This is a genomic window from Streptomyces sp. CA-278952 (assembly GCF_028747205.1).
Classification (GTDB): Bacteria; Actinomycetota; Actinomycetes; order Streptomycetales; family Streptomycetaceae; genus Streptomyces.
Genome location: NZ_CP112880.1, coordinates 1,830,268 through 1,887,938, shown reverse-complemented (window position 1 = coordinate 1,887,938; position 57,671 = coordinate 1,830,268). Strand labels below are relative to the sequence as shown.

45 protein-coding genes (2 of these 45 only partly in view) are annotated in these 57,671 nt (G+C 71.5%); 30 read left to right on the top strand and 15 right to left on the bottom strand.

Annotation, left to right across the window (positions count from 1 at the left end; all coding sequences use genetic code 11):
- From N7925_RS08095 to N7925_RS08065, 7 genes are all read left to right on the top strand, one after another.
- On the top strand, positions 1 to 1,460 hold the 3' portion of the coding sequence (locus tag N7925_RS08095; protein ID WP_274343480.1) for an acyl-CoA dehydrogenase family protein. Its footprint begins 496 nt before the window's first position; only the last 1,460 of its 1,956 coding nucleotides appear in the window; the start codon falls outside the window, past its left edge; it ends in the stop codon at positions 1,458 to 1,460.
- 222 nt (positions 1,461 to 1,682) lie between these two features.
- Positions 1,683 to 2,936: a 1-deoxy-D-xylulose-5-phosphate reductoisomerase gene (gene dxr / locus N7925_RS08090; RefSeq protein WP_265599020.1), complete on the top strand. Its 1,254-nt coding sequence runs from the start codon at positions 1,683 to 1,685 to the stop codon at positions 2,934 to 2,936.
- The gene (locus N7925_RS08085; protein WP_274343479.1) at positions 2,933 to 4,243 is read left to right on the top strand and encodes a M50 family metallopeptidase; all 1,311 of its coding nucleotides are present in this window, start codon (positions 2,933 to 2,935) and stop codon (positions 4,241 to 4,243) included. The genes dxr and N7925_RS08085 overlap by 4 nt, the downstream gene beginning before the upstream one ends.
- Positions 4,244 to 4,414: 171 nt before the next feature.
- Positions 4,415 to 5,569 carry a flavodoxin-dependent (E)-4-hydroxy-3-methylbut-2-enyl-diphosphate synthase gene (gene ispG / locus N7925_RS08080; protein WP_265599018.1) on the top strand — a complete coding sequence of 385 codons (1,155 nt, stop codon included), beginning with the start codon at positions 4,415 to 4,417 and terminating at the stop codon, positions 5,567 to 5,569.
- Positions 5,570 to 5,755: 186 nt separating this feature from the next.
- Entirely contained in the window at positions 5,756 to 6,601 is an 846-nt protein-coding gene (locus N7925_RS08075; RefSeq protein ID WP_274343478.1) for a GNAT family N-acetyltransferase, read from the top strand.
- A gap of 109 nt (positions 6,602 to 6,710) precedes the next feature.
- A complete protein-coding gene (locus N7925_RS08070; protein ID WP_265599016.1) occupies positions 6,711 to 7,292 on the top strand; it encodes a GNAT family N-acetyltransferase in 582 nt (193 codons plus the stop codon).
- 69 nt (positions 7,293 to 7,361) lie between these two features.
- Positions 7,362 to 9,065 carry a proline--tRNA ligase gene (locus tag N7925_RS08065; RefSeq protein WP_274343477.1) on the top strand — a complete coding sequence of 568 codons (1,704 nt, stop codon included), beginning with the start codon at positions 7,362 to 7,364 and terminating at the stop codon, positions 9,063 to 9,065.
- Between the two features lie 61 nt (positions 9,066 to 9,126).
- On the opposite strand, the gene N7925_RS08060 is transcribed toward N7925_RS08065, so the two are convergent.
- Genes N7925_RS08060 through N7925_RS08050 form a run of 3 tightly spaced genes read right to left on the bottom strand, consistent with a single transcriptional unit; the run spans position 9,127 to position 11,146 of the window.
- Positions 9,127 to 10,041: an aminoglycoside phosphotransferase family protein gene (locus tag N7925_RS08060; RefSeq protein ID WP_274343476.1), complete on the bottom strand. Its 915-nt coding sequence runs from the start codon at positions 10,039 to 10,041 to the stop codon at positions 9,127 to 9,129.
- 50 nt (positions 10,042 to 10,091) lie between these two features.
- Positions 10,092 to 10,610, bottom strand: coding sequence for a ferritin-like domain-containing protein (locus N7925_RS08055; RefSeq protein WP_265599013.1), 519 nt, complete (start codon positions 10,608 to 10,610; stop codon positions 10,092 to 10,094).
- Complete coding sequence (locus tag N7925_RS08050; protein WP_274343475.1) at positions 10,607 to 11,146, bottom strand: hypothetical protein; 540 nt, start codon at positions 11,144 to 11,146, stop codon at positions 10,607 to 10,609. The genes N7925_RS08055 and N7925_RS08050 overlap by 4 nt, the downstream gene beginning before the upstream one ends.
- 176 nt (positions 11,147 to 11,322) lie before the next feature.
- On the opposite strand from N7925_RS08050, the gene rimP reads away from it, so the two are divergent.
- The 10 genes from rimP (at position 11,323) to N7925_RS08000 (ending at position 24,575) form a co-directional block, all read left to right on the top strand.
- Positions 11,323 to 11,826, top strand: a complete 504-nt coding sequence (gene rimP, locus N7925_RS08045; RefSeq protein ID WP_215107249.1) for a ribosome maturation factor RimP — start codon at positions 11,323 to 11,325, stop codon at positions 11,824 to 11,826.
- Positions 11,827 to 11,828: 2 nt separating this feature from the next.
- Positions 11,829 to 12,869 (top strand): transcription termination factor NusA, encoded by a 1,041-nt coding sequence (nusA, locus tag N7925_RS08040; protein ID WP_265599011.1) that lies wholly within the window; start codon positions 11,829 to 11,831, stop codon positions 12,867 to 12,869.
- 113 nt (positions 12,870 to 12,982) lie between these two features.
- On the top strand, positions 12,983 to 13,261 hold the full coding sequence (locus N7925_RS08035) for a YlxR family protein (protein ID WP_265599010.1): 279 nt from the start codon (positions 12,983 to 12,985) through the stop codon (positions 13,259 to 13,261).
- A 152-nt stretch (positions 13,262 to 13,413) separates the two neighbouring features.
- A complete protein-coding gene (infB, locus tag N7925_RS08030) occupies positions 13,414 to 16,572 on the top strand; it encodes a translation initiation factor IF-2 (RefSeq protein ID WP_274343474.1) in 3,159 nt (1,052 codons plus the stop codon).
- A 266-nt stretch (positions 16,573 to 16,838) separates the two neighbouring features.
- Positions 16,839 to 17,132 carry a DUF503 domain-containing protein gene (locus tag N7925_RS08025; RefSeq protein WP_030085244.1) on the top strand — a complete coding sequence of 98 codons (294 nt, stop codon included), beginning with the start codon at positions 16,839 to 16,841 and terminating at the stop codon, positions 17,130 to 17,132.
- Positions 17,133 to 17,168: 36 nt separating this feature from the next.
- Positions 17,169 to 17,657 carry a 30S ribosome-binding factor RbfA gene (gene rbfA / locus N7925_RS08020; protein ID WP_265599008.1) on the top strand — a complete coding sequence of 163 codons (489 nt, stop codon included), beginning with the start codon at positions 17,169 to 17,171 and terminating at the stop codon, positions 17,655 to 17,657.
- Positions 17,654 to 18,553 carry a tRNA pseudouridine(55) synthase TruB gene (gene truB / locus N7925_RS08015; protein WP_265599007.1) on the top strand — a complete coding sequence of 300 codons (900 nt, stop codon included), beginning with the start codon at positions 17,654 to 17,656 and terminating at the stop codon, positions 18,551 to 18,553. The genes rbfA and truB overlap by 4 nt, the downstream gene beginning before the upstream one ends.
- Before the next feature lie 233 nt (positions 18,554 to 18,786).
- The gene (locus tag N7925_RS08010; RefSeq protein ID WP_274343473.1) at positions 18,787 to 22,338 is read left to right on the top strand and encodes a trypsin-like peptidase domain-containing protein; all 3,552 of its coding nucleotides are present in this window, start codon (positions 18,787 to 18,789) and stop codon (positions 22,336 to 22,338) included.
- 43 nt (positions 22,339 to 22,381) lie between these two features.
- A complete protein-coding gene (locus tag N7925_RS08005) occupies positions 22,382 to 23,338 on the top strand; it encodes a bifunctional riboflavin kinase/FAD synthetase (RefSeq protein WP_265599005.1) in 957 nt (318 codons plus the stop codon).
- A 109-nt stretch (positions 23,339 to 23,447) separates the two neighbouring features.
- Entirely contained in the window at positions 23,448 to 24,575 is a 1,128-nt protein-coding gene (locus N7925_RS08000) for an XdhC family protein (RefSeq protein ID WP_274343472.1), read from the top strand.
- On the opposite strand, the gene N7925_RS07995 is transcribed toward N7925_RS08000, so the two are convergent.
- Positions 24,576 to 25,922 (bottom strand): MFS transporter, encoded by a 1,347-nt coding sequence (locus N7925_RS07995; protein WP_274343471.1) that lies wholly within the window; start codon positions 25,920 to 25,922, stop codon positions 24,576 to 24,578.
- Positions 25,919 to 26,557: an ArsR/SmtB family transcription factor gene (locus N7925_RS07990; RefSeq protein ID WP_265599002.1), complete on the bottom strand. Its 639-nt coding sequence runs from the start codon at positions 26,555 to 26,557 to the stop codon at positions 25,919 to 25,921. The genes N7925_RS07995 and N7925_RS07990 overlap by 4 nt, the downstream gene beginning before the upstream one ends.
- A 198-nt stretch (positions 26,558 to 26,755) precedes the next feature.
- Here N7925_RS07990 and N7925_RS07985 point away from each other — a divergent pair, with 198 nt between their 5' ends.
- Positions 26,756 to 27,313 carry a dihydrofolate reductase family protein gene (locus N7925_RS07985; protein WP_265599001.1) on the top strand — a complete coding sequence of 186 codons (558 nt, stop codon included), beginning with the start codon at positions 26,756 to 26,758 and terminating at the stop codon, positions 27,311 to 27,313.
- Positions 27,314 to 27,325: 12 nt separating this feature from the next.
- Here the strand turns inward: N7925_RS07985 and N7925_RS07980 are convergent, their stop codons facing one another.
- From N7925_RS07980 to eccE, 9 genes are all read right to left on the bottom strand, one after another.
- Entirely contained in the window at positions 27,326 to 28,378 is a 1,053-nt protein-coding gene (locus tag N7925_RS07980; protein ID WP_274343470.1) for an oligopeptide/dipeptide ABC transporter ATP-binding protein, read from the bottom strand.
- Positions 28,375 to 29,493: an ABC transporter ATP-binding protein gene (locus N7925_RS07975; protein WP_443032127.1), complete on the bottom strand. Its 1,119-nt coding sequence runs from the start codon at positions 29,491 to 29,493 to the stop codon at positions 28,375 to 28,377. The genes N7925_RS07980 and N7925_RS07975 overlap by 4 nt, the downstream gene beginning before the upstream one ends.
- Positions 29,439 to 30,401, bottom strand: a complete 963-nt coding sequence (locus N7925_RS07970; protein ID WP_443032340.1) for an ABC transporter permease — start codon at positions 30,399 to 30,401, stop codon at positions 29,439 to 29,441. The genes N7925_RS07975 and N7925_RS07970 overlap by 55 nt, the downstream gene beginning before the upstream one ends.
- 8 nt (positions 30,402 to 30,409) lie before the next feature.
- Positions 30,410 to 31,498 carry an ABC transporter permease gene (locus N7925_RS07965; protein WP_274343467.1) on the bottom strand — a complete coding sequence of 363 codons (1,089 nt, stop codon included), beginning with the start codon at positions 31,496 to 31,498 and terminating at the stop codon, positions 30,410 to 30,412.
- A 3-nt stretch (positions 31,499 to 31,501) separates the two neighbouring features.
- Complete coding sequence (locus N7925_RS07960) at positions 31,502 to 33,379, bottom strand: ABC transporter substrate-binding protein (RefSeq protein WP_274343466.1); 1,878 nt, start codon at positions 33,377 to 33,379, stop codon at positions 31,502 to 31,504.
- A gap of 218 nt (positions 33,380 to 33,597) precedes the next feature.
- Positions 33,598 to 36,774 (bottom strand): SCO5717 family growth-regulating ATPase, encoded by a 3,177-nt coding sequence (locus N7925_RS07955; protein ID WP_274343465.1) that lies wholly within the window; start codon positions 36,772 to 36,774, stop codon positions 33,598 to 33,600.
- A 410-nt stretch (positions 36,775 to 37,184) separates the two neighbouring features.
- Complete coding sequence (locus N7925_RS07950) at positions 37,185 to 37,418, bottom strand: DUF397 domain-containing protein (RefSeq protein WP_265598994.1); 234 nt, start codon at positions 37,416 to 37,418, stop codon at positions 37,185 to 37,187.
- A gap of 86 nt (positions 37,419 to 37,504) precedes the next feature.
- Positions 37,505 to 38,215 (bottom strand): hypothetical protein, encoded by a 711-nt coding sequence (locus N7925_RS07945; protein WP_215102984.1) that lies wholly within the window; start codon positions 38,213 to 38,215, stop codon positions 37,505 to 37,507.
- On the bottom strand, positions 38,212 to 39,567 hold the full coding sequence (eccE, locus tag N7925_RS07940) for a type VII secretion protein EccE (RefSeq protein ID WP_274343464.1): 1,356 nt from the start codon (positions 39,565 to 39,567) through the stop codon (positions 38,212 to 38,214). Before eccE ends, N7925_RS07945 begins: the two co-directional genes overlap by 4 nt.
- 183 nt (positions 39,568 to 39,750) lie before the next feature.
- Between eccE and eccB the strand changes: the two genes are divergently transcribed.
- The 7 genes from eccB (at position 39,751) to N7925_RS07905 (ending at position 46,909) form a co-directional block, all read left to right on the top strand.
- Positions 39,751 to 41,283, top strand: a complete 1,533-nt coding sequence (gene eccB, locus N7925_RS07935; RefSeq protein WP_265598992.1) for a type VII secretion protein EccB — start codon at positions 39,751 to 39,753, stop codon at positions 41,281 to 41,283.
- Between the two features lie 13 nt (positions 41,284 to 41,296).
- Positions 41,297 to 42,559 (top strand): type VII secretion-associated serine protease mycosin, encoded by a 1,263-nt coding sequence (mycP, locus tag N7925_RS07930; protein ID WP_265598991.1) that lies wholly within the window; start codon positions 41,297 to 41,299, stop codon positions 42,557 to 42,559.
- Between the two features lie 168 nt (positions 42,560 to 42,727).
- Positions 42,728 to 43,210, top strand: coding sequence for a hypothetical protein (locus N7925_RS07925; RefSeq protein ID WP_274343463.1), 483 nt, complete (start codon positions 42,728 to 42,730; stop codon positions 43,208 to 43,210).
- Positions 43,207 to 44,877 carry a WXG100 family type VII secretion target gene (locus tag N7925_RS07920; RefSeq protein WP_274343462.1) on the top strand — a complete coding sequence of 557 codons (1,671 nt, stop codon included), beginning with the start codon at positions 43,207 to 43,209 and terminating at the stop codon, positions 44,875 to 44,877. The genes N7925_RS07925 and N7925_RS07920 overlap by 4 nt, the downstream gene beginning before the upstream one ends.
- A 28-nt stretch (positions 44,878 to 44,905) precedes the next feature.
- Positions 44,906 to 46,150, top strand: coding sequence for a S8 family serine peptidase (locus N7925_RS07915; protein WP_274343461.1), 1,245 nt, complete (start codon positions 44,906 to 44,908; stop codon positions 46,148 to 46,150).
- Between the two features lie 72 nt (positions 46,151 to 46,222).
- A complete protein-coding gene (locus tag N7925_RS07910; RefSeq protein ID WP_265598987.1) occupies positions 46,223 to 46,576 on the top strand; it encodes a WXG100 family type VII secretion target in 354 nt (117 codons plus the stop codon).
- Between the two features lie 36 nt (positions 46,577 to 46,612).
- On the top strand, positions 46,613 to 46,909 hold the full coding sequence (locus tag N7925_RS07905) for a WXG100 family type VII secretion target (protein ID WP_018960649.1): 297 nt from the start codon (positions 46,613 to 46,615) through the stop codon (positions 46,907 to 46,909).
- Positions 46,910 to 47,151: 242 nt separating this feature from the next.
- On the opposite strand, the gene eccCa is transcribed toward N7925_RS07905, so the two are convergent.
- Positions 47,152 to 51,120, bottom strand: coding sequence for a type VII secretion protein EccCa (gene eccCa, locus N7925_RS07900; RefSeq protein ID WP_274343460.1), 3,969 nt, complete (start codon positions 51,118 to 51,120; stop codon positions 47,152 to 47,154).
- A 282-nt stretch (positions 51,121 to 51,402) separates the two neighbouring features.
- Here eccCa and eccD point away from each other — a divergent pair, with 282 nt between their 5' ends.
- The 5 genes from eccD to dapB form a co-directional block, all read left to right on the top strand.
- Positions 51,403 to 52,905, top strand: a complete 1,503-nt coding sequence (gene eccD, locus N7925_RS07895; protein ID WP_265603798.1) for a type VII secretion integral membrane protein EccD — start codon at positions 51,403 to 51,405, stop codon at positions 52,903 to 52,905.
- A 284-nt stretch (positions 52,906 to 53,189) separates the two neighbouring features.
- A complete protein-coding gene (gene rpsO / locus N7925_RS07890) occupies positions 53,190 to 53,480 on the top strand; it encodes a 30S ribosomal protein S15 (RefSeq protein ID WP_003965855.1) in 291 nt (96 codons plus the stop codon).
- 345 nt (positions 53,481 to 53,825) lie between these two features.
- A complete protein-coding gene (locus N7925_RS07885; protein WP_265603797.1) occupies positions 53,826 to 56,039 on the top strand; it encodes a polyribonucleotide nucleotidyltransferase in 2,214 nt (737 codons plus the stop codon).
- Positions 56,036 to 57,415: a M16 family metallopeptidase gene (locus N7925_RS07880; protein WP_274343459.1), complete on the top strand. Its 1,380-nt coding sequence runs from the start codon at positions 56,036 to 56,038 to the stop codon at positions 57,413 to 57,415. The genes N7925_RS07885 and N7925_RS07880 overlap by 4 nt, the downstream gene beginning before the upstream one ends.
- 17 nt (positions 57,416 to 57,432) lie before the next feature.
- Positions 57,433 to 57,671, top strand: the start of a protein-coding gene (gene dapB / locus N7925_RS07875; protein WP_265598984.1) for a 4-hydroxy-tetrahydrodipicolinate reductase. The gene runs 514 nt beyond the window's last position; 239 of the gene's 753 nt are visible here — the first part of the coding sequence; it begins with the start codon at positions 57,433 to 57,435; the stop codon falls past the right edge of the window.

The window sequence follows — 57,671 nt, the reverse complement described above, 5'->3', positions numbered from 1 at the left end:
ACCTGCCCCGGCTGGCCACCACCGACATCTCCGCCTTCCTGCTGACCGAGCCGGACGTCGGCTCCGACCCGGCCCGCCTCGCCACCTCCGCGGTGCCCGACGGGCCGGACTACGTCCTCGACGGAGTGAAGCTCTGGACCACCAACGGCGTCGTCGCCGACCTCCTCGTCGTCATGGCCCGGGTCCCCGCCTCCGAGGGCCACCCCGGCGGCATCACCGCGTTCGTCGTCGAGGCCGACGCCCCCGGCGTCACCGTCGAGCACCGCAACGCCTTCATGGGGCTGCGCGGCATCGAGAACGGCGTCACCCGCTTCCACCGGGTCCGGGTGTCCGGCGCCTGCCGGATCGGGCCCGAGGGCTCCGGTCTGAAGATCGCCCTGACCACTCTCAACACCGGCCGCCTCTCGCTGCCGGCGATGTGCGTGGGCGTGGGCAAGTGGTCCCTGAAGATCGCCCGCGAATGGTCCGGAGCCCGGGAACAGTGGGGCAGGCCCGTCGCCCGGCACGAGGCGGTCGGCGCGAAGATCTCGTTCATCGCGGCCACCACCTTCGCCCTGGAGGCCATCGTCGACCTCTCCTCACAGATGGCCGACGAGGACCGCAACGACATCCGCATCGAGGCCGCCCTCGCCAAGCTGTACGGCTCCGAGATGGGCTGGCTGATCGCCGACGAACTGGTCCAGATCCGCGGTGGCCGGGGTTTCGAGACCGCCGCGTCGCTGGCCGCCCGCGGCGAACGCGCCGTGCCCGCCGAGCAGATGCTCCGGGACATGCGGATCAACCGGATCTTCGAGGGCTCCACCGAGATCATGCACCTGCTGATCGCCCGCGAGGCCGTCGACGCCCACCTCAAGGTCGCGGGCGACATCATCGACCCCGACAAGCCGCTCTCCGCCAAGGCGAAGGCGGGCGCGAACGCCGCCGGGTTCTATGCCCGCTGGCTGCCCAAGCTCGTCGCCGGGCCGGGACAACTGCCGCGTACGTACGCCGAGTTCCACCCTGCCGGGCACCGCGACCTCTCCGGTCACCTCCGGTACGTCGAACGGTCCTCGCGCAAGCTGGCCCGGTCCACGTTCTACGCCATGTCCCGCTGGCAGGGGCGGATGGAGACCAAGCAGGGCTTCCTCGGCCGGATCGTCGACATCGGGGCGGAACTCTTCGCGATGAGCGCCGCCTGCGTCCGCGCCGAGCACCTGCGCGGGGCGGGGGAGCACGGCCGCGAGGCCTACCAGCTCGCGGACGCCTTCTGCCGGCAGGCCCGCATCCGGGTCGAGGAGCTGTTCACGCGGCTGTGGTCCAACACCGACGACCTCGACCGGCGCGTCGTCGACGGCGTCCTGGCGGGGACGTACACCTGGCTGGAGGAGGGTGTCGTCGACCCCAGCGGCGAGGGCCCCTGGATCGCGGACGCCACCCCGGGCCCTTCCGTACAGGAGAACCAGCACCGCCCGGTGCGCTGAACCCCGGGGCCGGCCTGGGTGCGTCCACACACCGGACGCACCCCGGCCTGCCCGCCCGTCGCACGTACGACGACCCCGGCCGCGTACGCAAGACGTTCCCGCGCTCCACGAGGTGTTCCCGGACTTCGCGGACGGCCTCGTGGCGCGCTGACGGGAGGGGGCGGCGCGGCCCACACGGGACGCGCTGTCCCCGCACACAGCCGGAGCGGCAACAATGGGGGCATGAGCGACAGCCCCGCCCCCCTCGCCGATCCGCATCTCGTCTTCGACGCCGCGGACGGCCGCCGGGATCTCGTGATCCTCGGCTCCACCGGGTCCATCGGCACCCAGGCCATCGACCTGGTCCTGCGCAACCCCGACCGCTTCCGGGTCACGGCGCTCTCGGCCGCCGGCGGCCGGGTCGCCCTGCTGGCCGAGCAGGCCCGCCGACTGCGGGTCGACACGGTCGCCGTCGCCGCCGAGAACGCGGTCCCCGCCCTGCGCGCGGCGCTGCGGGAGAGCTACGGGCCCGGCGAGCCGCTCCCCGAGATCCTGGCCGGACCCGACGCCGCCGCCACCCTCGCCGCGAGCGCCTGCCACACCGTGCTCAACGGCATCACCGGCTCCATCGGGCTCGCCCCCACCCTGGCCGCGCTCGAGGCGGGCCGCACGCTCGCCCTCGCCAACAAGGAGTCGCTGATCGTCGGCGGCCCGCTGGTGAAGGCGCTCGCCGCCCCCGGCCAGATCATCCCGGTCGACTCCGAGCACGCCGCGCTCTTCCAGGCGCTGGCCGCCGGCACCCGCGCCGACGTCCGCAAGCTCGTCGTCACCGCCTCCGGCGGACCCTTCCGGGGCCGTACGCGCGAGGAGCTGGCAGACGTCACCCGGGAGCAGGCGCTCGCCCACCCGACCTGGGCGATGGGACCGGTCATCACGATCAACTCCGCGACCCTGGTCAACAAGGGCCTGGAGGTCATCGAGGCACACCTCCTCTACGACATTCCGTTCGACCGGATCGAGGTCGTGGTCCACCCGCAGTCCTACGTGCACTCCATGGTCGAGTTCAGCGACGGCTCCACGCTCGCCCAGGCCACCCCGCCGGACATGGGCGGCCCCATCGCGATCGGCCTCGGCTGGCCCCAGCGCGTCCCGGACGCCGCCCCCGCCTTCGACTGGACGAAGGCGTCCAGCTGGGAGTTCTTCCCGCTGGACACCGAGGCCTTCCCGTCGGTCGGCCTGGCCCGGCACGTGGGCGGGCTCGGCGGCACCGCGCCGGCCGTCTTCAACGCCGCGAACGAGGAATGCGTGGACGCTTTCCTCGCCGGACAGCTGCCCTTCAACGGAATCATGGATACGGTCACCGCTGTGGTGTCCGAACACGGCACCCCCGCCCCGGGAACCTCGCTCAGCGTCGCGGACGTCCTCGAAGCGGAAACGTGGGCCCGCGCACGGGCCCGGGAACTCTCGGCGAAAGCGACAGCGGAGGCGCGCGCATGAGTCTGACCTCGGTCCTGCTGACGGTCCTGGGGATCGCCGTCTTCGTCGTGGGCCTGCTCTTCTCCATCGCCTGGCACGAGCTGGGCCACCTCTCCACGGCCAAGTTGTTCGGCGTCCGGGTCCCTCAGTACATGGTCGGCTTCGGCCCGACGATCTGGTCGAAGAAGAAGGGCGACACGGAGTACGGCATCAAGGCCATCCCGGCCGGCGGCTACATCCGGATGATCGGGATGTTCCCGCCGGGACCCGACGGCCGGCTCGAAGCCCGCTCCACCTCGCCCTGGCGCGGCATGATCGAGGACGCCCGCTCCGCCGCCTACGAGGAGCTGGAGCCGGGCGACGAGAAGCGGCTCTTCTACACGCGCAAGCCGTGGAAGCGCGTCATCGTGATGTTCGCCGGCCCCTTCATGAACCTGATCCTCGCGGTCGCCATCTTCATGGGCGTCGCGATGACCTTCGGCTTCCAGACACAGACCACCGAGGTCGCCGGCGTCCAGCAGTGCGTGATCTCGCAGAGCGACAAGCGCGAGACCTGCAAGGACGGCGACCCGGTCTCGCCCGCCAAGGCCGCCGGCCTCCAGGAGGGCGACCGCATCGTCGCCTTCGACGGGAAGAAGGTCGACGACTGGGCGACGCTCTCGGACCGCATCCGCGAGACCATCGGCCCCGCCACCCTCGTCGTCGAGCGCGACGGCAAGGAAGTGACCCTCGACGCCGTCCTGCGCGAGAACGCCGTCGCGAAGAAGGACGGCAACGGCCAGGTCGTCCCGGACCAGTTCATCAAGGCGGGCTACCTGGGCTTCGCCGCCCGGACCGAGATCGTGCCGCTCTCCTTCGCCGACTCCACCGTCCGCATGGGCGACATGATCGAGAACGGCGTCGACTCGATCATCGCCCTGCCGTCCAAGATCCCGGCCCTCTGGGACGCCGCCTTCAGCGACGGCCAACGGGCCGACGACTCACCGGTCGGCGTGGTGGGCGCGGCCCGGATCGGCGGCGAGGTGATGAACCTCGACATCCCGGCGCAGAACCAGGTCGCGTTGATGCTGTTCCTGCTCGCGGGCTTCAACCTGTCGCTGTTCCTGTTCAACATGCTGCCGCTGCTCCCGCTGGACGGCGGGCACATCGCGGGCGCGCTCTGGGAGTCCCTCCGGCGCAATCTGGCCAAGGTCTTCCGGCGCCCCGACCCCGGCCCGTTCGACGTGGCCCGGCTCATGCCGGTCGCCTATGTGGTCGCCGGACTCTTCATCTGCTTCACGCTGCTGGTCCTGGTGGCCGACATCGTGAACCCCGTCAAGATCTCCTGAGCGGCCGGACCGCCCCCAGGTGTCGGCCGGGCACACACCCCGTGTCCGGCCGCTCACCAACGGGTGGACTTGTCGACAGGGTGCGTCCGTCCCGCCTCCGGTGCCGTAACCTCGAAGGCTGGAGCCCGCCGATCTCGGGACCTTGATCCACACCTTGGGGATGCACAGCGCATGACTGCGATTTCTCTCGGAATGCCGGCCGTTCCGACCAAGCTCGCCGACCGAAGGGTCAGCCGACAGATCCAGGTCGGCACGGTCGCGGTCGGCGGCGACGCGCCCGTCTCCGTGCAGTCGATGACGACGACACGCACGTCGGACATAGGCGCCACGCTCCAGCAGATCGCCGAGCTGACGGCATCCGGCTGCCAGATCGTCCGCGTCGCGTGCCCGACGCAGGACGACGCCGACGCGCTCGCCACGATCGCCCGGAAGTCGCAGATCCCGGTGATCGCCGACATCCACTTCCAGCCGAAGTACGTCTTCGCCGCGATCGACGCCGGCTGCGCCGCGGTCCGGGTGAACCCGGGCAACATCAAGCAGTTCGACGACAAGGTCAAGGAGATCGCGAAGGCGGCCGCCGAGACCCGCACCCCGATCCGGATCGGCGTCAACGCCGGCTCCCTGGACGCGCGGCTCCTGAAGAAGTACGGCAAGGCCACCCCCGAGGCCCTCGTCGAGTCGGCCCTGTGGGAGGCGTCCCTCTTCGAGGAGCACGGCTTCGGCGACATCAAGATCTCGGTCAAGCACAACGACCCGGTCGTCATGGTCAACGCCTACCGCCAGCTCGCCGCCCAGAGCGACTACCCGCTGCACCTCGGCGTCACCGAGGCCGGACCGGCGTTCCAGGGCACCATCAAGTCGGCCGTCGCGTTCGGCGCGCTGCTCTCCGAGGGCATCGGCGACACCATCCGCGTCTCCCTCTCGGCCCCGCCGGTCGAGGAGGTCAAGGTCGGCCTCCAGATCCTGGAGGCGCTCAACCTCAAGCAGCGCCGCCTGGAGATCGTCTCCTGCCCGTCCTGCGGCCGCGCCCAGGTCGACGTCTACAAGCTCGCCGACCAGGTCAGCGCCGGCCTGGAGGGCATGGAGGTCCCGCTCCGCGTCGCCGTCATGGGCTGCGTCGTCAACGGCCCCGGCGAGGCCCGCGAGGCCGACCTCGGCGTCGCCTCCGGCAACGGCAAGGGCCAGATCTTCGTGAAGGGCGAGGTCATCAAGACCGTCCCCGAGTCGAAGATCGTCGAGACCCTCATCGAAGAGGCCATGAAGATCGCCGAACAGATGGAGAAGGACGGCATCCCGTCCGGCGAGCCCGAGGTCTCCATCAGCTGACCCGCGCCGTACCGGCCCACCGCCGCCCCGCCTGGCCCCGCGCCCGGTGGGGCGGCGGCGCGTCCGAGGACCGGCCCCGCTCGGACCACAGCCCCGCCCGGAGACCGTCTTCCGGACTCGAGCGGCGTGCGACAGGCTCGTCGGTTAAAGTGCGGAAATCAGCAGACCGCATGGTGAGGCCCCCTCGTGTTGACGCAGACCACCACCCGGGTCCTCGAACCCAGCGACCTCCAAGCAGCGCTCGCCATCCTGGAGAGCGAGCCCGTGGCCAACGCCTTCGTGACGTCCCGCGTGCAGGTCGCGGGACTCGACCCCTGGCGCCTCGGCGGCGAGATGTGGGGCTGGTACGCCGACGGGATGCTCCGCTCCCTGTGCTACTCCGGCGCCAACCTCGTCCCCATCTGCGCCGGCCCCGAGGCCGTCCGCGCCTTCGCCGACCGGGCCCGCAGGGCCGGCCGCCGCTGCTCCTCCATCGTCGGCCCCGCCGAACCCGCCACCCAGCTCTGGCGGCTCCTCGAACCCAGCTGGGGCCCCGCCCGCGAGGTCCGCGCCAACCAGCCCCTCATGGTCACCGAGAGCCTCTCCGCCGACGTCACCCCCGACCCGCTCGTCCGCCGCATCCGCAAGGACGAGACCGAGGTCCTGATGCCGGCCTGCGTGGCCATGTTCACCGAGGAGGTCGGCATCTCCCCGCTCGCCGGCGACGGCGGACTCCTCTACCAGGCCCGCGTCGCCGAACTCATCGGCAGCGGCCGCTCCTTCGCCCGCATCGACGACGGCAAGGTGGTCTTCAAGGCGGAGATCGGCGCGGCCACCCCACAGGCCTGCCAGATCCAGGGCGTCTGGGTCGCCCCCGAACACCGCGGCAAGGGCCTCTCCGAAACGGGCATGGCCGCCGTCCTGCGCTACGCACTCGCCGACGTCGCCCCCGTCGTCAGCCTGTACGTGAACGACTACAACACCCCCGCCCGCAAGGCCTACCGCCGGGTCGGCTTCCGCGAGGTCGGCGCGTTCATGAGCGTCCTGTTCTGAACCGTCCCGCGCGCTCCACTGCCACGCGCGTCCTGTTCTGAACCGTCCCGCGCACCCGCCCCGGGAACGCACGGTTCTGACCGCCCGCCCCGGCCAGTAGGGTTCCCGCATGGCAGCAGCAGTCCCCGGAGAAGGCCCCGCAGCACCCGACGCCGAGATCGGCCCCGTCGACCTGGCCGCCCGCGTCGACGAAGCCCTGTGCGTCCAGGCGGCCGCCTTCGGACTGAGCCAGGACGAGATCGACGTACGCCGCCACATCGTCCTCAGACACCTGGAGCACCCCCACGCCCGCGCACTCGGCGCCATCACCCCCGACGGACGGCTCGTCGGCTTCGTCTACGGGCTGCCCAACGACCGCGCCCAGTGGTGGTCCACCGTCGTCGAGCCCTATCTGCGGGCCACCGGCTCCGACGGCTGGCTGGACGACTCCTTCGTCATCACCGAACTCCACGTCCACCCGGACCACCAGCGAAGCGGCATCGGCCGCACCCTGATCACCGCCATCACCGACGCCGTCGACCATCCCCGGTCGATCCTCTCGGCGATCGACAAGGACAGCCCGGCCCGCACCCTGTACCGCTCGCTGGGCTACCGCGATCTGGCCCGCCAGGTCGTCTTCCCGAGCGCCCCGCAGCCCTACGCGGTCATGGGCGCGCCCCTGCCCCTGCTGCGCGCGAGGCCCCGGGCCTGAATGGATTTCCGCCAGCCCGCACCGCCCGGCTAACCTCGGGCTCACCACCCTTGCGAGCAGGAGTTCATCATGGCCCAGGTCCAGCGCATGTCCCGATTGATGGTCAAGACACTGCGCGACGACCCGGCGGACGCCGAGACGCTCAGCCACAAGCTGCTGGTCCGCGCCGGGTACGTCCGCCGCAACGCGGCCGGCATCTGGTCCTGGCTGCCGCTCGGCAAGAAGGTCCTGGACAACATCTCCCACGTGGTCCGCGAGGAGATGGACGCCATCGGCGCCCAGGAAGTCCTGCTGCCCGCCCTGCTGCCCAAGGAGCCCTACGAGGCGTCCGGCCGCTGGGAGGAGTACGGCGACCTGCTCTTCCGCCTCAAGGACCGCAAGGGCGGGGACTACCTCCTCGGCCCCACCCACGAGGAGATCTTCACCCAGACCGTCAAGGACCAGTGCACGTCCTACAAGGACCTGCCGGTGATGCTCTACCAGATCCAGACGAAGTACCGCGACGAGGCCCGCCCCCGCTCCGGCGTGCTCCGCGGCCGCGAGTTCCAGATGAAGGACTCGTACAGCTTCGACACCACCGACGAGGGCCTCGCGCACTCCTACGCCCTGCACCGGGCCGCCTACATCAAGATCTTCGAGCGCCTCGGCCTGGACCACCGCATCGTCTCCGCAGTCTCCGGCGCGATGGGCGGCTCCGCCTCCGAGGAGTTCCTCGCCCCCGCCGCCGCCGGCGAGGACACCTTCGCGGACTGCCCGAACTGCGACTACGCCGCCAACACCGAGGCCGTGACCTTCGCGCTCGCCCCGGTCGACGGCTCGGCGCACGGCGCGGTCGAGGAGCTGGACACCCCCGACACCCCGACCATCGAGACGCTCGCCGCGCACCTGGGCGTCCCCGCCTCCGCCACCCTGAAGAACCTGCTGGTCAAGGTGGACGGCGAGATCGTGGCCGTCGGCGTCCCCGGCCACCGCGAGGTCGACCTCGGCAAGCTCGGCGAGCACCTGGCCCCCGCCGTCGTCGAGCTGGTCACCGCCGAGGACTTCGCCGGCCGCGACGACCTCGTACGCGGCTACGTCGGCCCCCAGGGCCTGGAGAAGGTCCGCTACCTCGCCGACCCCCGCGTCGCCCCCGGCACCTCCTGGGTCACCGGCGCCAACCAGGAGGGCAAGCACGCGAGGAACGTCGTCGCGGGCCGCGACTTCGAGGTCGACCAGTACCTCGACGTCGTCGTGGTCCAGGAGGGCGACCCCTGCCCCGAGTGCGGCACCGGCCTCACCCTGGACCGCGCCATCGAGATCGGCCATATCTTCCAGCTCGGCCGCAAGTACGCCGACACCTTCCAGCTCGACGTCCTCGGCCAGCAGGGCAAGCCCGTCCGGGTCACGATGGGCTCGTACGGCATCGGCGTCTCCCGCGCCGTCGCCGCCCTCGCCGAGCAGACCGCCGACGACAAGGGCCTGTGCTGGCCCCGCGAGATCGCCCCGGCCGACGTCCACGTCGTCGCCGCGGGCAAGGCCCTCCAGACGGAGCTGGCCCTCGACGTCTCGGAGAAGCTCAACGCGGCGGGCCTGCGGGTCCTGGTCGACGACCGCCCCGGCGTCTCGCCCGGCGTGAAGTTCACCGACTCCGAGCTGCTCGGTGTGCCCAAGATCCTGGTCGCCGGCCGCCGCTCCGCCGACGGCGTCCTGGAGCTGAAGGACCGCCGCACCGGTGAGCGCGAGGAGCTGACCGTCGACGAGGCGATCGCCCGCCTGACGGCCGACCTGGCCTGATCAGCGGCTGCGAAGGCCCCCGCGCGGGATCGCGCGGGGGCCTTCGCCGTACGTCGCGCGGCTACAGCCAGCCCGCGAACTCCAGGTTGACCTCGGCCATCTGCCGCCGTCCCTCGGCCAGCGCGCGGGTGCCCGACTCGACCGCCCGGAACAGCGTCCAGCCGTGCAGCCGCGCCTGCTCCACCTCCAGCGACTCCGCCAGCCTCTTGACCCGCCGCCGGGCCGTCACCGGGCCGCCGGGGGAGGCGATCAGATCCTCCACCCGGTCCCGCACCAGCCGCGCCAGGTCGTAGGCGCGCTCGCCCACCAGCGGCTCCGGACCCACCGTCAGCCACGGCGCCCGCTCCCCCGAGAACACCTTGCTCTGCCGGAAGTTGCCGTGCAGCAGCAGGAGTTCGGATGATCCCTCGACCAGCTCCGCCCGCGCCGCGAGCGCCGCCTCCACCAGCGGCGCCAGCTCCGGATCGGCCTCGGCGGCCGCCCGCATCCCGGCGCTCTGCCGGTCGGTCCGCCCGGCGACGCTCTCGAAGGCGTGCCCGGCCGGCGGCTCCACCCACAGCCGCCGCAGCGTGCCCGCCGCCTCCAGCAGCGCCTTGGCCTCCGGCAGCGAGCGCAGCGACACCTCGTGGTGCAGCCGCTCCAGCAGCAGCGCACTGGACGCGTCGAGCTCCGGCGCGTCCAGCGGCTTCACCGCGCCCCACCCGTTCCAGTGCTCCAGCGCCGCCCGCTCCAGCCCGGGTCCGGCGACCGGCGGGGCGATCTTCAGCGCCGCCGGGGTCCCGTCGGCCCGCCGCACCAGAACCACCAGGGAGCTGCGCCCGCCGGGGGCGGCCACCCGCTCCACGGTGAGGCCGCCCCCGGCGGTGAGCGCCTGCTCGGTCAGCGCGGGAAGCGCGTCCAGCCAGTCGGCCGCCGCGGCGTCCCCGTACATCTCACCGAGCGCGCGCACCAGGCGCTGCGGCGGTTCGAAACCCATACGTCGTGTGTTCCCTTTCCGGTTCTTCGTATCAGCGCGCGTTCCTCGTATCAGCGCGCGCCGTCCGCGCCGGCGGCCTCCACCGGGCCCGTCGCGGCCGGATCCGCACCGGCGGCCCGCTCGGCGAGCCCCGGAAAGGCTACGTTGCCGCCCCGCCAGCGGGCCGACCGCACCGCGGCCTCCCGCAGCGCGCCCGCCGCCTCCTTGCGGCGAGCACCCTCGGTGGCCCGTACGAGATCGGCGCAGGCGCCCGCGATCCGGTCCTCCAGCACCGCGGCCAGCCGTACCGCCGACGGGGAGTCCGTGACGGCGAACGGCAGCGCGTACGCGGCGTCCGAGGCCACCGGCCTCCCGCCGAGGTCGCGCACGGAGCGCGCCAGCGCGTCCCGGCGGGCCCGGTGCCCGTCGTACGCCGCGCGGGCCGCGGCCCCCCGCTTCCCGTCGAGGCGGCCGCCGAGCAGCCCGTAGCCGTACACCGCGGCGTGCTCGGCGGCCAGGGCCGCCTGGACGGCGGTCAGCTCGGGGGAGTCGGCGTCCTCCTCGGACGGCCGGACGGATCGGGTGCTCATGCGGCTGCCTCCTCGGCCAGTTCGGTCAGCAGATACGCGTGCGCCGCCGCGGCCGCCGCCACCGAGGCCAGCAGCCGGGCCAGCTCCGGCTCGACGTCCAGCAGGGCCCGGGCGTACGCGTCGGCCCGGCGGCGCTCGTCGGCGGCCAGCTCCCGCACCGCGGCCTTCGGGTCGGCGGACACGGGGCCGGGCGCGGCCGGAGGGGCGTCGGCTCGCGGGCCGCCCTTCGCGCGCGGCGGCGCCAGAGCCTTCCCGTGCTCCCGCGCGGCGGCCCGCAGGGGCGCCAGACCCGCGGCCGTCGCCGGATGCGCCTCGGCCACCAGGTCGTACCGGGCGAGCAGGAGGGCGCCGTCGCGCGCCGCCTTCTCGCGCACGGTCCTCCCGGCCTTGGCAGCGGCGGCCCGCGCGCCGGAGTGCGCGGGCTTCCCGCCGTCCGCCGCCTCGTCGCCGCCCCCGCAGCCGGTCAGCACCGCACCCAGGGCGAGGGCTCCCGTAACGGTGAGCGCCCCCCTGCGCGTCGTCCCCGTGCGCCGCACGTTTCTCCTTCGGGCCTGGACCGGTCCTGACAGGATCTGTCCTGATGTGATCACCGCAGGCGAGCGTACCCGCGGCCGAGCGGCGGGCGGACGGCAACACCCCTGGCGACCGGATACCCTTTGACCTGACGCACGACGATCCCCACAACAGCACACGCGGCCGAGGAGTCACCCGGATGAGCACCACCCAGAGCGAGAGGCTGCGCGGGTTGCTGGAACCGCTCGTCAGCGCGCAGCAGCTGGACCTCGAGGAGATCGAGGTGTCCCGGGCCGGCCGCCGAGGAGTGCTGCGGATCATCGTGGACTCCGAAGAGGGCGTGGAGCTGGACGCCTGTGCGGAGCTGAGCCGCGCGATCTCCGAGAAGCTGGACGAGACCGACGCGATGGGTGAGGGCGAGTACGTCCTCGAAGTCAGCTCCCCCGGCGCGGACCGCCCGCTGACCGAGCACCGCCACTACGTACGCGCCATCGGCCGGCTGGCCAGGTTCCACCTGGCCGGCGACGGCTCCGGTGAGCTGGTCGCCCGCATCCTCGCCGTCGACGAGGACGGGCTCGACCTCGAAGTGCCCGGCGTCAAGGGCCGCAAGCCCACCGCCCGCCGCCTCGCCTTCGACGAGATCGCCAAGGCGCGCGTGGAGATCGAATTCAACCGCAAGGACAAGAAGGAAGAGGAGGCGTAGCCGTGGACATCGATGTAAAGCTTCTGAAGGGCTTGGCGCAGGACAAGGAGATCCCCTTCGACGTGCTCGTCGGGGCGATCGAGTCGGCCCTCCTCATCGCGTACCACCGCACCGACGGCAGCCACCGCCGGGCCCGCGTGGAGCTCGATGCGAACGGCCACGTCACGGTGTGGGCCAAGGAGGACCCGGCCGACCTCGAAGAGGGCCAGGAGCCCAAGGAGTTCGACGACACCCCGTCCGGCTTCGGCCGGATCGCCGCGACCACCGCCAAGCAGGTCATCCTGCAGCGGCTGCGCGACGCCGAGGACGATCGCACCTTCGGGGAGTACGCGGGCCACGAGGGTGATGTCGTCACGGGCGTCGTCCAGCAGGGCAAGGACCCCAAGAACGTCCTGGTCGACATCGGCAAGATGGAAGCCATGCTGCCGGTCCAGGAGCAGGTCCCGGGCGAGGAGTACGTGCACGGCCTGCGCCTTCGTACGTATGTCGTACGGGTCGCCAAGGGTGTCCGCGGTCCGTCGGTGACGCTCTCGCGCACCCACCCCAACCTGGTGAAGAAGCTCTTCGCCCTGGAGGTCCCGGAGATCGCGGACGGCTCGGTGGTCATCGAGGCCATCGCCCGCGAGGCCGGCCACCGCACCAAGATCGCCGTGCGCTCCACCCGGTCCGGCCTGAACCCCAAGGGCGCCTGCATCGGCCCGATGGGCAGCCGTGTGCGCAATGTCATGGCCGAGCTGCACGGTGAGAAGATCGACATCGTGGACTGGTCCGACGATCCGGCCGAGATGGTCGCCAACGCCCTCTCGCCCGCCCGGGTGAGCGAGGTCGAGGTCGTCGACCTCGGCGCCCGTTCCGCCCGTGTCACCGTGCCCGACTACCAGCTGTCGCTGGCGATCGGCAAGGAGGGCCAGAACGCCCGCCTCGCCGCCCGCCTGACCGGCTGGCGCATCGACATCCGTCCGGACACCGAGACGGACGAGGAGCGCGAGAACGCCGACCGGGAGCGGGCCGAGCGGGCCCGGGAGCGCTCGGAAAGGCGTTGACCCGGAGGGGCTCCAGGGAATAGATCTGAGCGGTACGCCGCTGACATCACGACAACATCCGTTCGATTTTTGCCCCCAAGCGGCGAGGTCGGTACGGGGAGGTAGACTTAAACGTGTCTGGCCGGACGCAAGCCCGCGCTTGCCCCGAGCGAACCTGTGTGGGATGCCGGGAGCGAGCGGCCAAGAGCGAGCTACTGCGCATCGTGGTGGACGAGGGCGCCTGCGCCCCTGATCCACGCGGTACGCTGCCCGGCCGGGGTGCTTACGTGCACCCCGTCTCTGTCTGTCTCGACCTGGCGGTTCGCCGCCGGGCGTTCTCCCGGGCCTTCAAGGCCAAGGGGCCGTTCGACACCGCGGCACTGACGCGGTTCGTCGAGCGGGTTGCACCGTAAGAAAAGTGAACGGCACGGGTCCCCGTGCGGTCAGGTACCTCGCGAGTTGGAAGTAGGTCGAGATTGCGATGAGCAGCACTCGATGAGTACGCGATGAGTACGCCCATGAAGTAGCGACGGTCCGGCGGTAACCCGGACCTAAAAGGAGCGAAGTGGCTAAGGTCCGGGTATACGAACTCGCCAAGGAGTTCGGCGTCGAGAGCAAGGTCGTCATGGCCAAGCTCCAAGAACTCGGTGAATTCGTCCGTTCGGCGTCCTCGACGATCGAGGCGCCGGTTGTACGTAAGTTGACCGACGCACTGCAGGGGCCCGGCGGCAACGCCGGCAAGTCCGCTGCCAAGCCCGGTGCGCCCCGCAAGGCGGCGCCCGTGAAGCCCGCAGCGCCCTCCCCGGCAGCTGCGGCACGTCCCGGGGCCCCGAAGCCCGGTGCACCGGCTCCCAAGCCGGCCGCCGAGGCCGAGGCCCCCAGCAGCACCCCGGCGGCGCCCTCCGCGCCGTCGGCGGGCCCCCGTCCGGGTCCGAAGCCCGCGCCGAAGGCGGCCCCGGTGACCCCGGTCCCGGCCGCCGAGTTCTCGGCTCCGGCTCCGGCCCAGCCGGCTGCCCCGCAGCAGCCCCAGGCCCCGCGTCCCGCGGGCGCCACCCCCGGCCCCCGTCCCGCACCCGCCCGTCCGGCTCCGGCCGGCGGTCAGCGTGACGGTGGTCAGCGTGACAGTGGTCAGCGCGATGGCGGCCAGCGTGACGGCGGCCGTGGTGGCGAGCGTGGCGGCGACCGCCCCGCACGTCCCGCGGGCCAGGGCGCCCCGCGCCCCGGCGGCGCCCGTCCGGCCGGTCCCCGTCCGGGCAACAACCCCTTCACCTCCGGCGGTTCCACCGGCATGGCGCGCCCCGGCGCGCCCCGCCCGGGCGGCGCCCCGCGCCCCGGTGGCGGCTCGGAGCGCCCCGGCGCCCCGCGTCCCCAGGGCAGTGGCCCCGGCGGCGCCCCGCGCCCCCAGGGCGGTCAGGGTCAGGGCGGTGCCCGTCCCTCTCCGGGCGGCATGCCCCGCCCGCAGGCTCCGCGGCCCGGCGGCGGTCCCGCCGGTAACCGTCCCAACCCCGGCATGATGCCGCAGCGTCCCGCAGCGGGCCCGCGTCCCGGCGGTGGCCCCGGCGGTGGCCGTGGTCCCGGCGGCGGTGGCGGTCGTCCCGGCGGTGCCGGTGCCGGTGGCGGTCGTCCCGGTGGCGGCGGCGGCTTCGCCGGTCGTCCCGGTGGCGGCGGTGGCGGCTTCGCCGGCCGTCCGGCCGGTCCCGGTGGCGGCGGCGGTGCCGGTCGTCCCGGTGGCGGCGGCGGCTTCGGCGGTCGTCCCGGCTTCGGTGGCCGTCCCGGCGGCCCCGGTGCCCGCGGTGGCACACAGGGTGCGTTCGGCCGTCCCGGCGGTCCGGCGCGTCGTGGCCGCAAGTCGAAGCGGCAGAGGCGCCAGGAGTACGAGGCCATGCAGGCCCCGTCGGTCGGCGGCGTCATGCTGCCTCGCGGCAACGGACAGCCCGTCCGCCTGTCGCGCGGCGCCTCGCTCACCGACTTCGCAGAGAAGATCAACGCCAACCCGGCGTCGCTCGTCGCCGTGATGATGAACCTCGGCGAGATGGTCACCGCCACGCAGTCCGTTTCCGACGAGACGCTCCGGCTTCTCGCCGAGGAGATGAACTACGTCCTGGAGATCGTCAGCCCCGAGGAGGAGGACCGCGAGCTGCTCGAGTCCTTCGACATCGAGTTCGGCGAGGACGAGGGCGGCGAAGAGGCTCTGGTCTCGCGTCCGCCGGTCGTGACCGTCATGGGTCACGTCGACCACGGTAAGACCCGACTGCTGGACGCGATCCGCAAGACGAACGTCGTCGCGGGCGAGGCCGGCGGCATCACGCAGCACATCGGTGCGTACCAGGTCTCCTCCGAGGTCAACGGCGAGGACCGCAAGATCACCTTCATCGACACCCCGGGTCACGAGGCGTTCACCGCCATGCGTGCCCGTGGTGCGAAGTCGACCGACATCGCGATCCTCGTGGTGGCGGCCAACGACGGTGTGATGCCCCAGACGATCGAGGCGCTGAACCACGCCAAGGCGGCCGAGGTGCCGATCGTGGTCGCGGTCAACAAGATCGACGTCGAGGGCGCCGACCCGACCAAGGTGCGCGGTCAGCTCACCGAGTTCGGTCTGGTGGCCGAGGAGTACGGCGGCGACACCATGTTCGTCGACATCTCCGCCAAGCAGGGCCTCAACATCGAGGCGCTCCTGGAGGCCGTCGTCCTCACCGCCGACGCCTCGCTCGACCTGCGGGCCAACCCGGAGCAGGACGCGCAGGGCATCGCGATCGAGTCCCACCTCGACCGCGGTCGCGGTGCCGTCTCGACCGTCCTGGTCCAGCGCGGAACGCTGCGCATCGGTGACACGGTGGTCGTGGGCGACGCCTACGGCCGAGTCCGCGCCATGCTCGACGACAGCGGTCAGAACGTCCAGGAAGCGGGTCCCTCGACCCCCGTCCTGGTGCTCGGTCTCACCAACGTCCCGGGCGCCGGCGACAACCTCCTGGTGGTCGACGAGGACCGTACGGCCCGTCAGATCGCCGAGAAGCGTGCCGCCCGTGAGCGCAACGCCAACTTCGCCCGCAAGGGCGTCCGGTTCTCCCTGGAGAACCTGGACGAGGCGCTCAAGGCCGGTCTGGTCCAGGAGCTCAACCTCATCATCAAGGGCGACGCGTCCGGTTCGGTGGAGGCTCTCGAGTCCTCGCTGCTCCAGCTCGACGTCGGCGAAGAGGTCGACATCCGGATCCTGCACCGCGGTGTGGGTGCGGTCACCGAGTCGGACATCAACCTGGCGACCGGCTCCGACGCCATCGTGATCGGCTTCAACGTGCGCGCCGCAGGGCGCGCCGAGCAGATGGCCGAGCGCGAAGGCGTGGACGTCCGGTACTACTCGGTCATCTACCAGGCGATCGAAGAGATCGAAGCGGCCCTCAAGGGTCTGCTCAAGCCGGAGTACGAAGAGGTCGAGCTCGGCACGGCGGAGATCCGCGAGATCTTCCGCTCGTCCAAGCTGGGCAACATCGCCGGTGTGCTGGTCCGCTCCGGCGAGGTCAAGCGCAACACCAAGGCGCGCCTGCTGCGCGATGGCAAGGTCATCGCGGAGAGCCTCAACATCTCCGGTCTGCGCCGCTTCAAGGACGACGTCACCGAGATCCGCGAAGGCTTCGAGGGCGGTATCAACCTCGGCAACTTCAACGACATCAAGATCGACGACGTCATCGCGACGTACGAGATGCGCGAGAAGCCGCGAGGCTGATCAACTCTCGGGTCCGCGAGGATCCGCGGGGCATTCGGAGGGGTTCCGTGAGTCACTCACGGAACCCCTCCACCTCGGGTCCGAAAGGAGCCGGGGGTATTCGGAAGGGCCGAGTGAGTCGACTCACGCTGCTCCTCCACCAAGGTCGGGGCCGGTCGGCGGGTCGTATTTCCGTCGATCGGCTCCGGCCGTTCCGGTACGGTTCTGATGTCCCCGGCAAGCTCTGGCGGGGCACGAACCCGAACCGGCGGGACATCCGGACACACATGTATGTCGGGACCCTGTCCTTCGATCTGCTCCTCGGCGACGTACGGTCGTTGAAGGAGAAGCGTTCCGTCGTCCGCCCGATCGTCGCCGAGCTCCAGCGCAAGTACGCGGTGAGCGTGGCCGAGACCGGCGGACAGAATCTCCACCGCAGGGCCGAGATCGGCCTTGCCGTGGTCTCCGGTGACACCGGACACCTCACGGACGTGCTGGACCGCTGCGAACGGCTGGTCGCGGGACGCCCCGAGGTGGAGCTGCTGTCGGTGAGACGGCGGCTGCACAGTGACGAAGACTGACAGTCGAGCGAAATCAGAAGGAAGAGTGACGGACCGGTGACCGACAACGCGCGGGCCCGCAAGCTGGCCGATCGCATCCAGGTCGTGGTCGCGGAGACCCTGGACCGGCGAATCAAGGATCCGCGGCTGGGTTTCGTGACGATCACGGACGCCCGGGTCACCGGCGACCTGCGGGAGGCCACGGTCTTCTACACGGTCTACGGCGACGACGAGGAGCGCGCGGCCTCCGCCGCGGCGCTGGAGAGCGCCAAGGGCGTCCTCCGCACCGAGGTCGGCCGGCAGACCGGGGTCAGGTTCACGCCGAGCCTGGCCTTCGTCCCGGACGCCCTCCCGGACAACGCCCGCACCATCGAGGACCTCCTCGACAAGGCGCGGGCCAAGGACGCGGAGGTGCGCGAGGTCTCCACGGGCGCGAAGTACGCCGGCGACGCCGACCCGTACCGCAAGCCCGAGGACGAGGACGACGAGACCGGGGCCGGGACCGACGGAACCTCCGAGAAGAACGAGGGCCCGGCCTCCGCATGACCGAGCAGACCACCACGCCGGACGGACTTGTCATCGTCGACAAGCCGTCCGGCTTCACTTCGCACGACGTCGTCGCCAAGATGCGCGGCATCGCCCGCACCCGGCGGGTCGGCCACGCAGGCACGCTGGACCCGATGGCGACCGGTGTCCTCGTGCTCGGGGTCCAGCGGGCCACCAAGCTGCTGGGCCACCTCGCCCTGACCGAGAAGGAGTACCTCGGTACGATCCGGCTCGGCCAGGACACCGTCACCGACGACGCCGAGGGCGAGATCACCTCGTCCACCGACGCCTCCGGCGTGAGCCGCGAGGCCATCGACGCCGGGGTGGCCGCACTCACCGGCCGGATCATGCAGGTGCCGTCCAAGGTCAGCGCCATCAAGATCGACGGCAAGCGCTCCTACGCGCGGGTGCGCGGCGGCGAGGAGTTCGAGATCCCGGCCCGCCCGGTGACCGTCTCCTCCTTCCGCGTCTACGACGTCCGCGAGGCCGCCGCCGAGGACGGCACCCCCGTCCTCGACCTGGTCGTCTCCGTCGTCTGCTCCTCGGGCACCTACATCCGCGCCATCGCCCGCGACCTCGGCGGCGGACTCGGCGTCGGCGGCCACCTGACCGCGCTGCGCCGCACCCGGGTCGGTCCGTACGGACTGGACGCGGCCCGGACGCTCGACCAGCACCAGGAGGAGCTGACCGTGATGCCGGTCGCCGAGGCGGCCGCCTCCGCGTTCTCCCGCTGGGACGTGGACGAGAAGCGCGCCAAGCTGCTCCTCAACGGCGTACGGCTGGACATGCCCGCCCATCCGCCGGGGCCGGTCGCGGTCTTCGGGCCCGACGGCGCGTTCCTCGTGCTCGTCGAGGAGGAGAAGGGCAAGGCCAAGAGCCTCGCCGTCTTCGCCTGAGCCACATCCCGCACCTGCTCCACCCCGCGCTTCGGCGGGTCATGCGTGGAGCGGGCACCCTCCCCCCAACCCGGTGCCCGCTCCACGTTCCCCTCCCCGGCACCATCCCTGCTCCCCGGGGGACACGCTCATTCACCCCATCGGACGGGCGCTCGGAGTGAATACCGGGTGCGTGGGGGGCGCTTTCCCCGTCCGCGCGCTCCAGAAGATCACCGACGGCCTAACGTCGCACCATGGGCAGTGGGGACCGGTCGAAGCTGGTAGGAATCTGTGATCAGGCCGGCCGGCCGCGAGGGACGGGATTCGTCGCGGACGACCGCGGCACGGTCGTCACCGCCCACCAGGCCGTGACCTCCCCGGGCCCGCTCATCCTCCACGGCACCGAAGGCCGCACCTGCACCGTCGCCCCCGACGACATCACCCCGCTCCCCGCCCTGGGCCTCGCCCTCCTGCGCACCGGCGGCCCCGACGCCCTCGACGCGGACCCCCTGCCCATCGCCGGACGCGATCGCGCCGAGCCCGGCGGCTACGTGGACATCGCCGCCCACGGGCGGCGCGAGGCCCGGGTGCTCGGCACCACCCCGGCCACCTACACCGCACCGGACGGCGTGGGCCACCCGGTCCCCGCCGCCCTGGAGCTGGCGCTGGGCACCGACGGCCGCGACGCCCTGCGCTCCGGGGGCGCGGCCATCGGCGGGCCCGTCACCGACCCGGCCACCGGCGCCGTCGTCGGCATCCTCTGCCCCGCCCTCACCGCCCCGCACGAGGCGGCCGGCCTCGCCCTCCCGATCCCCCGGGGCGCGGACGACACCCTGGATGCCCTGCTGCGCCGCAACGCCACCGCCGCCCCCGCCTACGGCCCCGATCTCAACCTCGCCGGGGCCCTCCAGCTCACCGCCACCTCCGTCGGCTCGGCGGCCGGCCCGCGCGCCCGCACCGCCCCCGTGGAGCGCGCCGAGGTCCACGCCGAGCTCGGCGCCTTCGCGGCGGGTACGGGCCTCGTCCTCGGCCTCGTCGGAGCGCCCGGCACCGGCCGCACCACCGAGCTGGCCGCTCTCGCAGCCCGCCGCGCCGACGGCGGCTCGCCCGCCCCCACGCTCTGGCTGCGCGGCGCGGACCTGCTGGCCGAGGACACCTCGATCGCGGACGCCGCGAGCCGGGCCCTCACCCGCGCCGCCCGGATCGTCACCGCCGCGGGCGCCCGCGGCGACATGAGCACGGCCACCCCGGAGCGCGTCGCCCGGCTCGCCGCCGACGCCGGGCAGCCGCTCCTGGTGGTCCTCGACGGCCCCGAGGAGATGGAGCCGCTGCTGGCCCACCGGCTCGCCGACTGGACGGCAGAGACCGCCGCCTGGCTGCGCGCGCAGGGCGTCCGGCTCGTCGTGGCCTGCCGCCCCGAGCACTGGGAGACCGCCGGCGGCCTCTATCCACCGGGCGCCCTGCACCGCCCGCACCGCCCCGCCCGCAGGCTGCCGCCCGCCCTGCGCCTGGGCGACCTCACCCGCGAGCAGGCCGAGCGGGCCATGGAGGCCTACGGGATCCCGCCCGCCGCCCTCGCCCCCGGCCACGACCGGCACCCGCTCACCCTGCGGCTCCTTGCCGAGGTCCGCGCCGCGCTGCCGCCCGGGGTGCCGGGCCGGCCCGACACCGAGGACGTCTTCGGCGCCCACCTCGACCTGCTGTGCGTACGCGTCGCGGTCCGGATCGCGGCCGCCGCCGACGAACAGCCACGCGGCGCCGCCGTGCGCCGCCTCGCCGCGCGCGTGGCGGGCCAGGTCCACGAGGCGGCCCGCCGCTGCCTGGGGCCCGGCCAGGGTGAGCTGGACCGGACGGCGTTCGAGGAGACCTTCCCCTGGCGCACCGGCTGGGCCTCCGCCGTCCTCACCGAGGGCCTGCTCGTCCCCGCCGGTGCGGGCTACCGCTTCGCCCACGAGGAGCTCGGCGACTGGGTGCAGGGCGCCCACCTCGACCTGGACGCGGCCCTGCGGTCCCTGGTGCACCGCTGGCACCGGGGGAGCGGCGGACCGGACCGGGTGCCGCGCCCCCGCACCGCCGGCGAACCCCGCAGCCTGCCCGTGCCCCGGCACCGCACCGGACCGGTGATCCAGGCGATGGTGCTCCTCGGCCGCCGCCAGGGCACCGCCGCGCTCGCGCACCGGATGGCCGACCTGATCGAGGCGCTGGACCGGCTGTGGACCGACGCGGGCCCGCGCGACGAGGACGCCGCCTGGTGGGCGGCCCACCTGCTGAACGGCAGCCTGCTGCGGGTGCCCGACGCCCGCCCCTATCTCGGCGTCCTGCGGGTCCTCGCCGGACGCATCACCCGCCGCTCCGCCGCCCCCGAAGGACCCCGGGACCTCGGGGCGTACGGGGAGTTCGGGCCCTGGTTCTGGCGCCGGCTGAGGCTGCCCGAGGAGGACCGGATCGATCTGCTCCGCCGCCTCGTGCCCGCCGACGGACTGCCCCGTACCGACGGCGACGAACGCTATCTCGACGCCGTCGCCCGCCGCCTCGCCCTCGACGCCCCGGCCGTCCAGCCGCTGCTGTGCCGCTGGTTCACCGACGAACGCCCGCTGCTCGTGGGCCCCGACGCGCCGGACGTCCCGCTGCGCCCCACGGTCGCCGCCGCCGCGCAGGCCCTGCTGTACGCCCACCGCGACCTCGCCCCCGACGAGCTGACCGACGCGCTGATCGCCACCCCGCACCAGCGGGCCGGGGAGCTGCTGCTGGCCCTCGCCGAGGACGAGCCCACCGCGCTCTGCCGGGCCGTGGAGCGCTGGGCCCGCGACGAGGACCGGCCGGCCCGCCGCTCCGCCGCCGCCCGCTACGGTGGACTCCTCCAGCAGCGGGTCACCGCCGAGGGCGACCGGGCCCTGCTGCGCTCCGCCGCCCTCGTGCTGCTGGACCGCCCCGAGGACGCCGCCCTGCACGCCGCCGCCCTCACCCTCCTCGTCCGGGACCCGGTGGCCAGGAGCACCCACCTCCCCGGGGCGCTGCGCGCGTTCGCCGCCGGAGACCCCCGGCTGCCCGTCGAGCTGCTCGCCGAGGTGTTCCCGGACCACCAGGAGCCGGTCCTCGCCGCCCTCCGCGCCCGCCTGGCCCGCCCCGGGGGCAGTGGGGGAGCGGTGCTGCGGGCACTGGCCGGGCTCGACACGCCCGCGCTCGCGCTGCACGTCGCCGGACTCGTACGGGAGTACATCGACGCCCACCCCGAGGACGGCACGCACGCCGCCGAGTACGTCGACCTCCGCCTGGAGCACGGTCCGGCCGCCCGGGCCCTCCTCCTGCCCCTGGTGACCGGGCTGCTGCGGGACCGCCCCGCACCGCCGCCGGTCCGCGCCGCGCTCGCCCGGGTCCTCGCCGGGGCCGGGAGCGCCGCGTCCCGGCCGCTGCGGGCGGAGCTGCTGGAGGTCCTGCTGGAGTTCGAGCAGGTCACCGGCCGGGACCCGGATGTGCTGGAGGCCCTGCTCCGGACCGCCGCCGAGGGCTCTCAGCGCCGCCCGGAGATCCGTACGCGCGCGCTCGTCCACCGGACCGGGATGCTCCTGGTCCGTACCCCCGAGGGCGCCGCCCGTTTCGACCGGGGGCTGGTCGAGCTCGCCCGCGACGTGCCGGGATTCGCCGCACTCGTCACCCGCTGGCTGGCCGACGCCCCGCAGGAGTGGGCGGCGGTCGTGGGGCCGAGCGCCCGGCGCACGGTCGAGGCGTTGGAGACGTCACGCCCGTCGATGCCGATGCCGATGCAGTCGGCGGGACGTGCGCATGGCAGTCTTAGACCTGCGTAATCGACATACACACGTACACAGGTTCGGGCGAGGAGCGGTCACAGTGCAGCGCTGGCGTGGCTTGGAGGACATCCCCCAGGACTGGGGGCGCAGCGTCGTCACCATCGGCTCCTACGACGGCGTGCACCGCGGACACCAGCTGATCATCGGCCGGGCCGTCGAGCGCGCCCGTGAGCTGGGCGTCCCGTCGGTCGTCGTCACCTTCGACCCGCACCCCAGCGAGGTCGTCCGCCCCGGCAGCCACCCGCCGCTGCTCGCCCCGCACCACCGTCGCGCCGAGCTGATGGCCGAGCTGGGCGTGGACGCCCTGCTGATCCTGCCGTTCACCGCCGAGTTCTCCCAGCTGTCGCCCGCCGACTTCATCGCGAAGGTCCTCGTCGACCGGCTGCACGCCAAGGCCGTCATCGAGGGCCCCAACTTCCGCTTCGGCCACAAGGCCGCGGGGAACGTCGCACTCCTGACCGAGCTGGGCGCCACCTACGACTACACCGTCGAGGTCATCGACCTGTACGTCACGGGCGAGGCGGGCGGCGGGCAGCCGTTCTCCTCCACGCTGACCCGGCGGCTGATCGCCGAGGGCGACGTCGCCGGGGCCGCCGAGATCCTCGGCCGCCCGCACCGGGTCGAGGGCATCGTGGTGCGCGGCGCGCAGCGCGGCCGGGAGCTGGGCTTCCCGACGGCCAACGTCGAGACCCTCCCGCACACCGCGATCCCGGCCGACGGCGTCTACGCCGGCTGGCTGGAGGTGGACGGGGAGTCGATGCCCGCCGCGATCTCGGTCGGCACGAACCCGCAGTTCGACGGCACGGAGCGGACCGTCGAGGCGTACGCCATCGGCCGTGTCGACCTGGACCTGTACGGGCTGCACGTGGCCGTCGACTTCCTCGCCTACGTCCGGGGCATGCTGAAGTTCGACTCGATCGACGACCTCCTGGTCGCCATGGCCGCCGATGTGAAGCGCGCCGGCGAGCTGACCGCCGCCTACGACCTCACCCACTGACGTCGGGGCGCCTGTCGTCACATTCCCGTCTGCCGGGCGACGACGGGAATGTGACGACAGGCCCCACCCTCACCGTGCGGTCCGTCCGCGGGCGACGGATGCTGACAGGGTGCGCGACATCCTGCCCGCCCTCCGTGCCCGGTGCGCCGACGGCATCCCCTTCGCCCTGGCGACCGTTGTCGCCGTGCACGGCAGCGCGCCTCGCGACCCCGGTGCCGTGCTGGCCGTCGACGCGGCGGGGACGGTGGTCGGCAGCGTCTCCGGAGGCTGTGTCGAAAGCGATGTGTACGAGGTCGCCCGCGAAGTGCTCGCCGGGGCCGGGCCGCGCGTGGTGTCGTACGGGATCAGCGACGACGAGGCGTTCGGTACCGGCCTGACCTGCGGCGGCACGATCGACATCCTGGTGCGCGCCTACGCGACCGCCGCCGAACGCGAGGATCTCGCGGCCGTGCTGGACCTGATCGCCGCCGATCGGCCGGTCGCCGAGGCCACGGTCCTGTCCGGCGCGGCGGAGACCGGGGCCCGCCTGGTCGTCCGGCCCGCCGACGCCCCCGGCAGCCCCGGCACTCTCGGTTCCGAAGGGCTGGACGCCGCCGTCACCGACGACGCCCGGGGCCTGCTGGCTCAGAGCCACACCGCGATCCAGTGGTACGGGGCCCGGGGGCAGCGCCGGATGCAGGAGGTCGCCGTCTTCGTCCGTACGTACGCCCCGCCGCCCCGCATGCTCGTCTTCGGCGCGATCGACCACGCGGCGGCCACCGCCCGCATCGGCTCGTTCCTCGGCTACCGGGTCACCGTCTGCGACGCCCGCCCCGCCTTCGCCACCCGGGAGCGCTTCCCCACGGCGGACGAGGTCGTCCGCGCCTGGCCGCACACCTACCTCGAGTCCACCGAGGTCGACGCCCGCACCGCGATCTGCGTGCTCACCCACGACCCCAAATTCGACGTGCCCCTGCTCGTCGCGGCCCTGCGCACGCCCGCCGCGTACATCGGGGTGATGGGCAGCCGCCGCACCCACCACGACCGGCTGACCCGCCTGCGCGCGGCCGGGGTGGACGAGACCCACCTCGCGCGCCTCGCCTCACCCGTGGGCCTCGACCTCGGAGCCCGTACGCCGGAGGAGACGGCGGTCTCGATCGCCGCCGAGATCATCCAGCACCGCTGGGGCGGCACGGGCCGTCCGCTCGGCGAACTGACGGGGGCGATCCACCACGGCGGGCCGGCCGCCCAGGGATAGTCAGGGCACCGTCGCACCGCCTCGCTCGGTGCCCTTCTCCGCCTGCGGCGCCAGGACGCCCTCGCCCTCGCCCTCGCGAGGACGGTCCATCGCGCGCCATTCCGGCCGCAGCCCCGTCAGATTCGTGGTGAGGAAGTACGCGGCCCCGCAGGCGAGGAGCACCGGAGTCAGTCCGACCGCGGACACCGCCGCGCCGGCGAGCAGCCCACCCAGCGGGATTCCGGACCAGGACAGTGCGTCACCGAGCGCGTTGACCCGGCCCAGCATCCGGCGCGGCACCCGTTCCACGAGGACGGCCCCCAGCACGGGGTTGATGAACCCGGCACCGAACCCGCTGACGGCGAAGACGGCCAGGACCGCGCCCAAGGGGGCGTCGGCGGCGAGCACCAGGAATCTCGGCGCCCCGGCCAGCAGGAATCCGCCGAGGACGACCAACCTGCGGCGGAGCCGGTGCGCGGCCATCGCGGCGATGAGACTCCCGCCCACCGCGGCCGCCCCCATCACACTGCCGATCAGGCCGATCGCCGCCGGGCCGTTTCCGGATTCCCCCGCCCAGACGGGAACCAACAGGGTGGTCATCGCCGCGTCCAGCAGGTTGGTGATCCCGACCATGACGATCACGGCGAGCAGCAGCGGCTCGTGCCGGAGGAAGGTGAAGCCCTCGCCGAACCGGCGCCAGTAGCCCGCCTCCTCTCCGCCGGCCGGTGCCGAGGGGTCCACGACCGGACGCCCCATACCGCGAGGCAGCGCGACGGCGACGAGCACCGAACCGAGGGCGAAGCAGCCCGCGTTGACGACCAGGCCCGTCATGGGGCCGAGCAGGGCCACCAGGGCGCCGCCCGCCGCCGGACCGATCGTGGAGGCGAGCCGTTCGATCACGCCGGACAGGCCGGTGGCCCGCACCAGAGTCGTACCGCAGCGCTCGGCGGCCTCCGGGACCATGACTTCCTTGGCCAGGTCGCCCGGGCCACGTGCCGCGCCGATCACCGCGACCAGGCCCAGCAGGACGGGGAAGGACAGCAGGTCCAGGCTGTGGAGCAGCGGGATCGCCGCGGCGGCGGCCGCGCTCGCGAGGTCCGTGGTCCAGGAGATGGCCCGCGGCCCGGTCCGATCCACCAGAGGGCCGGTGAACGCCTTGACCACCACGTAGGGCGCCATCTCGCAGAAGGCGACCAGCCCGGTCATGGTGGCGCTGCCCGTGGTGACGAGCACGAACCAGGGCAGTGCCACCAGCGAGATCCGCGTGCCGGTCACGGACACGGCGATGGCCGCCAGCACCCCGGCCAGCGGGCGTAAGGACCGTTTCGCGGATGCTCCGCCGACGCCGCCGGGAGCGGCCGTGGTCACTGCGGCTCCGTTCCCGGCGCGGGGGCGTCCGGCTCGGGCAGGATATGGGTGATGACGCCGACCCGCTCGGCGCCCTCGGGGGCGTTTGCCGCGGCCTCGGGGGTGTCCCGCCGGTAGCGCGTGACGACCTCCGCCAACTCCTCGTACAGGGCGGTGGTTTCCTCGGGCGTGAGCCGAAGGGCCCAGTCGCTCAGGTCGAAGGCGTTCCGCCAGACGCGGTCCATCGTCTGCAGCCCGTTCAGGGTCTGCTGGGTGCGCAGGGTGTGGAGGGCGGCGACGGACTGCTGATAGGCGAGTGCGGCCTCGGGCTCCTGCTCGGTCAGCTCCGGATCGCTGAACCAGATCGTCCGGTGCACCGGACGCCACCACCGCTCGCGTGCGTTGCCGCGCTCCGTGTCCTCCTCGACGAAGCCGGCCGCGCCGAGCTGACGCAGGTGGTAGCTGGCCGTCCCGGAGTTCACCCCCAGCCGCTCCGCGAGGCGGGTGGCTGTGGACGGGCCGTGCTTCCCCAGCAGCCCGACCAACTGCACGCGCACCGGATGCGCCAGAGCACGCAGCCCCTTGGCGTCCAGGACGACCGATCCCTCTCCGGCGGCCGGGGCGTCCGACCGGTCCGACGCGTCATCTGTTGTCATACGGCACAGCCTAAACTGCGAAGAGTTCTTCGCGAAGAGTTCTTCGCAAAAACTTGTTCGCGAAGAACTCTTTGCGGTCTATCTCCCGGGCTGTCCGGCCGATGAGTTCCGGGCCGGCCGGGGGTCAACACCTGTGGGACCTCGGGACAACACCTGTGGACCGTCGGCAGGCAAGCGTTCGCACCCGAAGGAGACACCGTGGCCAAGCTCATCTATTCCATGATCACCTCGCTCGACGGCTACGCCGAGGCGGCGGAGGGCGGCCTGGGGACCGGGGCCGAGGACCCGGAGGTGCACACCTTCGTCGGCGACCTCTTCCGCCCCGTCGGCACGTACCTCTACGGCCGGCGGATGTACGAGACGATGGTCTACTGGGAGACCGCGCACACCGAGCCCGGTCAGCCGCCGCACATCCTCCAGTACGCCCGTGACTGGCAGGCCGCGGAGAAGGTCGTGTACTCCACGACGCTCGACGAGGTGGCCGGCGCGAGGACCAGGATCGAGCGGACCTTCGACCCGGACGCGGTGCGCCGGCTCAAGGCCGAGGCCGAGCAGGACCTCACCGTCGACGGCCCGAACCTCGCCGCCCAGGCCATCGCGGCCGGCCTGGTGGACGAGTACCACCTCTTCATCACCACGAGCGTGGTCGGCGGCGGCAAGCGGTTCTTCCCCGACGGCGTGCGCCTCGACCTCGAACTGGTCGAGGAGCGCGCCTTCGCCAGTGGACTGATCTACGCCCGCTACCGGACCCGCTGAACAGCACCTGCCTCAGGCGGGCGTCCCGGCGGGCCCGCCCCGGTCCTCCCCGCCGCGCGCCGCCGCCCAGTGGCACGCCACCTGGGTGTCCCCACCGCCGTCCAGCACCGGGAGATCCACCGTGCGGCACGCCTCCGCCACGCCCGCCCGCTCCGCCTCGCCCGAGGCCAGGACCTGGCAGCGGACGTGGAACCGGCAGCCGCCGGGCACCTTCGAGGGGTCCGGCGGCTCCCCGGCCAGCACGACCGGTTCGCCCTCCGCCTCCGGGAGCACGGACAACAGGGCCCGCGTGTACGGATGCCGGGGGGCCGTCAGCAGCTGCTCGACCGGGCCCGTCTCGACGATCCGGCCCAGATACATCACCGCCACCCGGTCCGCGATGTTCCAGGCGAGCCCCAGGTCGTGGGTGACCACCAGCGCCGAGAGCCCCAGCTCGTCCCGCAGGCGCAGCAGCAGCGCCAGGATCTCGCCCCGTACCGACGCGTCCAGCGACGCCACCGGCTCATCGGCCACGATCAGCTCCGGCTCCAGCACCAGGGCCCCGGCGATCACCACGCGCTGGCGCTGACCGCCCGACAGCTCGTGCGGGAAGCGCAGGAAGAACCGCTCCGGCGGTCGCAGCCCGGCCCGGGAGAGGGCTTCCGAGACGGCCGCCCGCTCGTCGCCCGCGTACCCGTGGATGCGCAGCCCCTCGGCCACCGCGTCGTACACCGTGTGCCGGGGGTTGAGCGAGCCGCTGGGGTCCTGGAGGACCAACTGCACCCGTTTTCGGTACGCCTTGAGCGCCCGGCCCGTGTAGTCGAGCGGTGCGCCGCCGAAGGTGACCCGGCCCGAGGTGGGCGGGACCAGGCCGAGCAGGGAACGGGCGAGCGTCGTCTTGCCGCAGCCGGACTCGCCCACCAGCGCGACGATCTCGCCGGGCCGGATGTCGAGGTCGACGCCGTCGACGGCGCGGGCGGTGGCGGCCCCGCGCCGGCCGGGGAAGGCGACCTTCAGCGTCTCGGCGCTGAGCAGGGGAGCGGCGGGTACGGGGGGCGTGGCGCCGGCCGGAGGGGTGGTGCTCATGTCGTGCTCCTCGCGTCGTCGGCGGCGGGCGCGTCCACCCGTACGCAGGCGGCCCGGCGCCCGGCCCCGGCCTCCCGCAGCTCCTGGTCCTCGGTGGCGCAGGAGTCGAGCGCCACCGGGCAGCGCGGATGGAAGGTGCAGCCGCCCGGCAGCGCCGAGGGGTCCGGCGGGTCTCCCGGCAGGCCGCGCGGGGCGTGCCGGGAGGAGAGGTCCCCGATCCTCGGGAACGCGGCGGAGAGCGCCTTGCCGTACGGGTGGCGGGCGTCCGCGTACACCTGCCGGGCGGGGCCCTCCTCGACGACCCGGCCCGCGTACATCACCGAGAGCCGGTCACAGGTGTCGGCGAGCACCGCGAGGTCGTGGCTGATCATGATGAGCCCGACGCCCTGGTCCGCCACGAGCGCCTCGATCAGCCGCAGGATCTGCGCCTGGATCATCACGTCGAGGGCGGTGGTCGGCTCGTCCGCGACGATCAGCCGCGGATCGCAGGCCAGCGCCATGGCGATCATCACGCGCTGCCGCTGCCCGCCCGACAGCTCGTGCGGATAGGCCTGGGCCCGGGCGGCGGGCAGCCCCACCTGCTCCAGCAGCTCACCGGCCCGTCTGCGGGCGGCGGCGGGGGTGGCCCTGCTGTGGAGCAGGATCGGCTCGGCGATCTGGTCCCCGACCCGGTGCACGGCGTTCAGCGAGTGCATCGCGCCCTGGAAGACGATCGACGCGCCCGCCCAGCGGACGGCCCGCAGCCGCCCCCACTTCATGGTCAGGACATCCTCGCCGTCGAGGAGGATCTCGCCGGTCAGCGTGGCCGTCGCGGGCAGCAGCCGCAGCAGCGCGAGGGCCAGCGTCGACTTGCCGCAGCCGGACTCCCCGGCAATGCCGAGCTTCTGCCCGGCCTCGACCCGCAGATCGACCCCCCGTACGGCGGGGACGGCGTCGGCCCCGCCCCCGTAGGTGACGGTCAGGTTCCGCACCTCCAGGAGCGGCGGATCGCCGGTGGGGCTCGTCGGGTCGGGGGAGCCGGCCGGGTCCGGGTCCGGCGTGGTGGTCGTGGTCGTGGCGGTCAACGGGACACCCCCAGCTTGGGGTTGAGCACGGACTCGATGGCGCGGCCGCACAGGGTGAAGGCGAGGGCGACCACGGCGATGGCGAGTCCGGGCGGAGCGAGGTACCACCAGTTGCCGGAGCTGACCGCGCCGGCCTCGCGGGCGTCCTGGAGCAGGCCGCCCCAGGAGACGATCGTGGGATCGCTGAGCCCGAGGAAGGCGAGGGTCGCCTCGGTGAGGATGGCGGTGGAGATCACGAGCGTGGTCTGGGCCAGCACCAGCGGCATCACATTGGGCAGGACGTGACGGGACATGATGTGGCGGTGTCCGCCGCCGAGCGCCCGGGAGCGTTCGATGTACGGGCGGGACTCGACGGACAGCGTCTGGGCGCGGACCAGGCGTGCGGTCGTCGGCCAGGTCGTCACGCCGATCGCCAGGATCGTCGTCCACACCGACCGGGACAGGACGGTCGCCAGGGCGATGGCCAGCACCAGGGTCGGCATCACCAGGAACCAGTCGGTGACCCGCATGATGACGGTGGCGTACCAGCCCTTGAAGTGGCCCGCGGTGATCCCGATGAGCGTGCCGATCGCCACGGACAGGAAGGCGGCGAGCAGGCCGACCGTCAGCGAGACCCGGGTGCCCCAGAGCATCAGGGCCAGCAGGCTGCGGCCGAACTGGTCGGTCCCGAGCGGGAATTCACCGCTCGGTGCCTCCATCGGGCCGCCCGGGGCGTTGGTCACGCTCTGCGAGTCGGCTCCCACCAGCAGCGGGGCGGTCAGCGCGAGCAGGGCGATCACCGCGAGCACGGCGAGTCCGACGAGACCGGCGCGGTGGGTGCGGTACTGCCGCCAGAAGCGGAGCACCGCCTGTCGCCTCCGGGCCCGGGTGAGGGCGCGCGGGCCCGGCAACGGGACCGCCTTCTCCGGCTGCCCGGAGGGCTTCGGGGCCTCCGGCTCCAGCGGCTCGGGCTTCTGCATCGACGTCGTCATCGGCCCACCCGGGGATCGAGCAGCGGATAGATCACGTCGGCCAGCGTGTTCATCAGGATCACCGCGGCGGCGAACACGAAGAACAGTGACTGCACCAACGGCAGGTCGGGCACGCTCAGCGCCTGGTAGAACAGGCCGCCGAGCCCCGGCCAGGAGAACACCGTCTCCACCAGGATCGCCCCGGCGACCGTCGTGCCGAGGTTCACGAAGAGCAGCGTCACGGTCGGCAGCATCGCGTTCGGCACGGCGTGCCTGCGGCGGACGAGGTCGTCGCGCAGCCCCTTGGCGCGGGCGGTGGTCAGATAGTCGCTGCCCATCTCGTCCAGCAGCGAGGAGCGCATCACCAGCAGGGTGCGCGCGTACTCCACGGCGACGAGCGTGATGACGGGCAGCACCATGTGGTGGGCGATGTCCAGCACCCGGTCGAAGCCCTCCGTGTCGCCGGACTCCATACCGCCGGTCGGGAAGAGCCCGGGGATCGGGCCGATGCCCACCGACAGGGTGATGATGAGGAGCAGGCCGAGCCAGAACGAGGGCACCGAGTACAGGGTGAGCGCGAACGCGGTGTTGGCACGGTCCCCGGTGCTCCCGTTGCGCCAGGCGGAGCGCGCGCCCAGCCAGATCCCGAGCAGCGTGTAGATCACGAAGGCGGTGCCGGTCAGCAGCAGGGTGGCGGGCAGCGCCTCGGCGATCTTGTCGACGACCGGGGCGCGGAACTGGTACGACGTACCGAAGTCGCCGGTCAGCGCCTTGCCGCAGTACTGCGTGAACTGCTCCCACAGCGGCAGGTCGAGGCCGAACTCACGGCGCATCGCCGCGATCTGCTCGGTCGACACCTGACGGCCGCCGGTCATCTGCTTGACCGGGTCGCCGGGGATCAGCCGGAAGAGGAAGAAGCTGGTGACGAGGACGGCGAAGAGGGAGACGGCCGCCCCGGCGAGCTTGCCCGCCGCGTAGCGGGCGTAGGCGGCGGTGGAGCGGGAGCGCGGGGAGCGGGCCGACGGCCCGGCCGGAGCCGGGCCGCCGGATGCGGTGCTCTCCACGCCCGCGCCCTTCAGCAGGGCGGGAGTGCTTTCTGAGCTCATGGACTATTCACGGTCTTCCGCGGTGGAGCGGCGACGCATGGCGAACAGGAGTCCGCCACCGGCGAGGACGACGACGGCGATCCCGACCCCGATGAGCACCCCGGTGGAGGAGCCACCGGAGTCGGAGGAACCGGACGAGGAGGCCCCGGCGGCCGGGACCGCCGACCACCAGCTCCAGTAGCCGTCCTGACCGTAGATGTTGCCCGCGGCCGACGGCATGGTGGTGATGGACTCGATGTGGTCGGTGCGGTAGGCCTCGACGGCATTCGGGTACGCCATGACGTTCATGTACCCGGTGTCGTACAGCCGCGACTCCAGTTGCTTGACCAGATCCGCCCGCTTGGCGGGGTCGTACTCGGCCAGTTGCTTCTTGTAGAGCTCGTCGTACTGCTTGTCGCAGATGAAGTTGTCGGTCGAGGCCGTCTCCTTCGCCCTCGTCGGCAGCGCGTCGCAGGTGTGGATCGACAGGACGAAGTCGGGGTCGGGGTTGACGGACCAGCCGTCGAAGGCGAGGTCGTACTCACCGGCGTACCAGGGGTCGGAAACGTTGTCGAGGCAGTCGACCTTCAGCCCGATGCCCTGCTCGCCCCACCACTCCTGGAGGTACTTGCCGATCGCCTTGTCGTTGGGGTCGGTGGCGTGGCAGAGGATGCGGAAGTCGAGCGGCCTGCCGTCCTTGCCGACGCGCTTGCCCGCGCCGTTCTTCTTGTACCCGGCCTCGTCCAGCAGGGCCGCGGCCTTCGCCGGGTCGTAGGCCAGCTTCTGGTCCGTCGACGGCTTCCAGAAGTAGTCGCCGAAGCGCGGCGGGATGTAGCCCTCGCCCTCGACGGCGTGGCCCTGGAAGACCTTGTCGATGATGGTCTTGCGGTCGACCGCCATGAACAGCGCGTGCCGCACCTTCTGGTCCAGCAGCGCCGGGTGCCCGTCGCCGAACTTCTGTCCGTCCTTGGTGCGGGCGCCGGGGTTGACGGCGAGCGCGAAGAAGCGGCGGCCCGGGGCGTCGTTCACCTTGATGTCCGGGGCGCTCTCCAGCGAGGCGGACTGGGCCGGGGTCAGGCTGGGGCTGCCCGCGACGAAGGACACCTCGCCCTTGCGCAGGGCGGCCACCGCCGCGTCCTGGTCCTTGTAGTAGCGGAAGACCAGTTCGTCGAACTTGGGGGACCCGCGCCAGAAGTCCTTGTTGGCCTTCAGCTTCACGTAGCTGTCGACCTTGTAGTCCGTCACGATGAACGGACCGTTCCCCACGATGGGGAACTTCTTGTCGTTGTTGAACTTCGAGAAGTCCCCGACCTTCTCCCAGAGGTGCTTCGGGACGATCGGCACATCGAGCGCGGCCATCGTGGCCTGCGGCTCCTTCAACGTGATGACCAGCTTGTCCTTGCTGGGGGCGGTCACCTTCTCGAAGTTGCCGACGAAGCTGCCGTTGGAGGTCGCGGCGGCCTCGTCCGTCATCATCTTGTTGAAGGTCCAGGCCGCGTCCTCGGCGGTGGCCTGCTGTCCGTCGGACCACTTCGAGTCCGAGCGGATCGTGTACGTCCACGTCAGCTTGTCCGCGGAGGGTTCCCACGCGGTCGCGAGGCCCGGGATCGCCTTGTTGTCCTTGGGGTCGTAGTTGGTGAGGAAGTCGTACATCAGCCGCAGGACGCTCGTGCTGAGCAGCCGCTGCGCCAGGAACGGGCTGAGCGAGTCGACGCTCTGCGCGACGGCGACCGTGAGCGTCGTCTTCCCGTCGTCCGCGCGCGCTTCGGAGGGGGCGGGCGCGAGCAGGTTTCCGGGTACGACGGATCCGGCGGTGAGTGCCAGGGCGGCCACGCCGGAGGCCAGCAGGAGGCGCAGGCGTCGGCGTGGCCGGGTGGAGTGGTGGGGAACTCTAGTGACCATGGACGGGGACCTCGCGTCATCACTCGCTGAAGAAGGCGGGTAGATCTCTGGTTCGCCAGTTGGTGAAGCGAAGGTTTATCAGCGGTGGTCGAGGCTCGTCAACGGTCAGTCAAACGGCGTGTGGGCTGCGGGAATAGCGGAAGGGCCCGCACCGCGCGAGCGGTGCGGGCCCTTCATCGGCCCCGCGTTTACCCCCATTGGTCTAAACCACTTCTGCCCTACTGTCGAGGCGCCGCCGGCGGTTGCGGAGGCGTCTGCTGCCAGCCGGCGGGAGGCACTGGACCCTGCAACTCGGGCTGGCCTGCCGGGTTGGCGTGCTCGCCCTGCTGCTCGCCCTGCTGCTCGGGCTGCGCCTGCTGCGGCGCACCGGCCCCGGGCGCACCCGGCCCGGCCTGCGGGGGAGGTGCCTGGCCCCATCCGTTCTGCGGTCCGCCCGGCGCTCCCTGCGGGGTGTAGGGGCCACCCGGCTGACCGGCCGCCTGATATCCCCCGTACGGCGGCTGTCCACCGTAACCGTAGGGCTGCTGCGGGGCGTACGGCTGCTGGTGCCCGGGCTGCGCCTGCCCGGCCTGCTGCCCCGGCTGCCCTTGCTGTCCCGGCTGTCCCGGCTGTCCCGGCAGGGGGTGCCCGGGGTGCTGCTGCGGGTAGGGCTGGCCGGGGCCGGGCTGCTGCGGTGCGTAAGGCTGCTGGCCAGGGATCTGCTGTCCGGGGATCTGCGGCCCGGGAGCGTGCTGACCGGGGGCGCCCTGCTGTCCCGGCATGGGCTGTCCCGGTGCCGGGTAGCCCTGCTGGCCGGGCATCGGCGGGGCGAACTGCGGCGGCGGGTTCTGTCCGTCCCCCGTCCACAGCCCCTGCTGCTGCTGGGCGCGCGCGAAGTCCTCGGCCACCAGCGCCGAGAGGTGGAAGTACGCCTCACGGGTCTTGGGCCGCATCATGTCGAGGTCGACCTCGGCGCCCGCCGCCAGGTGTTCGTCGAACGGCACGACGACGACTCCGCGGCAGCGCGTCTCGAAGTGCTGGACGATGTCGTCCACCTTGATCATCTTGCCGGTCTCGCGGACGCCGGAGATGACGGTCAGCGAACGCTGCACGAGGTCGGCGTAGCCGTGCGCCGAAAGCCAGTCCAGCGTCGTCGACGCGCTGGACGCGCCGTCGACCGAGGGCGTCGAGATGATGATCAGCTGGTCGGCGAGGTCGAGCACCCCGCGCATCGCGCTGTAGAGCAGCCCGGTGCCCGAGTCGGTGAGGATGATCGGGTACTGCTTGCCGAGCACCTCGATCGCGCGCCGGTAGTCCTCGTCGTTGAACGTGGTGGAGACCGCCGGGTCCACGTCGTTGGCGATGATCTCCAGACCGGAGGGCGCCTGCGAGGTGAACCGCCGGATGTCCATGTACGAGTTGAGGTACGGGATCGCCTGGACCAGGTCGCGGATGGTCGCCCCGGTCTCGCGGCGCACCCGTCGGCCCAGCGTGCCCGCGTCCGGGTTGGCGTCGATGGCGAGGATCTTGTCCTGCCGCTCGGTGGCCAGCGTCGAACCCAGTGCGGTCGTCGTGGTGGTCTTGCCGACACCGCCCTTGAGGCTGATGACGGCGATCCGGTAGCAGGACAGCACCGGGGTGCGGATCAGCTCCAGCTTGCGCAGCCGCTCGGCCTCCTCCTTCTTGCCGCCCAGCTTGAACCGGGAGGCGGCGGAGGGGTTACGGCTGCTCTTGGCCTTCTGCTTGCCCCGCACCAGCCGGTCGGAGGAGAGCTCGACGGCCGCCGTGTACCCGAGCGGGGCGCCGGGCACCGACCGCTCGCGCTGATCGTGCGCGACCGGGGTGGGCCAGGCTCCGCCCGTACGCGGGTCGACCGGCGGCTGGTGCGGCTGCTGAGGCGGCTGGGGCTGGGCGGCCCGGGGCTGCTGTCCGTATGCCTCCGGCTGCTGCGGGGCGACGGGGGCCGGGAGGTTGGGGGTGCCCTGGGCCGGGAAGGGCGCGTGGGGCTGCGGCGCGTTGGGCGCTTGGCCCGGCTGACCCGGGTGGCCGGGCTGCGGGAAGCCGTACCCGCCCTGCGGAGGGAAGCCGTAACCGCCCGCGCCCTGGGGAGACTGGGGGTGTGCCTGAGGCGGCAGCGGTGCTCCGGGGCCGTGCTGACCGGGCTGACCATGCTGACCATGCTGACCGGGGAACGGCTGTTGCTGGTGCGGCTGCTGAGGAGCCTGGGGCGCCTGAGAGGGCTGAAGTGCCTGAGGTGCTTGCGGCGGCTGTCCCGTCTGCGGGAAGCCGTAGCCGCCGGGCGCCTCGTTCGCCGGGGCGGAACCGGGCCACTGCGCCGCGGGCTGCGGCGCGGAGGGCCCCGGAGCGGCCGGCTGGAAGGCGGGCGGCAGCGGCGGCAGCGCGCCCCCCTGGGCGGGCGGCGACCACGGCACCGGCGCGGCGGCGGCCTGCGGGGCGTCCGCGACGGGAGGCGGTACGTCCTGGGGACCCGCGTGCTGCGGCGACACGACGTCCTGCGCGCCCGCGCCGGCGTTCGTACCGGCGTCGGGCGCGGGTACGCCATCGGGGCCCGGGGCCTCGTCGGTGCTCGCTCCGGCCGTGCCGCCGTCCGCGGAATCCGTGGAGCCCGCGTTTGTACGGGAGGCGGCCTCGGAGTCCGTGTCGGCAAGCGAAGGAAGGGAGGAGGCAGCCGACTCGGAGGAGGTAGAGGACGTAGGGGACATAGATGACGTAGAGGACGTCACGGACGGGGAAGCGGCCTCGGGGCCCGAAGCGGAGGCGAGAGCGTCGGGCTTCCCGTCGTCCGTCGTCGATCCGGCACCGGACGGGCCGTCCGCGGCAGCCCCGGAACCCGTCCCCTCGGCGGATCCGGCAGCGGCCTCCGCCTCGCGCTCCGCGATCTCCCGCTGGAGCGCGGCCGGGGAGAACCGCATCGTCGAGCCGCTCTCCACGTCACCGCCGCCGAACGATCCGGTATCCCCGTTGTCGGCCGCAGGAGCCGCAGCCGAAGCGTCCTGCGCCTGCGTGTGTGGAGCCGGAACATGCGGAGCCGGAACATGCGGAGCCTGCGTGTGCGGAGCGGGAGCGTACGGCGTCTCCGGTACGGCGGGGGAGACCGGGGCCACCGGAGCTGCGGGGTCGGCGGGCGTCGGAGGGGCGGGCGCCCAATTGGGGTCGAAGCCGCCCGGCGCCGCCGACAGGTCGGGCGAGGAGAGGGGCGCCCCGACCGGAGGCGGAGGCGGCGCCAGGTGTGAGTCCGCTCCTCCCGACGCATCCCCCGCCGCGTTCTGCGTGTACCAGGCGGGAGGGGTGTAGTCGATGGTGAACTCACCCGTCATCTCGGCGGGATCCGCGTCGGACGACTCGTCGACGGGAATGTCCCATCCGCCGCGGATCTCGTCCCGATCGCCGTTCACTTTGCCTCCTGGTGTGGTCGAGCACCCTTGTGCCGTGGTGGGTGGGGGCGACCGTTCCCGATGTGCCGGTACGCCCGGCTCTCCCCCTTGCGACGCGCATCACCTGCTCGCAGGTTTCTTCTGCCGTGCCCCACCCACCCTAATCGCCATCCGGTGAACTCAGGCAGGGCGGAGGGCACGGCAAACCCCGCCCCACGGGCCAGGTGTCACACCCCGGTGAACGACGTGCGAAGGAAAGAGGGCGACGAGACGGTCAATCCGTGTCATACGCCTACAGAGTGAAACGGGAAAGCTCACTCCGGCGGCCACCCTGCCCTGAGCGGCGCTCCGCGCCTCCGCGAGGCCGAACCCGCGCGAGAGCGAACCCGCGTGCGACGCCGGACCTGTGGGAGGGACCTGTGCGCGGGGACCTACGTGAGGTCGAACTCACCGTCGCGAGCGCCCAGGACGAACGCCGTCCACTCCGCCTCCGTGTACCGCAGGACCGTGCCCGGGTCCAGCGAGGAGCGCATGGCGACGGCGCCGCCCGGCAGATGAGCGATCTCGACCCGCTCCTCCGCCTCCTCGGTGCCGGGCGCGCTGAGCCACGTCACATCCGAGATGTCGAGAGCGTAGAGCTCGTCCTTTTCCTGCTGGGTGCCCATGACGGCGTCCCTTCGATCGAACGGATTCGGTGCGTGGTCCATGTTCCCCGGAGGGAGGGGTGTTCGTGGGCAGAACGGTGCAGGAATCAGTCCATCCGGCGAGCTGTGCCCAGCAGTCCGGTCTCGGCGTCCGTCGCGTTCGTCATCACCCAATGGTGTTCGCGCCCCGCCACCCAGAGGGTGACACCGTCCGCCAGGGTGGGCAGCGCCTCGTACTCGGCGCGCGCCAGCCCCAAAATCCGGCCGATCTGCTCGGCCTCGCCGGGCGAGACCCGCTGGATGCCCACCAGCGCGGACGACCGCATCAACCGCGGTGCGACAGGGCTCAGATAGGGAAGCAGCGTCAGCACGGACTGCCACGGGGAGGACACCACCCGGCCGCGCGGCGGTCGCATGCCGCAGTCCCGTACGACGACCACGGGGCTGCCCACGGTCGCTCCCGTCGGGGGCACACGGCCCACGTCGTACAGGGAGACACACTCCAGCCCGGCGCCCGCCGCCTGGGCGAGCGTGGTCCAGGCCTGGACGCGACCGGTCTCGACCGCCACCCGGGCACCGGTGCCCGCCGCCCGGAGCGCCAGGACCTGTGCCGTCCACAACCCGCCGATCAGCGTGACGTCGTACGGCACCGGACGGTGGAAGCCGATCAGCTGCGGCTTGTTGTTCGCGTCGTTGCCGATGATCACGCCGTCGTCGCCGACCGGCAGGGACAACGCCCCCAGGTGGTCCGCGGCCACGGTGTGACCCGCATGACGGGGGCCGCGCAGCCCGCGCCGGGGCTCGGTCCGGTTGCTCACTGTGCGCCTCCCAGCGGGAGCGTGGCCAGGACGCCCGGCAACTGCTCGCGGTCCAGTCGTGCCAGCCCCACCTTGGCGTGCCGGGCTGCCTGCTCCAACGTCCTTCGGACACCGATCAGTTCGGTGTCCGAACCGCCGGTGACCCGCACATGCCCGGCCACGCTCGTCGAGCCCTGGTGCACCCCGCGGCGCACCGTCAGGCTGAACGTCGTCGCGTACGCCGGCACCGAGGTCAGCAGGGCGACCAACTGCGGCAGCGGCGTCGCACCCCGGCCCAGCTCGGGCCAGCGGTCCACCGCGTACGTGGTGTGCCAGCGGTCGTCGCACCGCCAGACCCGGGACGTCTCCATCGTGCGCCGCTGCGGAGCGGCGTCCGGCCGGCCCGCCCGCCCCGAGAGGATGGGATTGGCGCACGCGGAGGTGGCCACCGCGGAGTTCAGCTCGTCCTGGTCAAGCACCGCGGCCCGGAAACCGGCGCCCGTGACCCGGCTCGCCACATGGTCCGCCACCCGGACCAGGCAGCGCTGCGCACCCTCCAGCCCGCCGCCGCGCGCCTCGATGGCCTCACGGCACAGCTCGGGATCCAGCTTCACCGCCACCCACGTCATCCGCAGGGCGGGCGCCCCGGTCTGGTCCTGCAACGGCGCGTAACTGAGCCGGGCCACCGACTGCTGCGGCAGATGAGGGGCCGGTGCGCACCGCACCTGCTGCACCAACTGCGCCGACTCCAGCACGATGTCGTCGACCTGAAGGGCGTCGCCCAGCAGCGACAGCGGGAGCGACCGGGCGCCGAACGCGGGCCTCAGCGACTCGCCGCTCGCCTCCACCCGCACCACGGCCGTCAGGAACGTGCCGTCGCCGAGCATGCCGACCGTCCGGTGAGCCCGGTCCACATACACCTGCGGGCCAAAACCGGGCACGTTCTCCGCGACCGGCGCCAGCATCGGCTCCGCGTCCGAGGGCGGCGTGGCCGCGGACCGGCGCCGCTCCCGGAGCCCGAGGGCGCTCGACACCCAGTCCTGGAGCGCACGGCCCCGCCGGCGTACCACCGCGAGAGCGACCAGCAGACAGAGCACCACGAGCGACGGGATCAGCCAGGCGCCACCGAGCGCCGCACCCACGGCGGCGATCACGAGACCCACCTCGACGATCACCAGCTGCCGCAGCACGGGGCGCACCCGGTCGGTCCGCGAGATCGAACGCAGCGTCGTCGCGGCGGGGGCGTTCGGACCGGGGGTGCCGGAGGGCCGGGCGGGAGGCGTCGCGGGCGACTCGTTGCTACGTTGCCTCCGGGAAGTCCCGGAGGTTCGACGGCCGGCCCGCCCGGTACGCTCGCGCGTAGCTGCACCCATCGCCGCGTTGCCCCCTCGTGTCCGTATTCACCGCTTTTTACACGGGTGTTGATCGGCTCGTCACCCTACCTGAGCACAGGGGGCGGAACCCCAGCAGGCATAGTAGGGGCGCGATACGGCAGCGGGGGCCGACGGTGCGTGTGGGACCCTGTTCGATCACTGGGGAGAAGGGTCAGCGGACACATGGCATCACGGCGGGATGAGCTCAACGCCTATACCTTTGCGAAGCGGAGGTTGATCGCACAGTTCCTGCAACCCAACCCCACCGGTTCCGAGGAAGGCGCCCCCAAACCGCTGCGCGCGGTACTTCCCGGGGCCATCGTCGCCGTCGTGGTTCTCGCCGTTTTCGGCGCCTGGGGCATGTTCAAGCCGGTGGCCCCCCAGAAGTGGAACGTCGCCAAGGAACACGTCATCATCGCCAGCAAATCCACCACCCGGTACGTGGTGCTGGAGACCGACGGCAAGAAGCAGTTGCACCCCGTCCTGAACATGGCCTCGGCCAAGCTCCTGCTCGCCCCGGACAAGGGCACCGTCGTCAACGTCAACGAGTCGGTCCTGGACAGCGGCAAGATTCCGCACGGTGCGACGCTCGGCATCCCGTACGCCCCCGACCGGCTGCCCGACGCCAAGGAAGCGGGGGCGGCCAAGCGCTGGGCGGTCTGCGAACGGCCCGGCGAGGGCGGCAGGGCCATCCAGAAGGCGACCTTCATCTTCGCCGAGCGCGAGGAGAAGAAGACCGGGGGCAAGAACGCCCTGCGCGGCGGTCAGCTGATGTACGTCGAGGGGCCGGGACCGGATCGGACCCGCTACATCGTGGACGCCGCAGGCAAGGCCTACCCCGTCCAGAAGGACGAACTACTCCTGCGCACCCTGGTCGACCAGGGCACCGAACCCCAGCGGGTCTCGGCCGCCTGGCTGGCCACGCTCCACATCGGGGCCCCCATCACCTTCCCGACCGTGGACGGCACCCCGGGGGCCCCCGCGGGTGCCCCCGGCACGCTCGACGACCGGACGAACCGGGTCGGCATGGTCCTGACAGCCCCAGCGGGAACCGGGACCCAGAGTTACGTCGTCCTGCCGGGCAGGGTCGCGCCCGTATCGGACTTCACCGCCAAGCTCCTGCTCAGCAGCCGGCAACTGGTGGATCTCAAGCAGGCGGGCAACGCCGAGCCGGTCAGCGCCGGCGACATCGAACCGGGCGCCCCCTTCAACCAGAAGAAGGACTGGCCGGTCAGCAAGCCCGAGCCCGTCAACTCCCCTGAAGTCAGGAAGGGCAGCCGGAACACCGTGTGCAACGTACTGCGCGGCGTCGACGCGGACAGCGGCGCCACCACGCTGAGCACCTGGGTGGGTACGAGCTTCCCCGCGACGCTCCCCACCGGCTCCAGCAGCGCCTACGTCACGCCGGGATCGGGCGAGTTCTTCCGCCAGTTCAAGGGCTCCTCGACCAGCGCAGGCTTCCTGTTCCTGGTCACCGACACGGGCCTGCGCTACGCGATGCAGTCCAACAGCGACAGCGGCCAGGGCGACTCCGGCATCGGCGCATCCGGCTCGAAGAAGGAGCGGGAGTCCCAGCAGGAGGAGGCGCAGCAGGCGCAGAACCGGCTGGGCTACAAGGGCGTGGACCCCCACCCCGTACCGGCGGTCTGGTCCGCCCTCCTGCCGACCGGCCCCCGGCTCTCCACCGGCGCGGCCAGCCAGCCGCAGGGTTCGTGAGCGGGGCACAGACATGGCGATCCACGACCACGACCACGACCACCACGGCCCGGCCCGCCGCCTGCTCATCGCCACGGCGGCGGCGGCCGTCCTCGTCGTCACCCTGCCGGCGCTCCCGGCGGCCGCGGACGACTCGACCCAGTGCACGTTCCCCTCGAAGAACTACCCGGGCCGGCCCTGGGCGTTGCAGCGCGTCCTGTTGGACGAGGTGTGGAAGCAGTCCACCGGCAAGGGCGTACGCGTAGCGGTCATCGACACCGGAGTCGACGTCAGGAACAAGCAGCTCAAGCCGGCCGTGGACACCGGGGCGGGCCGCAACTTCCTGCCGAAGAACCTCAAGAACGACGACGGAACGAAGATCGAACGCGGCAAGGAGAACGGCACCACGGACACCGTGGGCCACGGCACCAAAGTCGCCGGCATCATCGCCGCGCGCCAGGCGAAGGGCACCGGCTTCAGCGGCCTCGCCCCCGACGCGACGATCATCCCGATCCAGCAGAACGACGCCGAGGGCCACGGAACGGCCGACAGCCTCGCCCGAGCGATCCAGTACGCCGTCAACGAGGCGGACGCGGACATCATCAACATCTCGCAGGACACCGCCGACGCCGTGAAGCCGTCCGCGCGACTGCGGCAGGCCGTGGACAACGCTCTCGCCCGGGACGTCGTGGTCGTCGCCTCGGCCGGCAACGACGGGCTCGGCGGCAACGTCAAGGAGACGTACCCGGCGTCCTTCGAGGGCGTCCTCGCCGTCGCCTCCTCGGACCGGAACAACGAGAGGGCGGCCTTCTCACAGTCCGGCGACTTCGTCGGCATCGCCGCCCCCGGGGTGGACATGGTCTCCACGGTCCCCGGCGGCGGACACTGCGCCGACAACGGAACCAGCTTCTCCGCCCCGTACGTCGCGGGAGTCGCCGCCCTGATCAAGGCGAAGCACCCCGACTGGACGCAGGAGCAGATCGTCGCGCAGATGCAGCAGACGGCGGAACGCTCGGTCGCGGGCCACGACATCCTCGTCGGCTGGGGCGTGATCGACCCGGTGCGCGCCCTCACCGAGGACGACAAGCCGATCGACCGCCCGGTCGCGAGCGAAGGGATGAGCAAGGGCAAAGCCCCCACCCCCGCCGAACTCCACCTGGGCGAAACGGCCGACGAGCGGAACGCGCGCCTGGCGACGTACGTCATGGTCGGCGGCGGCGTCCTGGTGGCGGCCATCGCGGGTACGGCCGTGGCGGTACGGGACACGCGGAGACGCGCGGGGCGCTTGGCGGGCTAGGCATAACGACGGGAACGGTGAAGAACAGTGAAGAGTCGGCCATGAGACAAGACACGTGACTCGCAAGTCGATTGGCGCTGTCGTACGCAGTGACTAGAGTCGTCGGGATGAGATCGGATCGGACCGCGTCAGTGCGATAGCAACGCGGGACGATCCGAGCAAACGGGGATGCGGAACGGGGAGGACGGCATTGTGACCGATCCAGGTGGCGGTGGCGGTACAGGTGACCTCAGGCGCGGAGTGGGTGCGCTGGAGAAGTTCAAGAGTCGTGTAGACGCCCTGCTGGCGGACTTCGAGGGCTCGGCGGCCAGCAAGACGAAGGTCGCCGACCAGAAGGTCTCGCGGGCCTCACTGAGCGGCCCGAACGCACGCTTCGCCGAGGCGGACGGCCTCTACACCCAGTACAACCGGGTCCACTCCTCCCTCGTCTCGCTCTCCAAGTCGCTCGGCGACCAGATCGAGTACCTGAGCCTGGGCGTGCACGCGGCGGCCGTTGGCTTCGACAACGTCGAGGACGACATCAGGCGGCGGTTCTACGAGATCCAGAACCGGATGGACGCGGAGCGCGAGAAGCACGCCAAGTCCGAGCAGGCGAAGCCTGAGCAGGCAGACAAAGAAAATCAGTCGGACGCCGGGTGGGCAGCGGAATGAGCGACGAGAAGCAGCAGAACCTGACGCCTGCCGAGCAGTCGAAGCAGGACGAGGGACGGGTCCAGACCCAGATCGTCGTCACGGACATGACCGAGACGGCCGGCCGGGTCATGGAGTCCTTCGGCTTCGGCAACCCCCGCACCGGGGGCCGTACCTCTTTCGAGGGACACCAGCTCAACGCCCTCATCGACATGGTGGAGAACTCCAACCCGGAACACCTGGAGAGCGCCGGCGAGGCCCTCTGGAAGGCCAGGGACGCCATCCGGCGTGCGGCGAAGGAGCTGAAGGACCACCTCAAGGGAGTCGACTGGGAGGGCCAGTCCGGCACGGCTTTCCGGGCCTTCGGCACGGGCCTGGTCGCCCACGCCGAGAAGCTGGGCGACTTCGCGGACGCGGCCGGCACCCAGATCACGGTCGCGGGCACCGGCCTGGCGTCCGTGAAGAGCGCCATGCCGCCGCGCGACCGCCGGATGATCCAGACGGACGTGAAGGACATCCTGTTCCCGGCCCGGACGGAGACCAACCCGCAGTACGCGGCCGCGCTTGAGGTGGAGAAGAACCGCCAGGAGGCGATCAACCAGGTCAATCGGTTGGCGTCGTACTACTCGGTTTCGGAGGAGGTGCTGGCGGGGCAGGAGCCGCCGCGGTTTGAGAAGAGCCTCAGTATTCGGATGCCGAGACCACATGATGATGGCAGGCCCTCTCCCGTCTCTGGTGCTTCTTCCGGGAGTGCCGCAACACTCGACAGACCCGCAGCGCCGAACGCTTCGGTACGCTCGACCGCAGGTGACCCTGCTCCAGTAGGCGCAGTCAACCAGCCACAGGGTGAGGTTCTCGGCTCCGCGCCCCTGCCGGACAGAAGCACCGCCACAGAGATCAACAGTGTCGCGCCTCCACAGGCCCCTATGACGGTCACCGCCACGCCTCCACTACCGTCTCCCACGCCCACGACGGGTCCGACCGGGATGCCGCCGATTGCAGTGCCGCCCGCCTTCATGAACACCACGCAGGGAAACCCGTCGCGTACGGCAGGGCCTCTGACGCAGCGGATGGCGAACCAGACAGGCCTGGGCGTGGGCAAGGCGCAGTCCACAGGGGGAGGCCCCGTAGCCAAGGGGACTGGTGGCGGGCCCCCGGTCGGACGCCCCAGCGCCACGGGCGGTGGAGGATCGTCCACCGGCCGTCCGCCGGTTGGCCCACAGTCGCCGATCACCGGCCGTCCTACCGCGATGGGCGGACGACCGGTCACCGGCCAAGGCGGTCCGTCCACAGTCGGCGGCGGCCCTAGCGGGGGAGGCAGAACCGGCATTGTCGGCGGAACCCCCCAGAACGCGCCTCAGGGCAGAGCCGCTGCCGGGGCTTCCGGCCAGCGAGGAGTGATCGGAGGGCGCGGAGCAGCAGCTGCCACTTCCCGCCCCGGCGGTCGACCCGGTCAGGCTTCGGGCGCGAACGGAGTCGTGGGTGCTCCCCGCAACGCCGCCGGCACCGGCTCGAATGCCAAGGGGTTCACATCTGGTGGGGCAGGGCTCGTACGTGGTCCTGCCGGTCGGCAGAAATCCGGCCGTGAGGACGATGACAACGGTTCGACCCGTCCCGACTACCTGACGGAAGACGAAGAGACGTGGAATGCCGGGCGGCGCGGGGCCGTGCCGCCGGTGGTCGAGTAGCAGCCCCAGGGAAGGTACGGAAGCCGGGATGACAGCAGGAATGGGCCGAGCTCAGAGGCGTGTACGTGTGCTCGGCGCGCTGGCTGTGGCCGCTTCGTGCAGTGTGGTGTTCGTCGGTGCGGCGCAGCCTGCCGCAGCCGACACACAGTCGAAGCAGTGGTACCTCAGCGCGATGCAGGCTGAGGAAATGTGGAAGGTCACGACCGGCGAAGGCATCAAAGTCGCTGTCATCGACACCGGCGTGAACTCGTCAACGCCGTCGCTGCGTGGGCAGGTTCTCAAGGGGGTCGACGTAACTGGGGCACCGGGTGACGAAACCGATGATTACCGCGGTCACGGTACGACGATGGCTGAGCTGATCGCAGGGACGGGCGAGGAGGGAGGTCTGAAGGGACTTGCCCCGGGAGCCAAGATTATCCCTATTCGTATGAGTGACGCCGATTTGATGAAGAAGCGTTCCACGATCTTCAGTGACTCTGCGGATGCCATCAGAGCTGCGGCCGACAGTGATGCACAAATCATCAGCATGTCTTTCGGCAGTGAGGGCCGCGAAATTTCGGAGCATGAAGCGGTCGAATATGCGGAAAGCAAAGGAAAGCTATTCCTTGCTTCCGTCGGTAACGAGGGAGATCGGGAAAACACCCGAAGCTATCCTGGCTCGTACACCGAGGCAGTGGGTGTGGCTTCAGCAGACCGTAAAGGTAAAGTCTCGTACTATTCGAGCCACTCGGATGCGGTAGACATCGCCTCCCCCGGGAGCGACGTTCCCGGGTGGTGCGACAACAACTTCAAGAGCTACTGCGACGGCGACGGCGGCACCAGCGCCGCCACCGCCATCGCCTCCGCCTCCGCCGCCCTCGTCTGGTCCCTGCACCCCGACTGGACCGCCAACCAGGTGCTCAACGTCCTCTTCGACACGGCTGGCCGTGACTGGAAGAAGGGCGAGACCAGCAACTACCTCGGCCACGGTCTCATCCGCCCTTCGATGAACGTCCTCAAGGGCAAGGGCGACCCCGGTGACCCGGACATCAGCCCGCTCACCAAGGAGAGGACGACCGGCCCCGCCGACCCGTCCAAGAAGCCCGACGCCTCGACCTCCGCCTCGCCGCAGCCCGCCAAGAACGGCGCGGAGGGCGACAAGCCGGTAGCGGCGGAAGAAACCAAGTCCTCGGGGGACGAAAGCCAGTTGGGCCTGATCCTCGGAGTGGCCGCAGCTGTGGTCGTGCTCGGAGGAGTGGCCTACGCCGTGGTCCGCAGGCGTAGGGCCGCTTGACCGCACGTTCCGCATGTACCGGCCGGCGATCCATGCCGGCCTTGCAGAACCAACCGAAAAGGAAAGAGAACCATGGCAGATCAGAAGGTCTCAGATGCCGCGCTCCTGAAGCTGGAGGGTGACCTCAGCATCAAGTTCGACTCGGTGAAGGGGCAGCTCCGGCAGCTCCAGGCGACGATCGACAACCTCGAAGGCAAGTGGAAGGGCATCGGCGCCAACCACTTCAACCAGAAGCAGACCGAGATCAACAACCGCATGGTCAGCCTGGCCAAGCAGCTGGTCCGCTTCCAGGAGTCCATCAAGGCCGCCCGTACCATCTCGGGCGACAACGAGGACGAGATTCGCCAGGCCCTCGCGGGGGTGGACGTCGTCGACGGCCACAACACCAGCGCGAAGGAACAGTCGTCCAGCCTGAACAGCTTCTGACCCTTATCCCGTAACTCGAAAGCAGCGGAGGACCGCATGGGAAACAACGACGGTACGACGGTCGTCACTTACGCGAGCCTGGATCTCGCGGCCGGTGAGATCCGGAAGCAGGCCAAGCAGCTCGACATGGACCTCAAGGAGATCCAGTCCATGATCGCGAAGGTCTCGGAAGTGTGGGAGGGGGAGGCGAAGCGCGCCTACACCGCCGCCCAGGACAGGTGGAGGACGGACGCCGACGCCATCCGCGGCAACCTCGATGACATCGCCAGGAAGGTCAGCGAGGCGTCGCCCATCTACCGCAGCGGTGACAAGCGGGCGGCAGCGAACTTCTGACGAAGTTCGACCACAGCACCAAAAGCACCACAAACGCAGCACAGCACAGCACATCAGGGTGGACACGCGCGGGAGGTGTCCACCCTGAGCTGTACCCCGAAGCCGAGCCGGGCCTGCGCAAGAGCGTCGGATCGGAGGCGGGGGCGGGACGCACGAACCATCCGTGCCTCCCGCCCCCGCCACGAACCATCCGTGCCTCCCGCCCCCGCTCCGCCCCGGGCCCCTGCCTCAGCGGCCCGCCGCTACCCCTCGATCAGCCCCGTCTGCACCAACGGGTTACCCCGGCGCCGGGTGACGAAGATGCCCCGGCCCGCCGGCATCGGGCGCGGTCGTACGTTGCCGAGGATGTCGCCCTCGTTCGGGTCGCCCGACAGCACCACGCCCTGTGCGCCCAGCTCCATCATGCGCTGGAGGAAGGGCTCGTACAGGGCCCGGCTGGCCCCCGCCGTGTTGCGGGCGATGATGAAGCGGACGCCCACGTCGCGGGCGAACGGCAGCAGCTCCGTGATCGCTGACAGCGGGTTGCCGCTCGACGTGGAGACGAGGTCGAAGTCGTCGATGACGACGTACACCGTGGGGCCCTGCCACCAGCTCTGGTCGCGCAGCTCCTGCGCCGTGACGTCGGCGGACGGTGTGCGGCGCTTCATCAGGTCGTGCAGCGCCGCCATGTGATGTTCCATGTTGTTGGACATCGGGATGTACTCCGCCAGGTGCGAGCGCGGGGTCACATCGAGCAGCGAACGCCGGTTGTCGATGACGAAGAGCTTGCAGGAATCGCCGTCGTACCGCTCGGTCAGCTGCTTGATGAGCAGCCGCAGCAGGTTGGACTTCCCGGACTCGCTCTCGCCGAACGCCAGGAAGAACGGGTCCTGCTCGAAGTTCAGGAACACCGGCTCCAGGTTGTTCTCGTCGATGCCGAAGGCGACGCCCCGCTCCGGTACCGCGTAGCCGGCCGGGAGCTCGCGCGCCGGCAGCGCGCGCGGCAGCAGACGCACCGCCGGGGCGGGCGCGGCCGTCCAGTGCCGGGCGATCTCCTGGTTCATCGCCGCGGTGGCCTCCGAGAGGTCGCTGTCGGAGTTGATGCTGTCGATCCGCGGCACCGCCGCCATGAAGTGCAGCTTCTCCGGGGTCAGGCCGCGGCCCGGCACCCCGGCGGGCACGTTGGCCGCCACCTTGCGGTCCAGTTCGGAGTCCATCACGTCGCCGAGCCGCAGCTCCAGGCGGTTCATGAGGTGGTCCTTCAGGCTGGCCCGCACCTCCATGGAACGCGACGCCGTGACGATCAGGTGGATGCCGTAACCCAGCCCGCGGGCCGCGATGTCCGTGGCAGCCGTCTCCAGCCCCTCGTAGTCCGTCCGGAAGCTGCCCCACCCGTCGATGACCAGGAACACGTCACCCCACGGCTGATCCGTCACCGAGATGTCACCGCGCGCCCGCAGCCTGCGGAACGTGGCGATGGAGTCGATCCCGGCACTGCGGAAGTACTCCTCGCGCCGCGCCATGATGCCGTACACCTCGGCGACCGTACGGCGTACCCGCTCCGGGTCGAGGCGGGACGCCACGCCGCCGACGTGCGGCAGACCCGCGATCGAGGACATACCGCCACCACCGAAGTCGAGGCCGTAGAACTGGACCTCCTCCGGTGTGTGGGTGAGGGCGAAGCCGGCGATGAGCGTCCGCAGCAGCGTCGACTTCCCCGACTGCGGCCCTCCGGTGATCTGCATATGGCCGGCGGCGCCGGAGAAGTCCCGGTAGAGAGTGTCGCGCCGCTGCTCGAACGGCTTGTCGATGACGCCCAGGGGCACGACCAGCCGGCCGGATCCCTCGAAGCCGGGCTGCGTCAGCCCCCGGCCCTGCACCGGGGAGAGCCCCGGCAGCAGCTCGTCCAGCGACGGCGGATTGTCCAGCGGCGGCAGCCACACCTGGTGGGCGGAGGCCCCGCGGCCCTCCAGACGGCGCACGATCACATCGAGCACCGTGTCCGCCAGCGCGTCGTCCTGCGTCGCACGCTGATCCGGTACGCCTCCGGGCTGCGCCGGCGGCTGGACGTACCGCACCGGAACCGGAGCGGCCGTGAACGGAACCGGCCTGCGGTCCACCGGAAGCGGCGCCCCCGGCGCGGCGGCCCGGTGCGCACCCGAGCGGTACACCCCGGAGACGTACGCGGCCTTGAACCGGACCATCTCCTCCGTACCGAACTTGAGCAGCCCGGAACCGGGCACGTTGGGCAGGTGGTAGGCGTCGGGCACACCGATCGCGGCCCGGGACTCGGCCGCCGAGAACGTCCGCAGACCCACCCGGTACGACAGATACGTCTCCAGGCCGCGCAGCCGCCCCTCCTCCAGACGCTGCGAGGCCAGCAGTAGATGCACACCCAGCGAACGGCCGATACGGCCGATCTGGACGAACATCTCGATGAAGTCGGGTTTGGCGGTGAGGAGTTCGCTGAACTCGTCGATGACCAGGACGAGCGAGGGAATCGGCTGCAGCGGCGCACCGGCCGCGCGCGCCTTCTCGTAGTCGTGGATGTTGGCGTAGTTGCCCGCGTCGCGCAGCATCTCCTGCCGGCGGTTGAGCTCACCGCTGATGGAGTCACCCATACGGTCGACCAGCGTCAGGTCGTCCGCGAGGTTGGTGATCACGGCCGCGACGTGCGGCATCTGCGCCATACCGGCGAAGGTCGCGCCGCCCTTGAAGTCGGCGAGAACGAAGTTGAGCGTCTCCGAGGTGTGGGTGACGGCGAGACCGAGCACCAGCGTACGCAGCAGCTCGGACTTGCCGGAACCGGTGGCGCCGACACAGAGACCGTGCGGACCCATGCCCTCCTGGGCTGCCTCCTTGAGGTCCAGCATCACGGGCGCGCCGTCCTCGCCCACACCGATCGGCACCCGCAGCCGCTCCGCCTGCGATCGCGGCCGCCAGGTCCGGCTGACCTCGATCGAGGCGGCGTCCCCCAGGTTCAGCAGATCGGTGAACTCCAGGTTGGCCAACAGGGGTTCGTCGTCGTCCCCGCCGGTGGCCATGTGCAGCGGGGCCAGCTGGCGGGCGAGGGCCTCGGCGGCCTCGTAGCTCAGCAGGTCCGGAACCCCGTCGTAGACGAGCCCCTGCCCCGACTCCAACTGCAACGACGTCGGCTGCACCACGATGGACAGGCCCCCGCGGGACCCGGTGACCTCGCCCGGCACCACTTCGATGACCGTCACACCCTGGAGGCCCTCCGCCGAGGCGAGCACCGACATGGGGGGCACCGACTCGCCGTCCAGGACCACCACGACGTGCGGCTGCTCCATGAGCGGCTGACCGCCCGGCTGGAAGCGGGGCCTGCCCTCCAGGCGTCCGGCCAGGAGCTCCTCCAAAGCCAGGGCGTTGGTGGTGATGAGGCGCCGGCTCCCGGCTCCGTCCACGGGCCCGGAGGTCTGGGCGTGCGGGAGCCACTTCGCCCACTCCCACTGCGGCGCGGCCTCCGTGCCGGTCGCGACCGCGATCACCAGGTCCTGGGGGGAGTGCAGAGAGGCCAGCCCGCCGACCACGGCCCGCGCGGCGGAGCGCGCGGAGTCCGCGTGGCCGCTGATCGTGAGGTGGTAGAACGCCCGCAGCGAGACGGCCATGGGCAGACCGTCCAGCGTGGAGTGTGTCGCCAGGAACTGCTGCATCGCCCCGGCGGCCAGCGGCTCCAGTTCGTCCACGGGCGCCGTCTCGGGCGCGATGAGCGGCGTGGCCAGCTCCTGACTGCCCAGCCCGATGCGCACCTGCGCGAAGTCCGGGTCACCGGCACGCCGCTCCCACACCCGGCTGCCCTCGGCGACGAGCGCCCACAACTGCTCGGGAGAGGGGTGGAGGTAGAACTGCGCGTCCCGCTGCTTGCGGGCCGTCTTCAGTACCGCGCGCCGGGTCTGCGTCAGGTACTTCAGGTAGTCGCGGCGCATGTCCGCCAGCTCGCCCTGAGTGCCGCGCCGGTACCGCACGAGCATCGCGATGGCCATGGCCAACGTCGACGCGATCATGATCATGCCCATGATGCGCATGATCGGGTTCGGCGTCATGAAGAAGAAGACGACGGATCCACCCATGCCCAGCATCGGCAGGAGCTGCATCAGCGCCCCCTCCTGCTGGCCCCGGGGGAGTTCCGGCGGAGGTTGCAACTGCACCTGCTCGACCGGCACTTCGGTGGGCAGGGCCCGCGGCGGGCGCTTGACGACGATCTGGCTCACAGCTCACCAATTCCCTTGCCGGACGGAAGTGTTCCTATCGGCGCCCCCGTGGCGACGGGCTCCATCCGCGGGAAGGATCCTACTGGCGAAGCGGCGGTCCCATGGCGGTAGGGTGTCGCGACGCGTGTACGCATCCGCTAACTGATCCGAGAAGACGGTCATTCGGGACGAGCGGTGTGATCCATGGTCCCGGCGGCGTGTTTCCGGCAGAAGCGGACGCGACCCGGCGGAAGCGGCGCAGACAGCAGCAGGACAAGCCAGTAGGGGGAGCAACAGGTGACCATGACGGCCCAAGCGGCAGCCACCGGATCCGGTCGGCAGAGTCACGGGACCCCGTCCGGCAGCGGCACCGGATTCTGCCGGGTCACGGTCGTCGCGCCCGACAGCCGTGTCGACGTGGCCCTGCCCGAGGACATCCCCGTAGCCGATCTGTATCCCGAGATCCTCCGGCTGTCCGGGCAGAGCCCCGCCCCCGGCGCGCCGGTCGGCTACCACCTGGTGCGCCGCGACGGCACCGTCCTCGACAGCGCCCGTACGCTCGCCGGCCACCGCATTCTCGACGGCGAGCTGCTGTCGATGCGGCCCTTCTCCGAATCACTGCCCCCCGCCGTCTTCGACGACGTGTCGGACGCCGTCGCCACCGCCGTGGCCAAGGACCGCACGCTCTGGGGCGACGCCCTCATGCGCGGCGCCGGCCTCTTCGGCGGCTCCGTCCTGCTGGCCCTCCTCGGCTTCGTGCTGTGGACGGCCGACCCGCTCCACGACATGAACGGCCTGCCCGGAATCCTGGCGGGCGTCGTCGCCCTGCTCCTGCTCGCCTTCGCCTGTGTGCGTGCACGGGTGTACGACGACCGTGCCGCGTCGATCGCGCTCGGCACCGGTGCCCTGGTGAACGCGGCGGTGGCCGGCTCCGGCCTGCTTCCCCTGAGCGCCGGGCAGGGCATCGGGCGGCTTCAGTTCCTGCTCGCCTGTGCGGCCGTCCTGGTCGTGGCGGTCATTCTGATGATCGTCGCGCCCGGCGGGGACGGGCCGTTCGTCGCGTTCGTCTTCGCGAGCGCCGTCGGCCTCCTGGTCACCTTCATCGCGATCCTGAGCGACCTGAAGCCGATCGAGGCCGCCGCCGTGTGCTCCCCGCTCGCCGTGGGAGCCCTCGCCTTCCTGCCGGGACTCTCCACCCGCTTCGCCCGGCTGCCCATCGGATTCGAGCCGCCCCGCACCACGGTCGGCGACTACGGGAACTCCGAGCCCGTGTCCACGGGCCCGGTGGACGCCGTACGCCTCGCCGCCCAGGCGCGGCGCGGCCATGAACTGCTCCTCGGCCTGGTCGGCGGCTGCGCCCTGGTCGCCGTGGCGGCCGCCGCGGTGCTGGGATTCTCGAACAACGTCTGGGGTCAGCTGCTCGCCCTGGCCACCGGCGTCGCCATGCTGATGCGCGCCCACCTGTTCCGCTACACGGCTCAGGTCGGCTGCGCGCTCGCCGCCGGCCTCGGCTCCCTCGTCCTGCTGGGCCTGGGGCTGTCCCTCAACCCGCCGGTCGCCCTGGTGCGCGACGCGCTGCGGGGGGACGGCGCCGCACTCGACATCCGTACGGTGTGGCTCGCCGCCGCGGTCGCCGGCGTCGCCGTCCTGATCACCGCCATCGGCCTGATCGTGCCGCGCAAGGGGGTGACGCCGTTCTGGGGTCGCTTCCTGGAGATCGCCGAGACGGTTGTCCTGCTGACCCTGCTCCCGCTCTGCCTCGCGGTCTTCGACGTCTACCACTCGATCCGCGCGCTCACCAGCTGATCATTAAAAGGCACCGAAAGGCGTCGAAAGGCACTGACTGATCGCCGGAGAACACCGACTGATCACCGCGAGGGCACCGGCTGACCAGCGGAAGGTCCCCGGCTGACCAGTGGCGGGGCGTGACCCGAATGGCTGGTACTCTGTCCAGTGGCCGTTTTTGTACGCGTCCTCGGATCATCCTGGGGGCTGCGCTCATCGGACCTTCGCCTCCGAGTCACGGAAGCTCCCCTGAGATCAAGACCAGGGGCACTCGTGGGCGCTTCGAACATCAAAGAGGAGTACGCGTGCCGCTCGACGCCGCTACGAAGAAGCAGATCATGTCCGAGTTCGCCCAGAAGGAGGGTGACACCGGATCCCCCGAGGTCCAGGTCGCCATGCTCTCCCGCCGGATCTCGGACCTGACGGAGCACCTCAAGACGCACAAGCACGACCACCACTCCCGTCGTGGTCTGCTGATCCTGGTCGGCCAGCGTCGCCGCCTCCTGCAGTACCTGGCCAAGAAGGACATCCAGCGCTTCCGTGCGCTCGTCGACCGCCTCGGCATCCGCCGTGGCGCGGCCGGCGGCGCCAAGTAAGGACGCTGTGGAAAGGGAGCGGTGCCCGCGTTTGAGGGGACCGCTCCCTTTGCCGTACGTGCACGACCGGTGTCAAGCTCAGTAACCTGGGTGCAGTGACACCCGCACGAGCGCGAACGCACCAAGCGGGAACGCACGAGCAACAACGCAACAACGCAACACCGCAACACCGAACAACGAGGGAGAGGCGCGACGACGCCGCCGCCGGTCCTCGGTAGTGGCCCCCGGGAACATGCCCGGGAGCTTCGATCGAAGACCGGCCCGCATCCACGGTGCGCCTCTCCCGCACCGTCCCCCGCCACACGGGCGTGAGGACGAAAGACGACGAGTATGGAGAAATCACTAGTGGAGAACGAGACCCACTACGCCGAGGCCGTTATCGACAACGGAACCTTCGGCACCCGCACCATCCGCTTCGAGACGGGCCGCCTGGCCAAGCAGGCCGCAGGCTCCGCCGTCGCGTACCTGGACGACGACACCATGGTGCTGTCGGCCACCACCGCTTCCAAGCGGCCCAAGGACAACCTCGACTTCTTCCCCCTCACGGTGGACGTCGAGGAGCGGCAGTACGCGGCCGGCAAGATCCCCGGCTCCTTCTTCCGCCGTGAGGGCCGGCCCTCCGAGGACGCGATCCTCACCTGCCGCCTGATCGACCGCCCGCTGCGCCCCTCCTTCAAGAAGGGCCTGCGCAACGAGATCCAGATCGTCGAGACGATCATGGCGCTCAACCCCGACCACCTGTACGACGTGGTCGCGATCAACGCCGCCTCCTGCTCCACCATCCTGGCGGGCCTGCCCTTCTCCGGCCCGATCGGCGCCACCCGCGTCGCCCTGATCAAGGGCCAGTGGGTCGCGTTCCCGACGCACACCGAGCTCGAGGACGCCGTCTTCGACATGGTCGTCGCCGGTCGCGTCCTGGAGGACGGCGACGTCGCGATCATGATGGTCGAGGCCGAGGCCACCGAGAAGACCATCCAGCTCGTCCAGGATGGTGCCGAGGCTCCCACCGAGGAGATCGTCGCCGCCGGTCTGGACGCCGCGAAGCCCTTCATCAAGGCGCTCTGCAAGGCCCAGTCCGACCTGGCCTCCAAGGCCGCCAAGCCGGTCGGCGAGTTCCCGGTCTTCCTGGACTACCAGGACGACGTCTTCGAGGCGCTCTCCAAGGCCGTCACCTCCGAGCTGACGCAGGCGCTCACCATCGCCGGCAAGCAGGACCGCGAGGCCGAGCTGGACCGCGTCAAGGAGATCGCCGCAGAGAAGCTCCTCCCGGCCTTCGAGGGCCGCGAGAAGGAGATCTCCGGTGCGTACCGCGCGCTGACCAAGCACCTGGTCCGCGAGCGCGTCATCAAGGACAAGGTCCGCATCGACGGCCGTGGCGTCACGGACATCCGTACGCTCGCCGCCGAGGTCGAGGCCATCCCGCGTGTGCACGGTTCGGCGCTGTTCGAGCGTGGCGAGACCCAGATCCTGGGCGTCACCACCCTCAACATGCTCCGGATGGAGCAGCAGCTGGACACCCTCTCCCCGGTGACCCGCAAGCGCTACATGCACAACTACAACTTCCCGCCGTACTCCGTCGGCGAGACCGGCCGCGTGGGCTCGCCCAAGCGCCGCGAGATCGGCCACGGAGCGCTCGCCGAGCGCGCCATCGTGCCGGTTCTCCCCTCGCGCGAGGAGTTCCCCTACGCGATCCGCCAGGTCTCCGAGGCGCTGGGCTCCAACGGCTCGACGTCCATGGGATCGGTCTGCGCCTCCACCATGTCGCTGCTGAACGCCGGTGTGCCCCTCAAGGCCGCCGTCGCCGGTATCGCCATGGGTCTGATCTCGCAGGAGATCGACGGCAAGACCCACTACGTCGCCCTCACCGACATCCTCGGTGCGGAGGACGCCTTCGGCGACATGGACTTCAAGGTCGCCGGCACGAAGCAGTTCGTGACCGCGCTCCAGCTCGACACCAAGCTCGACGGCATCCCCGCCTCGGTCCTGGCCGCCGCGCTGAAGCAGGCCCGTGACGCGCGTCTGCACATCCTGGACGTCATGAACGAGGCCATCGACGTCCCGGACGAGATGTCCCCGAACGCCCCGCGGATCATCACCGTCAAGATCCCGGTGGACAAGATCGGTGAGGTCATCGGCCCCAAGGGCAAGATGATCAACCAGATCCAGGAGGACACCGGCGCCGACATCACGATCGAGGACGACGGCACCATCTACATCGGTGCCCAGCAGGGTTCGCAGGCCGAGGCCGCCCGCGCCACGATCAACGCGATCGCCAACCCGACCATGCCGGAGGTCGGCGAGCGCTACCTGGGTACGGTCGTCAAGACCACCACCTTCGGTGCGTTCGTCTCGCTCATGCCGGGCAAGGACGGTCTGCTGCACATCTCGCAGATCCGCAAGCTCGCCGGTGGCAAGCGCGTGGAGAACGTCGAGGACGTGCTCGCCGTCGGCGCCAAGGTCCAGGTCGAGATCGCCGAGATCGACTCCCGCGGCAAGCTCTCCCTCATCCCCGTCGTCGAGGGTGAAGAAGACGAGACGAAGGACGACACCGACAAGTGACGTCCCGTAGTTCCGCGACGACGGCCCGCGCCTCCTCCAAGGCGCGGGCCGTCGCCCGTACCCAAACGCTTCTCCAGGGCAAGGACGGCATCGGCACCGTCCGCCGGACCGTCCTCCCCGGCGGTCTGCGGATCGTCACCGAGACCCTGCCCTCCGTCCGGTCCGCCACCTTCGGCATCTGGGCCAACGTCGGTTCCCGCGACGAGACGCCCACCCTGAACGGCGCGACCCACTACCTCGAACACCTCCTCTTCAAGGGCACCGCCAAGCGCACCGCCCTCGACATCTCCTCCGCGATCGACGCGGTCGGCGGCGAGATGAACGCCTTCACGGCGAAGGAGTACACCTGCTACTACGCGCGGGTCCTCGACACCGACCTGCCGCTGGCCATCGACGTGGTCTGCGACATGCTGACCGGCTCACTGATCGCCCCCGAGGACGTCGACGCCGAGCGCGGCGTCATCCTCGAAGAGATCGCGATGACCGAGGACGACCCGGGCGACTGCGTGCACGACCTGTTCGCGCACACCATGCTCGGCGACACCCCTCTCGGCCGCCCCGTCCTCGGCACCGTCGACACGATCAACGCGCTGAACCGCGGTCAGATCGCCCGCTTCTACAAGAAGCACTACGACCCCACGCACCTCGTCGTCGCCGCCGCCGGCAACGTCGACCACGCCACGGTCGTCCGCCAGGTCCGCCGCGTCTTCGAGCGCGCCGGGGCGCTCTCCCGCCACGACGCCGTCCCCATGGCGCCCCGCGAGGGATCCCGCACCCTGCGCACCGCCGGCAAGGTCGAGCTGCTGAACCGCAAGACCGAGCAGGCCCATGTGGTCCTCGGCATGCCCGGCCTCGCCCGCACCGACGAGCGCCGCTGGGCGCTCGGCGTCCTCAACACCGCCCTCGGCGGCGGCATGAGCTCCCGCCTCTTCCAGGAGGTCCGGGAGAAGCGCGGTCTGGCCTACAGCGTGTACTCGTACACCTCGGGCTTCGCCGACTGCGGCCTCTTCGGCGTGTACGCGGGCTGCCGCCCGAGCCAGGTCCACGACGTCCTCAAGATCTGCCGCGACGAGCTGGACCGGGTCGCCACGCACGGCCTGGACGACGACGAGGTCGCCCGCGCCATCGGGCAGCTCTCCGGGTCCACCGTCCTCGGCCTGGAGGACACCGGCGCGCTGATGAACCGTATCGGCAAGAGCGAGCTGTGCTGGGGCGAGCAGATGTCCGTCGACGACATGCTGGCGCGCATCGCGGAGGTCACCCCCGACGACGTACGGGCGGTGGCGGGCGAGCTCCTCACCCAGCGCCCCTCGCTCTCGGTCATCGGCCCGCTCAAGGACAAGCAGGCGGACCGCCTCCACGAAGCGGTCTCCTAATCCCTTAAGGAATCAAGATGAGCAAGCTGCGCGTAGCCGTTCTCGGTGCGAAGGGCCGCATCGGCTCCGAGGCCGTCACCGCGATCGAGGCCGCCGACGACCTGGAGCTGGTGGCGGCCCTGGGCCGGGGCGACCAGCTGGAGGTCCTCGCCGACACCGGCGCCCAGGCCGTCGTCGAGCTCACCACCCCCGCGTCGGTGATGAGCAACCTCGACTTCTGCGTCCGGCACGGCATCCACGCCGTCGTCGGCACCAC

Excerpts from the sequence above, each read along its gene's own strand:
- N7925_RS07980 (WP_274343470.1), bottom strand. The coding sequence starts at position 28,378 with ATGAGCACCACCCCTCCGGCCGGCGCCACGCCCCCCGTACCCGCCGCT.
- N7925_RS08085 (WP_274343479.1), top strand. The coding sequence starts at position 2,933 with ATGAGTCTGACCTCGGTCCTGCTGACGGTCCTGGGGATCGCCGTCTTC.
- truB (WP_265599007.1), top strand. The coding sequence starts at position 17,654 with ATGACCGAGCAGACCACCACGCCGGACGGACTTGTCATCGTCGACAAG.
- N7925_RS07950 (WP_265598994.1), bottom strand. The coding sequence starts at position 37,418 with ATGGGCACCCAGCAGGAAAAGGACGAGCTCTACGCTCTCGACATCTCG.
- N7925_RS07905 (WP_018960649.1), top strand. The coding sequence starts at position 46,613 with ATGGGAAACAACGACGGTACGACGGTCGTCACTTACGCGAGCCTGGAT.
- rimP (WP_215107249.1), top strand. The coding sequence starts at position 11,323 with ATGAGCACCACCCAGAGCGAGAGGCTGCGCGGGTTGCTGGAACCGCTC.
- ispG (WP_265599018.1), top strand. The coding sequence starts at position 4,415 with ATGACTGCGATTTCTCTCGGAATGCCGGCCGTTCCGACCAAGCTCGCC.
- N7925_RS07965 (WP_274343467.1), bottom strand. The coding sequence starts at position 31,498 with ATGAGCTCAGAAAGCACTCCCGCCCTGCTGAAGGGCGCGGGCGTGGAG.
- N7925_RS07920 (WP_274343462.1), top strand. The coding sequence starts at position 43,207 with ATGAGCGACGAGAAGCAGCAGAACCTGACGCCTGCCGAGCAGTCGAAG.
- N7925_RS07990 (WP_265599002.1), bottom strand. The coding sequence starts at position 26,557 with ATGACAACAGATGACGCGTCGGACCGGTCGGACGCCCCGGCCGCCGGA.
- N7925_RS08065 (WP_274343477.1), top strand. The coding sequence starts at position 7,362 with ATGGCCCAGGTCCAGCGCATGTCCCGATTGATGGTCAAGACACTGCGC.
- N7925_RS08070 (WP_265599016.1), top strand. The coding sequence starts at position 6,711 with ATGGCAGCAGCAGTCCCCGGAGAAGGCCCCGCAGCACCCGACGCCGAG.
- mycP (WP_265598991.1), top strand. The coding sequence starts at position 41,297 with ATGGCGATCCACGACCACGACCACGACCACCACGGCCCGGCCCGCCGC.
- N7925_RS08010 (WP_274343473.1), top strand. The coding sequence starts at position 18,787 with ATGGGCAGTGGGGACCGGTCGAAGCTGGTAGGAATCTGTGATCAGGCC.
- N7925_RS07925 (WP_274343463.1), top strand. The coding sequence starts at position 42,728 with ATGCGGAACGGGGAGGACGGCATTGTGACCGATCCAGGTGGCGGTGGC.
- N7925_RS07960 (WP_274343466.1), bottom strand. The coding sequence starts at position 33,379 with ATGGTCACTAGAGTTCCCCACCACTCCACCCGGCCACGCCGACGCCTG.
- N7925_RS07970 (WP_443032340.1), bottom strand. The coding sequence starts at position 30,401 with ATGCAGAAGCCCGAGCCGCTGGAGCCGGAGGCCCCGAAGCCCTCCGGG.
- N7925_RS08055 (WP_265599013.1), bottom strand. The coding sequence starts at position 10,610 with ATGAGCACCCGATCCGTCCGGCCGTCCGAGGAGGACGCCGACTCCCCC.
- N7925_RS08025 (WP_030085244.1), top strand. The coding sequence starts at position 16,839 with ATGTATGTCGGGACCCTGTCCTTCGATCTGCTCCTCGGCGACGTACGG.
- N7925_RS07910 (WP_265598987.1), top strand. The coding sequence starts at position 46,223 with ATGGCAGATCAGAAGGTCTCAGATGCCGCGCTCCTGAAGCTGGAGGGT.
- dxr (WP_265599020.1), top strand. The coding sequence starts at position 1,683 with ATGAGCGACAGCCCCGCCCCCCTCGCCGATCCGCATCTCGTCTTCGAC.
- eccB (WP_265598992.1), top strand. The coding sequence starts at position 39,751 with ATGGCATCACGGCGGGATGAGCTCAACGCCTATACCTTTGCGAAGCGG.
- N7925_RS07915 (WP_274343461.1), top strand. The coding sequence starts at position 44,906 with ATGACAGCAGGAATGGGCCGAGCTCAGAGGCGTGTACGTGTGCTCGGC.
- eccD (WP_265603798.1), top strand. The coding sequence starts at position 51,403 with ATGACGGCCCAAGCGGCAGCCACCGGATCCGGTCGGCAGAGTCACGGG.
- N7925_RS08060 (WP_274343476.1), bottom strand. The coding sequence starts at position 10,041 with ATGGGTTTCGAACCGCCGCAGCGCCTGGTGCGCGCGCTCGGTGAGATG.
- eccE (WP_274343464.1), bottom strand. The coding sequence starts at position 39,567 with ATGGGTGCAGCTACGCGCGAGCGTACCGGGCGGGCCGGCCGTCGAACC.